Below are 55,487 nucleotides of genomic sequence, written 5' to 3' on the forward strand. Positions count from 1 at the left end.
TCTTCGACTGAGCGAAGGATGCCGTCGCGACTGAAATCCCATTGACGCTTGGTGACGGCGGGCACGGCAAAGCCCTGGTCATCCATCTGGTCTTCTCCACCGGGATTCGGTACGAGGAGCTTGCCGACCTTGCTCGAGATCACGTAGTTGTCGCGGGGGTGGGTGCGCAGCTGCTCGCCGAGGCGACGCTCCGAGAGGCCGAGCCCGTAGTGCGGCGCAGTATCGAAGTAGCGAACTCCGGCATCCCACGCGGCGGCAACACCCTCGTCAACTTCAGCGTCCGTGGTTTCACGGTAGAGGTTTCCCAACTGCGCGGCCCCCAGGCCGATCTCTGTCAGTTCAAGTCCACGCTGAGTTGATCTGGTTTTCACTGTTGGCCCCTCCAGGGAGTGTTAGCGCGCCGGTGGCGCAGTAGATTCGCGCACGATCAGCTCGGGTGCTGGGTCGGCGATGACACGGTCTTCGGCCGTTCCCGAGTTGATGTTCTCCCACAGGCTGGCCATCGCAGCACGGCCAAGTTCATAGAGCGGCAGGCGCACGCAGGTCAGCGGTGGCCACGCAATTTCGGCGGTCCAGGTGTCGTGCATCGCCACGATCGACATGTCTTCAGGTACGCGGATGCCCAACCGTCGTGCCTCCGAAAGCACACCGTGAGCGGCGTTGATGTTCGCCACGACCACCGCTGTGGGTGGGGTCGACAACTCGGCCATCGCATCGAGGGCTTGAGCACCCTGCTTGGGGTAGTAGCCGAAGTCGGTGACGAGTTCGGGTTCGACCGTGAGTTTCGCGTTCGCCATCGCCTCGAGGAATCCGGCGAGACGTCGCTGACCTGACTCCGAGGTTGGCACACCGCCGGCGTACCCGATGCGGGTGTGGCCGAGCTCGATGAGGTGCTCGGTTGCCAGGCGCATCCCCGCCTCATCTTCGAGGCGAACAGAACCACCGCTGCCAGGGTTGATTGTGTTGATCGAGATCACGGGCAAGCCGCTGTCGGTCACCGTGCGCAGATCGTCACCACTTAGGTGGTCACCGAACTGCACGAGAACACCGTCGACTCGTCCCTCACCCATGAGGCGCGGGATCGACTCTTCACCTTCGGGCAAACGTTCGGTACTGGCGATCAGCACCATGTAATCCTTGCTGCTGGCCTCTTCTTCCACTCCGCGCATGAGCTCAGCAAAGATGGCGTTGGTCACACCGGGCACCACAAGGCCGACGGCGTGAGTGCGCGACGACTTGAGGGCTCGAGCCGTGAAGTTGGGGCGGTAGTTAAGCTCTTTCGCTGCATCATGAATGCGCTGACGGGTCGCCACACTCACTCGCACGCCAGGTTTTTCACTCAGCACCCGCGAAACCGCCGACACCGAAACTCCGGCGCGGGTCGCAACATCACTCAAAGTAGCCATAGTTGCCAGTGTATTCGGGCAACTAGTCGCTGGTACGTCGATTGACCAGATAAAGATGAGTCAGCACCATCACGGTGTCACCATGTTGGTTGGTTACCGTGACCAGCTCGTGCAGGTAGCCAGCCTCCTCCGGTCGCTTCGCGTGCAACGACATCTCGTTGATCTCGGCGGTTACCCGAATGGTGTCCCCAATGAAGACGGGGCGGATGAAGCGGATGCGGTCGTAGCCATAACTCATCGCTTGCGGGTTGATGTCGCCCGCCGTCATCCCCACGGCGACGGAGAGGATGAGGGTGCCGTGGGCAATGCGCTGACCAGCCGGCTGCGTCGCCATCCATTCGGCATCCATGTGGTGCGGAAAGAAGTCGCCGGTCTGGCCAGCGTGCAGCACAATGTCAGCTTCGGTGATGGTGCGGCCAACGGTTTCGCGCCGCTCCCCCACCTCGTGGTCGTCATACCAGCGGTCTTTCGTGAGCATCAGCGCACCAGCCATTCTGCGACGCCAGCGTCGAGGCGTTCGCGTAGTTCGTCAATGGTGATCTCGCCGCGCAGGGCTGAGGTCACGAGCGGGGAGACCGCATTTTGTAGTTCGATGTAGGTAGCGAACCGCGGGCGCAGGTAGGCACCTTCGAGCGTTGCGCGCGTGCCGGTGAAGAAGTCGAGGCTGTCGGCGTTGGTGCGCGCACTCTCCCACGCGACGGCGTTGCCGGGCTGGCCGCCGCCGTCATAGTACGAACCCTCTTGCACGGCGCCCGACGCGAGCCAGTAGGCGTGCGCGATCGCGGCATCCATCACCTGGCTGCGTGACGACACGGCGATACCCGCACCGCCAAGCAGCGAGCCGGCAACGCCACGAGTGGAGCTCGGGATGTCGATGTACTGCACGCGGTTTGACCGGTAGCCCGCACGCGAGTAGTTGGTGTACCCAAACAGCAGCGGCGCGTACGCGAAGGTGTCACTCTCGGCGAGCACATCCGCGACCTGAATCGGATTGAAGCCGGCGTTGTCGGCTGGCACCAGCCGCGCCAAGCGAGTGAGCAATTCCATCGCGCGGGTCAGCATGTCTTCTGAGAGGAAGACGCCGGGGTCAGCCATGGCATCTTCGCCGAGCCCTGACGCGATCGTGATGAGGCTCGAATACGCGTCGACGGGCTTGAAGGGCCACAGCACTCGACCCTCTTCGGCGAGCGCGATCACCTCATCCCAGTTGCGCGGCGGCGACTCGAGAATATCGGGGCGGAACGCGGCAACCTGCGCGGCAGCATCGAGCGCAAGGCCCCATTGCTGGCCGAGGTGCTGGTACGACTCGTGCGAGCGACCAACCGACTGCGTTGCCAGCGTGGCCAGCTCGGAGTCAAAGCCGCGACCGTTCAGCGGAGTGAAGAGGGCATCTTCTGCAGCAATCGGAATGTGCGGATGATCGATCACAAGCAGGTCGTACTGCTCAACCATGCTGTCCAAGTCTTGGTCGGCAAAAGCCTGCAGTGAGCGGTACTCCCACTGCACCTCAACATCGGGAGCTACCGAGCGATACGCTTCGGCGGCCTTCACGACGCTGCCGTAGCCGCGCTCGTGTTCCCAGGTCATTCCCTTGATGATCGTCGGGCTCATGCGGAGGCCTCCTGGGTTGCGGGGGCGCTTGTTGCGGCGGCGCGGGAGGGGAACTCGGCACGCACTCGAGCGTTGTCCTCTCCGAGAGTCGGGGCCGCTTTAGTGCTCGTGAGAATCTGGCCATCAACGCGAATGGGGCTGCGGGTGGTGAGCAACTCGTTGCCTCCGCGGCTGACCGGCTGCGTCATCCGAATCGCTTCGAACCCACCCGAGGCCAGCAGTTCGTCGAGCGTGAGCACGGGAGCACACCACACGTCGCCGGCATCGAGAATGTCGAGCCACTGTTGGGTGGTGCCGGTCGCAAAGCGCGCGGCGAGCAGGTCTTCGACGTACTCTTGGGGATCCCACGCCAGTTGAGGGTCGTGCATCTCACTCAGTTCGGGCATGCCGAGCAGGTCGCCCAGTTTCGGCAGCGGATTCATCGCCATCGCGATGTAACCATCAGTGGTGGGATACGTGCCGTAGGGCGCCGCCAAGAAGGCGTGAGCCGAGTGCTCGCCATGACGTTGCACCGTGATGCTGTCGTCGTTGAGCTTGGTGCTGAGCAGTTCGAACTGCAGGTCGAGCATTGCTTCGAGCAGGCTCGTCTGCACGAGCCCGCCCTTGCCGGTGCGGAACTTACGCACGAGAAGGGCGGTCACTCCTTGAGCGATGTGGCAGCTCATAAGGTGGTCGGCAATCGAGAGCCCGACAGGCACAGGGCCGTCAGTCTTCGAGCCGTTGAGCCACGGGATGCCCGACATCGACTGAGCGAGCAGGTCTTGCCCAGGGCGATCCTTCCACGGACCCTCTTCGCCGTAGCCAGTCGCGCTGGCGTAGACGATGCCGGGGTTGATGGCGCGCACCGATTCGAAGTCGAGGCCGATGCGCTCCATTACGCCGGGGCGGAAGTTCTGGATGATTACGTCGGCACGCTCGACAAGTTCTTTGACGTAGGCGAGGTCTTCGGCGACCTTGAGGTCTGCCGTGATCGATTCTTTGTTGCGGTTCATCGCGTGGAACGACACAGTATCGCCGTCGAACTCGCGACCGGCGAACGCGAGGGTGCGACCGATGTCGCCCGTGCCGGGTCGTTCAACCTTGATGACGCGGGCGCCCAGGTCTGCGAGACGCATCGCGGCGACTGGTCCGGCCAAGAATTGGCTGAAGTCCAGAACCATAATGCCCTCGAGGGGGCGGTCCATTGGCGCAGACTCCGTTGGTGCGCCGTTGTCGTCAGTCATTGCTGTTCAGCCTTCTGTTGATCCTCGTGAACAATCGTTTGATCATGCTAGTATGACGCAGAAATACACGCAAGGGAACCAAGCCGCGACATCCGGTGCCGAGCACCGCAATCGCCCCTCCTCCACCCTTCGTGTCCACTAATCGCAAAGGAGCGCACCAGTGCTGAACGTGAGTTATGTAGGCGAGCAACGCCTTGAGGTCAAAGAGTACGAACCGAAGCCTCCGGCCGCCGGCGAAGTTCAAATTGCGGTCGCCTACAACGGACTATGCGGCACCGATCTGCACATCCTGCACGGCAGCATGGATGCCCGCGTGCAGCTTCCCCTGACGTTCGGTCACGAGATGAGCGGCACCATTTCCGCTCTCGGCAACGGCGTCGATGGCTGGAATGTCGGCGACCACGTCACCGTCATGCCGCTCTGGTGGGACAACACCTGCCCCGCCTGCCTCGCCGGCAACCAGCACATCTGCCAGAACCTCGACTTCATCGGCATCGACTCCCCCGGCGCCCTGCAGGGCAAGTCGAACGTTCCCGCCGAAACGCTCGTTGCGTTGCCGCCCGAGCTGCGCCTCGATCATGCGGCACTCGTCGAACCCACCGCTGTTGCGGTGCACGATGTTCGCCGTTCGGGCTTGGTGCCCGGAGACAAGGCCGTGATTATCGGTGGTGGTCCGATTGGGGTGCTCATCGCATCCGTCGCCCGCGAATTTGGCGCTGAGGTCGCCGTCATCGAGATTGACGCCGGTCGTCGCGCGCAGATCGACGCGCTGGGCTTCACGACCATCAGCCCTCTCGAGGTCGACCAGGTTGCCTGGGTCAACGAGTGGACCGCGGATGCCGGTGCCGACGTGGTCTTCGAAGTCTCGGGTGCTGCGGCTGCCGTGCTCGGCGCCACCGACCTCGCGAAGGTGCGCGGAACCCTCGTGGTTGTCGCCATCCACCCCACGCCTCGCGAGATCAACCTACAGCGCGTCTTCTGGCGCGAACTCACCATTATGGGAGCGCGCGTTTACCAGCGCACCGACTTTGAAAAGGCCATCGAACTGATCGATAGCGGCGTCATCCCGGCCGACCTGTTGATCACGCGCATTGTGCCGCTGTCGCAAACCAGCGAAGCTTTCGCTGACCTTGCCGCGGGCAAAGCGATGAAGATTCTCGTGGATGTGGCGGGCCAGAAGTGAGCACGAACGAGAAGGGCAACCCCATGAACGGCATGTTTGACCTCACCGGAACCACCGCGGTCGTCACGGGCGCACGGCGCGGAATCGGCTTCGCCATGGCCGAGGCACTCGCCGCCGCCGGCGCGAACATCATCGGCGTTAGCGCCACCATCGAAGCTTCGGGTAGCGACATCGAGAAGGCGGTCACCTCGTATGGCCGCACTTTCGAGGGCATCGCGTGCGACTTTGCCGACCCGGATGCCGTAGCCGCACTGGGCGAGACACTCTCGACCCGCACCGTGGACATCCTCGTCAACAATGCCGGAACCATAGAGCGCGCCCCCGCCGTCGACCACCCCACCGAGCTGTGGGATCGGGTTATTCAGGTGAACCTGTCGAGCCAGTTCACGCTCACGCAGGCCATCGCTCGCTCGATGATTGAGCGCGGCCGCGGCAAGATCATCTTCACGGCATCACTGCTCAGCTTTCAGGGCGGCATCAACGTTCCCGGTTACACGGCAGCGAAGTCCGGCATCGCCGGCCTCACCAAGGCACTCTCCAACGAGTGGGCCAGCAAGGGCATCACCGTAAACGCAATCGCCCCCGGTTACATCGCCACCGACAACACCCAGGCCCTGCAAGACGACCCCGACCGTTCGAAGGCAATCCTCGACCGCATCCCGGCCGGTCGTTGGGGTGTCGGGAGCGACCTCGCGGGTGCCACCGTGTTCCTCGCGTCACGCTCCTCCGACTACGTCTCGGGCGCCATCCTGAACGTGGATGGCGGCTGGATGGGCCGCTAGAGCTCACGCGCACGCTGTTGGCATCCATCCTCGTCGGTGGGTGCCAACAGTTGTTTTTGAGTATGGCCGAAACGTAAAAGGACGGAACGTACTGATCTCCCGAAATCGGCTAGTAATGGTCCGTTTGACGATCGGCTTGCGGCACACTGCCAGAACTGCCGCAGCAACGAGCAGCCTGGGCAAATAGACAGTCGAATCGAGGAGATTGGTAGCGTGCTAAAGATGGCTGAGAGAAACATTCAATCGGCAGATCACCGAGTGATGCGCTCGCTCCAGAGGTCATCATCTGCCCAATTTTTAGGAATACCCATGCTCGCGAGGTTCATGGGTGGGCGAGTGCTCACGAGATCGTAGAGTCGTTGCGCCCAGGCGCTCCCGGGTGACACCACATCGAGCACTGACTGGAGTGCTACAAGCACTGGGTATAGACGTTTTTCCGAGCGCGTAGGGAGAGCGTTGTCGCCCTTCAGCCAAGAGATTCCGCGCGAGTTTGGGACCGCTGGGTAGACGCCAAGACCGACGTTCCAGAGGCGACCGTGGTGAGCGCAAATGTTCCGGGCACGCACAAAGGTCCGCATCCAAGACACAAGTACTGGCTCGGTCAGTCCAATGCTGGCCGCCACCGCGGTCCTGTCGGCGCGCAGTTTCAGGTTCTTGATCGTGTTGTTGAGCTGGCCGATCGTGAGGGATTCGACGACGAGCCATGACGGCGGCAATTCAGGAGTTGCGTAGGTCAGTAAATAGTGTTCGAGGGCGGAACGGTGGGCCACCGCACGGTCGCCCGACGGGAGCGCTTCTCCTCCTGAGGCAGGAACCGCCCCCACCGACTCAGGCTCGCCTTCAAGCCTGTCATCCGAAGCCGTCTGCACGATCTGCAGCAGGCCTCGGTGTTTGGAGCCGCTCGTAAAGTGCACGGGATTGACATACCAGTGCGGATCGTCGTACTTAGTTGACATATGGTCGGACAGCGCTGCGCGGATCGCGACCTCGACGCGCTCCAATGCGTCCATGACAAGCAGTCGAAGTGCTCGGTCAAAGACGTAAAGGTCCAGTACGTCGTCGAACTTAGTCCCGTCGCGGAAAAGATGATCCGGCTGTCCGTGCTGGAACGGGATTGTGTATGGCGAGAGGCGGAAGTAGCCAATATGTCGAAGGTACCGTGAGGCCCGATCCCGATCGGGAATTATTAGGCCGCGCTCCTCGAGCTGATCGACGAGTTTATCGAGGCTCAACGCCTTTTTGTCGTAATGGAGACTGCCACGTGGGCGCAATGGCCGACGCTGTCGGGACATCGGGGCTCCTCCTTAACAAAAAAATCTCCCAAGTGCGCATCCAAGAGAGGCGTGGGAGATGTAGTAATTTGAGATTAGCATAAACACATGCCGCGCAGTGTTTGTTAGTTGCCCGTCATCGTTTTGAACACCTTAATCGCTGCAGCGTGGATCTCGCGCTCGAAGGTGTCGATCGCTTCTTGAAGGCTCTCTTGCTGGGGACTGACCGGGGCGGGGCACGATCTTACTAACGCGCCCATTGGGTTTCTTCCGTCAGTCGTTTGGCGGGCGTTGTGGCTGATGGCGGGCGAGTTGGCTCGTCGCGCTTGTTCGGTGATCCAACGCGCGACTTCCACGGGACGAGCGTCGAGGCGAAGGCCTGACACGACCGCGCGCGCGACCGCGTTCCTCGCGTCGTGCTCCTCCGACTACGTAGTGGGTGCGATCCTCACCGTGAATGGCGGCTGGCTCGGCCGCTAGTCCTTGCGCGCGATAACCGCTTCGGGCCGCAGGTCGAGACGGCGCAACAGCTGCGCATTCGCCGCTACGACGACGGTCGAGGCCGACATGAGCAGCGCACCGACGGAGATCGGCAGCACGAACCCGATGGGGGCGAGGATTCCTGCAGCGAGGGGCACCGAGATCAGGTTGTAGCCGGCAGCCCACCACAGGTTTTGGCGCATCTTGGCGTAGCTACGACGCGAGAGTTCGAACACGGCAAGCACCGAGCGCGGGTCGTCGCTCGCGAGCACAACACCGGCAGAGGCAATCGCAACGTCAGTTCCGGCGCCGATCGCGATTCCGACATCCGCCTGAGCAAGAGCGGGCGCATCGTTCACGCCATCTCCGACCATCGCGACGGTGCCGCCCGCTTTCTGTAATTCGGCAACCTTGCTGGCTTTGTCTTCCGGATGCACGCCCGAGAACACCTTGTCGATGCCGAGTTCTGCCGCCACCGATTGGGCAACAGCATCCGCATCTCCTGTGATCATGACAACCGTGATGCCCTTCGAGTGCAGGGCATCGATCGCCTGACGCGAATCTTCGCGCACTTCATCCGCGAGGCCGATTGCGCCGATCACGTGACCGTCCGAGAGCACGTGCAGAATGATCGCGCCGTCTGCCGCCCACTCGGTGGTGGCCTCGATTGCCTGCTGGTCGTGCTGACGCAGCATGCTTGGCCCACCAACGCTGATCGTCGCACCGTCAACAGAAGCTTCAACGCCAACACCGCTCGACGAGCTGAACTTGGATGCGGTTGCCCGCTCGAGTTCACGATCCTGCGCTGCTGCCACAATCGCCTTCGCCAGCGGATGCTCGCTGTCGTTCTCCGCTGCCGCTGCGAGTCGAAGAACCTCGTCTTCACTCGCATCCCCGACCGCCGCGACGTGCGTGACTGCTGGCTCGCCCTTCGTGAGGGTTCCTGTCTTGTCGAAGAGAACGGTGTCGACCTTGCGCATCGTTTCGAGCGCCAAGCGGTCTTTCACGAGCACTCCAGCGCGAGCCGCGCGCTCGGTCGAGATCGAGACCACGAGAGGAATTGCGAGGCCCAAAGCGTGCGGGCAGGCGATGACGAGCACGGTGATGGTGCGCACGATAGCATCGTCGGGGCTGCCAACAAGGGTCCAGACGGTAGCGGTAATCGCAGCGGCACCGAGCGCGAACCAGAACAACCAGCCAGCCGCGGTGTCCGCAATGCGCTGGGCGGGCGACGAGGAGTTCTGCGCCGTTTCGACAAGTTTCGTGATGCCCGCGAGCGCCGTGTCATCGCCAATCGCCGTAACCTTCACGCGGATCGAGTTGTCGGTAGCCACCGTTCCCGCCACGACGCGGTCGCCCTCGCCGCGGGTAACCGGCTGCGACTCTCCGGTGATCATCGACTCATCCACTTCGGCTGAACCGTCAATCACTTCGCCGTCGGCGGGTACGCGTCCGCCGGGGCGCACGATGACGACGTCGCCAACAACGAGGTCAGACGGATGCACGGTGACAAAGTCATCCCCCTCAACTTTCTCCGCCTCATCCGGAAGCAACGCGGCGAGCGAATCGAGTGCGCTTGAGGTCTGAGCGAGCGACCGCATTTCGACCCAGTGCCCGAGCAGCATCACAACGATGAGAAGCGCGAGCTCCCACCAGAAGTCGAGTTCATGCGCAATCAGCCCAAGAGTGGATGCCCACGATGCGACGAAGGCGACCGAGATCGCCATCGAGATCAGCAGCATCATTCCCGGCTTGCGTGCCTTCAGCTCGGAGTAACCGCCGGTCAGGAACGGCTTGCCGCCCCAGAAGAACATTACGGTGCCGAGCACCGGCGAGATCCATTCGATGATCGCTAAGTCGGGCAGCATGTAGCCCAAGATTTGGGAGAACATCATGCTGAAACCGGCGACGGGGACCGCCAGTACGAGCATGATCCAGAAAAGTCGTCGGAACTGGTCGACGTGGTCGGTGTGGTCCATGGCCGCAATGTTATACCCCCCTAGGGTATATTTGCAACCCACATTTCTCAGGTCGGCGCTAGCGTAGAGCCGTGACTACTTTCAGCGCAGAAATCGTGTCCGCAGTACTCGCCCACATGAATAGCGACCACAACGGTGACAATTTGCTCATCGTGCGCGCGTTTGCGGAATCCTCTGCGATCTCCGCCGCGATGGTCGCGCTCGATGACACCGAAGGCACGTGGCAATACTCCGACGTCAACGGCATCGAGCACCACGTCACTGTGCCCTGGAGCACCGTAATCACCGAGCGCGCTGAGATCCGCCATGAGATTGTGCGTCTCTATGACAAAGCATGCGCAAAGCTCGGGGTTGAGGCCCGACCGCACAGCTAAGGCGCGATCGGCCCCCAAAGAAAAATCACCTCATACTGCCCCTAGCCAAACCATATGGGCGAGGGGTACGAATAAGGGTCAACAGCTCAATCATCGTGTTTGAGCAGAGGGGGCACTGCAATGACTACATCACCTAACCGACTGCTGGGCATCATTTTTGGCGCGGTCTACGTTCTTGTCGGAATACTCGGCTTTTCCGTCACCAATGGTGTCGGCTTCTTTGCGACCGAAGGCGGTTTGCTGCTCGGTCTGTTCGAGGTCAACATCTTTCACAACGTCGCGCACATTCTGATCGGCGCGGCTCTTCTTCTCGCCGGAATCTCGAACAAGCGAGCCGCTCGCGCCACGAACTCAACCATAGGGTTTGCCTACCTTGTGCTTGGTTTCGCTGGACTGCTGCTCGTTGGCAGCCCGTTGAACATTTTGGCTCTCAACGCTGCCGACAACGTGCTTCACTTCGCCAGCGCTGTTGTTCTCCTCGCCGTTGGCCTCGGAGCAGACAAGCGGGCTACCGGCGTTAGCGCCTAGCCCGACAGCCTGCGCCTACTACGACCAGAATTGAGAGGAGAACAATCATGTCCACAATTACCCGAACCTGGATCGCCTTTGCCGCAATCGGCACCGGTCTCATCCATGTTGCGCTCGTGATCGGTTCTCCTCTCGCTCTGGCGATTCCCCTCGGCCTGCTTGGCATTATCGAGTTCGGTTGGGGAATTCTGACCTTCGCTCGCGACGAGCTTCCGGCACCCCGTGCCGCAATGGTCGTCGCCGTTGTCCCCATTGTGGCGTGGGGGCTGATGGTTGCTACGGCCTCCAGCCTGCAAATTCCTGCCCTAGCTTCAGTAATGGATGTCGTTCCTTGGGGCGCTGCGGCAATCTTCCAACTTTTTGTGGCCGGCACCCTGTCGCTGCACGAGCGTCGTGTTCGTGAGGGAAAGCGCGGCGAGAGCGCTGCGCCCGGAGCGGCACGCTACCTCACCGCTCTCATGGTTGGTGCGCTCGTGGTGTCTGCTCTCACTACTCCCGCTCTGGCCGCTACGGAGGCAGGGATCTATGCCCAACCGCATGGTGAGCACGACGGAACGTTCGTTCCTCAGCAAGACGAGGGCACGGGTGGGAACGACAACGATCTCTTCAATCTCCCCAACCACGACGGTCACTAGCGGAATCGCACAACAAATACTGCCCTTTCGGACGATGCGCCAAGGTCGCGTATCCCACTAGAGTGAGGGTCACCTAACTAACCTCGCTAGGAGACCTCAGTGGCCGTTATTCCGTTCTCCCAGGCTCTCCGTGAGCGCACGTGGTCAAGCCACAGCGATAGCGAGGGTGCAGATTTTATGAAAGATCTGATGACGGGCAAGGGCAGCCGCGATGACTACATCGCTCTCGTCGCTCAGCACTACTTCATTTACGAAGCCATCGAGGCCGCAGCGGCCCACTTTGCCGCGAACCCCGTGGCCGCACCATTCATCACCTCGCAACTCACTCGCTTGCCTGCGATCGAAGCCGACCTAGAGTTTCTGATCGGTGCCGACTGGCGCGAGCAAATCACTCCCCTGCCGACCGCTGCCGCCTATGCAACACGCGTCCGCGAGATTGCCGCCCAAGACTGGGCTGGCGGGTTCATCGCCCACCACTACACCCGCTACCTCGGCGACCTTTCTGGTGGCCAAGTCATTCGCACCCTGATGCAGCGCCAGTTTGGTTTCGAAACCAATGGTGTCGGCTTCTACCTGTTTGACCAGATCGCAAAGCCAAAAGAGTTCAAGAACACCTATCGCGACCAACTCGACGCTGTTGAGTGGGATGACGCCGAACGCGACCGCGTCATCGGCGAAGTTCTTGCCGCGTACAAGTTCAACACTGACCTGTTCGTCGACCTGTCCCGGGCAAAGGCTGCCGCCTAGCTAACCCGCTTCAACTTGGGCCCGTAACGAGTCGAGCGTTTCCAGAATTGATACCGACACATCGAGTGGATGCTCGGGGGCCTCGGTTCGCCCATCCGCAATGTGTTGAGCGATCGCCGTCGTCTGGAAGGCGAGTCCTTCGCGACCACGCAATCCTGTTCCGTCCGTGAACTCGGTGCGCTCATCCCCGCTTACCCAAGCAAACCCGTTGGGGGCATAGAACGGTGTGCGAACCTCGATGCGGGCAAAAGTGCCACAAATGCGGGCCTCCGTCGGGGTGTCGGCGAGCATGGTCGTGTGCAGCACGGCTTGGGCCCCGGTGGCGTGGTTGAGAATCATTGCAGCCTGCCCATCGACGCCGCTGGCGAGCATCCGTCCCGCTGCGATCAACGAGGTGGGTGCGCCGAGCGCAAAGCGCGAGAACCACACTGGATAGATGCCGATGTCGCGCAACGATCCGCCGCCCAGTGCGGAGTCGAATACCGGCTGCCCCTGAGGTTCACCAAAGTTGGCACCGAAGTCGGCAGTGACGAGTGTCACGTCACCGAGGTCGCCATCGCCGAGCATCCGGGAAATGATTGTCGTCTGAGGCAGGAACCGAGTCCACATTGCCTCCATCGCGAAAACTCCAGCAGCGCGGGCCGCGTCCACAATCACCTGAGCGTCGGCAGCATCGATGCCGAGCGGCTTCTCGATGAGCGCGTGCTTCCCCGCGGCAATTGCCAGCAGCGCCAGGGGGCGGTGAAAAGTATTCGGCGCCGCGATGTAGACGATATCTACCTCGGGGTCGGCGACCAGTTGCTCGTAGCTGCCATAGCTGCGCTCAATGCCATTCTGTTGCGCAAACTCTGCCGCACGCTCAGCTGAACGAGAGGCAACCGCGACAACCCGTTGATCGGTATTGGCGTGCATCGCGGCCACCCAGTCGGTAGCGATCCCACCGGGAGCGAGCACTCCCCATCGCAGCGTTGGCCCACCTCGAAGCGGTGTTGCCGTCGGAGTTGGCAGAATCACGACAGTTCCCTTCCTAAAAAGATCGAATCGGCTCCACGGGCGAGCTCGACAAAGCCGAGGTGCCGGTAAAAAGCGATCGCGTTGTGATTGTCTTCGCCGACCTCCAAGTGGATGCCGGGCACGCCGCGAGCGCGAAGTGCAGCGAAGAGTGTCTCAAGCATGATCCGCCCGAACCCGTGCCCTTGTGCTCGAGGCAGTAGATCGATGTGAAGGTGTGCGGGATGACCCGCAATCACGCTATCTGGCGCATGCTGCGGTGAGTGCAGGTTAGCGATCAGTCCATCATCGAGGGTCGATCCCGTGACCAGAGGATACTGCGAGCGCAGCGCTGGCCACCATTCCTTCTCCTGCCAAGCCTCAAATTCACGGGTGTCCGCAGCGCCGAGTACATAGCCAGCGATCCCCTTGTCATCGGCAATGACAAAAGCAAACTCTGGTTGCCCGACGAGATATGGCCCCACATAAACGTGGCCAAGGAGATCGGGATTGTCGTAGAGAGCGCTCCCATCAGCACCGGCATCCGCTGTCAATAAGCACACTCGGTAGGTGCCGGGAAAGTCCTGCAGACCTGCTAACCGGATGTCGCTCATGGCTTCACCATATAACGTGCGTCAACTGGTCTAGGTTTCGCGTCACACGTTGGCCACGGAGTGGTCTAGACGGGGCACAAGAAACTGGCTGTTGATGGGCACTAACCCCGAAAATTAGAGGATATACCCCCAAAATTTCATTGGCAGAATTCGAAAATTGGTCTAATGTGCCCTTTACCGGGGATAACCAAATGGACTCTAATGTGAGGGTGACCGTAGTTATGGAATCAACCCGAAACACACTCAGGGCGCGCCTGCGAGAGTTGGTCGCGTCGACCGAGGTTGGCAAGAGCCTGCCCAGCGAACGCGACCTCAGCGCACAGTGGGGTGTCGCCAGAATGACCATTCGTCGAGCAGTGGATGCCCTCGTCGCTGAAGGACTCGTTGAGCGTCGGCACGGCTCCGGAACCTACGTGACCCCCCAGCCTTTCGTTCGCCTCCTCGGACTCACCTCGTTCTCTCAAGACATGCGCGACCGCGGCCTTGAGCCAAGCGCGCGGCTGTTGGCCTACCGCGTGGCCGAAGCAGACACGGCAATCGCCGCTCAACTACAGATCGCCCCCGGTGACCCCGTCGTTAGTTTTACCCGCCTGCGGCTGGGCAGTGGCGAGCCGATGGGTGTTGAAACTGTGTGGATTCCCCAAGCCTTCGTTCCCGGGATCAACGGTGGCGAACTCGGAGGATCTCTCTACGAGCTTCTCAGCACCCGCTACCGCATCATCCCCGGCGCCGCGAACGTGTCTATTGAGCCGGTACTCCCCGACCAACGCGTGCGCGAGTTACTCACCATTCCCGCAGATCAAGCCTGTCTGCGCATCCGCATGGTCGATTCTGATTCGCGCGGCACGATCATCATGATCGCCAACTGTTTCTACCGCGGTGACAAATATCAACTCACCGCTCAAGTGTCTGGCGCAGCATTCACTCCCGAACAAGCAAGGAATAGTTAATGCTCAGTGTTCTCGGTGTTGATGGCGGCCAGTCCGGCATCCGTCTCAAAAGCTCGGCCCAACCAGGAACCGTCGAGGTCGATGGTGTTAGCCGACTTGAGGGTGACACTGTTCGAGCAGTACACAATGCGATTGCCAGCGCCTGGAAACATGGTCGGTTCGCGCCAGTTGACCGCGTTGTTCTTGGCCTGACAACGTCCCCCCCTGACTCTGCCTCCGCAGCACGCCTGGGCTCCCTCATTGGAGCAACAACCGGGGCGCGCGAAGTGTGGATCGCCGACGACACCGTCACCTCCCACGCCGGAGCGCTCTCGGCCGAAGCCGGAGTCTCACTAATTACCGGCACCGGTGTCGGATGTCTCGCCCTGAAGAACAGCGGCGAATCTCGAGTTATCGATGGCCACGGCTACCTCCTCGGTGACGCGGGTGGCGGATTCTGGGTCGGCAGCCGCGGAGTAGCCGCTGTGCTCAAACAACTCGATGGCCGCGGCGAAACCACGCTGCTCACCGAACGAGCCGAAAGCCAGTTTGCGGGCCTCAAGAACCTTGCCGCCCGCCTTCACAGCGTGCACCGCCCAGTGAACCGCATTTCGCAGTTCGCTCGCGACGTGCTCACTGCTGCCGTCGAAGGAGATGCCGTAGCAAACGTAATCGTCAACGATGCCGCGCGAGAACTCTTCGAAACCGCTCGCGTTGGCCTCCACTGGGTCGGTCAAGACGCCCCACTCGCGCTAGGCGGCAAACTACTCGGCCCCAACACGGTGCTATTCGCCAGACTCGTGGAACTGCTCGCAGCGGAAGGGCTCTCTTTTCAGCCCGCTGATGCCTCATCCCTCGACGGAGCACTTCTTCTCGGCGCCGGCGAATCCGACAACATCTATCGAGAACTCATTCACGTGTGGAAAGAAGAGTCAGCATCATGACGCCACCCGCACTCAACGTCGAGTCCCCCGCTTCGCGCTACGTCACACACGCGATCGAACTCCTCGAACGGCTGCGCACCGACGAAGCCGAAAACATTGTTGCGGCATCCAGACTGATTGCCGACGCATTGATTGCCAAACGGATCGTTCATGTATTTGGCACGGGGCACTCCCACATGCTCGCCGAAGAACTCTTCTACCGGGCTGGCGGTCTCGTCAACGTGCACCCGATTCTCTTCGAGGGCCTCATGTTGCACGCGAGTGCACCGCTCAGCACCTCGCTTGAGCGCCTGCCCGGTCTTGCCGATGCTCTGCTGCTTGACCACCCACTTTCGCCAGGCGATGTGCTGATCGTTGCCTCGAATTCGGGAAGCAACGCGGTCACCTCCGAGCTCGCTCAGCGTGCGCTCGATCAAGGCATTCCCGTGATTGCACTGACGAGCCTCAACCACGCGACCTCGCCTGCCGCGCGGCCAACGCTATTACCCAAGCTTCATGAACTGGCAACGGTCGTGATCGACAACGGCGGCTCTGTTGGTGACGCCGCCGTCGACATCACCGGAATCGACAAGCGAGTTTCGGCAACCTCCACCGTCGTTGGTGCAGCGATTCTCAACGCGGTCATGGCAGAAGCCATTCAACTAACCGTTGACGAGGGAGTCATTCCCGACATTTATGAGAGCAGCAACACGAGCACCGGTGATGCTGGCAATCACAAGTTCACCACCAAAGTGACTGCGGTATGACAAGCGCCGATCGCACCACCCATCCTGGATCGCCCTTCGCGATCCGAGGCGTGATTGAAGGGTTCTACGGGCCGCCCTGGAGTCACGAGCAACGACTCGACCTCATCAGTTTTCTCGCCAAGCGCGGAATGAACACCTTCGTCTACTCGCCAAAAGATGACCCCCTCGTTCGCCACGAATGGCGCACACCCTATGTCGGCGCGGAGCTCACCCGCCTTGCCGAACTCATCGACCACTGTGCCGCGCTAAATATGACGTTCCTGTACTGCCTCTCCCCCGGCCTCACCATCAAATACTCCAGCAGCACCGATCACGAGATGCTCTTGGCCAAGTTCGACGCCGTGCGCGAATTGGGCGTCACCAGTTTTGGGTTGCTGCTCGACGACATCCCCACCCGGCTACAGCATCCCGAGGATAAGGCTGCATTCGCTGATCTTGTTGACGCACAACAGTCGCTGATCGGCACCGTGTTCTCGCAATTCAGTAGCGACACTCACCTCACTGTCTGCCCGACTCAGTACTGGGGCTATGGAACCGAGGAATACATCACCCGCCTCGGCACCGGGATTGATCCCCGAATTGACCTGTTCTGGACGGGGCGTGCGATTTGCTCCGCGACCCTTGATCTCACTGACGCCGCCGCGTTCGCACGATCGACCGGCCGCCCGCCGACCTACTGGGATAACTACCCCGTGAACGATGTTGCGATGGGCCACGAACTTCACATCGGCCCCTACCAAGGCCGCGACCCCCAGCTGTACCGCTTCTCCACCGGCATCATTGCCAACGGTATGGAACTCTTCGAGTCATCCAAGATTCCGTTTGCCACCATTGCCGATTATCTGCGCGACCCGGAGGGATACGACCCCGAAGCTAGCTGGAAGCAAGCCATTCTGGATGTCGTTGGCCCAGTCAACGCAGCCGATTTCAGCCTCTTTGCTGACACGGTTCGTTCCTCGTGTCTCTCGCTCGACGATGCTCCGGATCTCGCAGAGGCTCTTGAGCGCTTCACGTTCGAGGTGGACTACGGCGATCGCGCCCGCGCCGCAACTGAGCTACTGCAGCGTGCGAACTTAATGGTGCAGGCCGCGGATCGTTTGCTCGACGGCCCGGTTAGTAATCCTGAACTTATCGCCGAGGTTCGCCCGTGGCTTGAGTCGTTCCGGGTGGGCTCGCTTGCCCTCGTTGAAGTGGCGACGCTTGCTGCTGATGATCGACTTGATTCTGACGGTCCCGCAGTTCTTCGCCCGTTCCTCGATAGGCTGCGAAGTGCACACCGTCGAGTGTTTGGCGATCTGATCGATATGACTTTGGCGGAGCTTGTCGCCGCCGGGGGCTCACCACCCGCATCACCTGCTAATGCATCACCCGTTACTGCATCACCTACAGCAAAGGACTGATCATGACTATTAGGCGAAAGACGATAACCGGCGCCGTGGCAGCGCTGAGCGCCACTGCTCTCATTCTCACTGGTTGTTCGGCCGGCGGCGGCAGCTCAGATGACAACGTCTTGCGCATCGCGATGGGGTCACCCGGCGAAGCGCAAATTCGCGTGTGGGATGACGTTGCGGCTCAGTTTGAGGCAGCAAACCCCGACGTTACGGTCGAGATGAATTACCAGGACGATGACCTGTATCAAACGATTGGCCTCCCCAATCTGTTGAACGGCCGCAATGCTCCCGATATCTACTTTGAGTGGGCGGGTGCTCGCCTTGAGCAGCGTGCCGCTGACGGCTTCGCCGCGGATCTTACTGAGGCAGTAACGACCGGGCCGATCGCCGGGCTTTTCGATGAAGACGTTTTCACCTCACTGACCGTCGATGACGCTGTAGTGATGGTTCCGCACGCTGCCGACGTCGCAAACGTGCTCTGGTATAACGAAGACATTTTTGCGGATGCCGGACTCACGCCTCCCACAACGTGGGATGAATTGCTGGCCACCTGTGACGCTCTGGATGCCGAGGGCATCATTCCCATCGCGTCGGGAAATAAGGATCTGTGGGCTGCCGGAAACTGGCTAGCCCACCTCACCTCGCGCGTTGTCGGCGAAGACGTCTACAGCTCGGCGCTTTCTGGAGAGACTGACTTCAACACTCCCGAGTGGGTAGAGGCTTTCGGCTACGTCAAGGAACTTGCCGACCACAACTGTGTCAACGAGAGCGCGAACGCTGTTGACGACAACGAGGGCGCACAACTCTTCTTCCAGGGCAAAGCGGCGATGCACGCTATCGGTTCGTGGCTCGTAAGCTGGGCAATCGATGAGGCCCCCGATCTCAACTTCGATTACGTGAACTTGCCAGCAATGCCGGGAGATGGCAACCAAGAGAGCGTCATTGGTGTTGTCACCGGCTATGTCGTCAATTCGAAGAGCAGCAAACAAGACCTAGCGGCAGAGTTCCTCGCTTTGCTCAACAACGATGAGAATGTTCAGGCCTTCATCGGTGCCGAGCTGACACCCATGGCCCTCTCGGCGTCATCGGGCGAAGACATTGACTCGCGCAGCGCCGGCCTCATCAACATGTTGGAGTCCGCTCCCGCTATCGTGCTCCCGCCAGATACTGGCTATGACCTCGAAACGGCAAACGCCCTCTATGCGGCACTTGCCGAAGTGCTTGGTGGTCAGAGCTCCCCTGAGGATGCCGTTGCCGGCATAGATCAGAAGATTGGCTAACGCATCCCCTTAGTTAGCCAACTTCGCTGATCGCCCGCCAACCCGAGAATGGGCGATCAGCATCCTTCCCGAGAGGCACCGAGTCCATGAAGCCCAACCGCAGGGTCACCCCGTACCTGTTCTTGGTGCCCGCCATGGCTGTCTTTGGTTTCGCGGTGCTCTTTCCTGTGGTGATGACGTTCGCCTACAGTTTCACGGAGTGGAACGGCTACGGCACGATGGTGTTCGTCGGTATCGATAACTACATCAAGGCCGCGAATGATTCTGTCTTTCGAGATTCTTTCGTGCACGTCCTGATTTACATTGCGGCAACAATCGTGCTCGAGGTCATCGTTGGGCTTGTGCTCGCTGGCCTGGTGAGCGTGAAGCGGCGGGGATCGCTGTGGTTCCGGGTCGCAATTTTTACTCCTGTCATGCTCCCTATGGTGGTTGTCGCCGTGTTGTGGGCTTTCGTATACAACAACGACTTTGGTCTGCTGAATGCGGCCCTCGTGAATTTCGGCCTCGATGACCTGCAACGCGTGTGGCTTGGGGACCCGGCAACGGCTCTCCTCGCTGTGAGCGTCGTCTCCGGCTGGGTATATGCCGGTTTCTATATGACGATCTTTTATGCCGCCTTCAACCAAGTGCCGACCGAAGTGATCGAGGCGGCACGCTTGGATGGTGCCGACGAGTGGCAACTCTTTCGTCGCATCAAGGTACCGATGATCCGCAACGCCATCACCGTGGCGCTTCTGTTGTGCATCACGGGTGGTTTTCAGGGCTTCGATCTTTTCTATGTCATGACGAATGGTGGCCCTTACGGTGCGACGGAGATCCCGACGACCTATCTAGTCAAGTCTGTATTCACTTTCGGGAATGTTGGCTACGGATCCGCAATGGCTGTCGTTCTTACCGCGGTCGTCGTGGCGCTAGGGCTCGTCTTTACGAGGGTCAACCGCGAGAAGCCTGAAAGGGTGAGCGCGTGAGCACCGACATCCGTGTGACTGAGGCACGGCAGGAGAACTCCAAGCGGGTCCGTGACTCCCGCTGGCCGAAGCCGCTGGGGCGCGTACCCGACCTGCTCTTCACCCTGTCGCTCATCGTTATCGCCGTTGTCTTCTTCTTTCCCATGCTTTGGATGGTGTTCTCTAGCTTCAAGTCGAACTCGGCTATTTTCTCCACCCCTTTTGCCCTCCCGACGGAGATTGACTTCGGCCGCTGGGTCGAGGCTTGGCAGATCGGCCACATCGGACAGTACGCGCTCAACAGTGCAATAGTCACGGGAGTATCAGTGCTCGGCATCCTGCTGTTTGGTGCTGCAGCGGCCTTCGCTTTTAGCCGCTATCGCTTCCGCGGTCGTAACCTTCTAATGGGGTTACTCGCACTCGGGTTGCTGTTACCGTTGCAGTCGTACTTCATCGCGCAGTCAACGATGTTCACCCAACTCGCCATCACCGACACCCGCTGGGCTCTCATCATCCCCTACACCGCCATGGGGCTCCCGCTCGCGGTCTACCTGCTCAAGGTCTATCTCGATGCGGTGCCCGACGAACTCTTTGAGGCTGCCCGCATCGATGGTGCCAGCGACCTTCGCGTCTTCGGATCAATCGCGTTGCCGCTGTTGCGTCCGGGACTCGCCACCGTTGCCATCTTTTCTGCGCTCGCCAGCTGGAACGAGTTCCTCCTCGCCCTGCTCTATATCCAGGACGATGCGCTCAAGACAATCCCCACCGGGTTGCTGGCATTCTCCAGCCGGTATGTAACCGACTACGGTTTGCTGTTTTCCGCACTCTCGATAGTGACGCTGCCAATGATCGTGATCTATATCGTCTTCAACAAGCAGATCGTCGAAGGCATCACGGCCGGAAGCGTCAAGTAGCCGTCGCCACCACCCGACGACAGCGGAGCATCCGCAGCGTTAGGCCTCGATAGCGGGAATGGGTTGGGTTCGTGACATGAAGCGCACAACGTTGTCGTCAACGATGATGTCACTCGGTCGCAGCGGTCGACTCAAATAGAGGCCTTCTAGACTGCTGATTCGACTCAGCGCCACGTAGGTTTGGCCCGGAGCAAACGAGCGCGATCCGAGGTCGACGATGGCGCTGTCATAGGTTTTGCCCTGTGATTTGTGAATCGTGACGGCCCACGCGAGTCGCAGCGGAAACTGGGTGAACTCGGCAACGACATCTTTGCGCAGCGCCTTCGTTCTCGCAGAGTACGAGTACTTAAACTTTTCCCAAATCGCCGGCTTCACTTCGTACTCGCGACCGTCAACCTCCACCCAGACCGTTGACGCAATCTTGGTCACTGTGCCAACGCTTCCGTTCACCCAACGCTGGGTTCCGCCCTCGTTGGTGTCGTTGCGCAAGAACATCACTTGAGCACCAACCTTGAGGTCGAGCGCGTCATCGGCGGGATAGGCACGTCCACCAAACTCGCCAGAGATCTCTGCTTTCGCCGTGAGAACTTTGCCGGGCAGGCGTGCAAGTTCTGTGGCATTAATCCGGGTGACCGCACTGTTTGTTGTCGCAAGCGTGATCGTTCCGTCGGTCGGAGCAGGCCGCGCACCGACCGTATTTAGTCGTTCAGCAATCTCTGCCGTCACGCCGTTATGGCGCACGGCGTTCAACATGTACTTGAATTCACCTTCGTGCTGGCGGTGGATGCTCGTCAGTTCGTAAATCGTCAGATCGGTCTGTTCCCACACGAGGGCATCGAAGAACCACATCGATCGGTAGCGATCTTCGAAGTAGGCTCGCTCATCCGGATCACCGGGAACCGGCGCTAGCTGATACGGATCCCCGAAAAGCACGACTTGCACGCCACCGAATGGTTCATTTTTGCGTTGGCGGGCCTGACGCAGGCTGCGGTCTATTGCGTCTAGCAGGTCTGCGTTGACCATCGAGACCTCATCGATCACGAGGGTTTCTATCGTGTTGAGTAGCTTGCGCAATTGAGGATTCTGCTCGAGCTCGTGATCGGCGATAACCCCAATGGGTAAGCGGAACAGCGAATGGATCGTCTGGCCACCAACATTGAGCGCCGCAACTCCGGTCGGCGCACAGATCACGATCTGCTTCGACGTGTTCTCTGAGAGATGATTGAGCAGGGTCGATTTCCCGGTGCCAGCGCGCCCCGTAACAAAGAGGTTTTCGCTCGTCGTTTCGATTGCAGCGAAAACGGCTGCTTGCTCTGGCGACAGGGTGATTTTTGACACGCAATCACCCTAATGCTGCTGGTGACGGCTCCCCACCTTCAGCAACACTTTGGTGGGGTCGGATATCTTTCTCCCGAGCCGTTTAGGATGTGTTAATGCGTCGCGAGCTTGTTACCTGGTCGATCGTTCTCGGGCTGATCATTACTGCCTTCGCGATCACCGTTGTCGTCCTGAATTCGACGATCTACAGTTCGCAGGGTTTCGTCCGCAGTTATCTCGGCGCTCTCGCTCGCCATGACATGACCGCGGCACTCGACATTGCTGACATCTACGTGCCTGAAGAGCATGGTGCGGCATCCGACGATGGTTCTGGGGCAACGCCCATTGATACGACCGGTGCTGGCTCTCTGTTGCTTGCTGGTTCGCACGATTTGCTGCGTCCTTCAGCGCTCAGCACTCTCGAAAACATCGAGATGGTTGACAGTAAGGCCAACGCCGACGGCACCCAGACGGTCACTTTCAGCTTTGAGTTAGACGGCCGAGCAGCAGAGTCGACTTTCACTGTGACCCGGGCGGGAACTAACTTTGGTGTCTTCGCCGAGTGGGACTTCGTTACCCCTCCGCTCACAATCGTTCGGCTCACGGTTCTGAATTCTCAAGAGTTCACCGCCAACGGCACCGACTTCGTTGCAGCATCACCGGATGCGCCGTCTCCCTACGTTGTGTTGACTCCGAGCAGTTTCGACATCACCCACACCTCGAAATTCCTCACGGCAGAATCGATCGTTGTTTCCGCCACGGAGCCGGGCAGCACCGTGCGGGCTCGACTGGATGTCGTGGCAAACAAGGCGATGATTGCGCAGGTTCAGCGCGAAGTCGATGGATATCTCGACGAGTGTGCGACTCAGGTGGTCTTGCTTCCGACCGGATGCCCATTCGGGCAGCCCATGTCCAACCGCATTGTGACCACACCGGAGTGGAGCATCGCCGAATATCCGCCCGTATCTCTCACGCCCGGATCGGAGCCGTCGAGCTGGTTGATGCCTCCCACGGATGCCGCAGCCCACTTGCGCGTCGATGTGCGCTCGATTTTTGATGGCTCCGTTTCGACCTTCGACCAAGACGTGAGCTTCAGTGCGAGCTATCTCGTGACGTTCTTGCCGGATGACAAGTTGCTGATCACGGCCCAGTACCCGAACTAGCGTCGGTTGGCCAGCATCTCGTTGTAGGCGTCGAGTTCGGCATCCCCGTCACGTGCGGCTTTGCGGTCATAGCGCACAGACGCTCGACCGTCGCTGCGTCTCCACATGATGGCCACCGCGATTGCCAGCGAGATTGTCGGGATCTCTCCGACGCTCCACGCAATGCCACCGCCGATGCGTTGGTCTTGGAGCGCACTAACGCCCGTATCCCACCCCATGGCCCCATACCAGTCAGCCAGCAGAAGCCCGGTTCCTGTCATCAGGCCAAGCCCGAAGAAGGCGTGGAAAGCCATAGTGGCCAACAGAATGAGAAGCCGAATGGGGTAGGCGGGGCGATGGGGCGATGGGTCTGTGCCGATAAGTGACTGCACGAATAGGTAACCAGATCCCAAGAAGTGGATGATCATCCACTCGTGACCCACGTGGTCTGTCGTTGCCCAGCGGAACAGCGGCGTGTAGTAAAAGACCCACAGTGAGACCACAAAAATGGCCGCTGCCACCACCGGATGCCCGATAACAGCCAGATATCGGGAGTGCACGATGAGCAGAATCCACTCGCGCGCGCCGCGACTGCCATCGGTGCGTTGAGCAATGGCACGCATCGCGAGGGTGATGGGAGCGCCGGGAACAAGAAGCACGGGGATCATCATGCCCAACGTCATGTGACCGAGCATGTGCATCGAGAAGAGGTAGCCCTCGTAGACGTTCACACCACCGTTGGTGATGTAAAACAGCAACGACATGCCCATGATCCAGAACACGGTGCGGTAGATCGGCCAACGGTCACCACGTTTGTGGAGTCGCCAGACGCCCGCGAGGTAGAAGAAGACCGCGAAGGCACAAATGAGCACCCAAATGAGGTCGAAGCTCCAGAGGCTGAAGAGGTTGCTTGCAGACACCGTCGGCGGCAACGGAGAGCCAGTGAGGTAGGCGGCGGGGGAGGAGTCGGGAAGATCCGACGCCTCGATCTCAGGAACCGGGGTGGGCGTCGCTGCTAGAGCGGCAGCCGCACCGGAGGCAAGTCCCATGAACGCCAGCTCGGCGGAGACAATCCACCAGAACCATCCGCGACTCTTGGTCTGACTCGATTCGAGTCGACCAATCGCATAGTTGCGATAGACGGCACCAAACAGGCCGAGCATGATCAGGGCGAAGACTTTGACAAGAACGAGGAGGCCGTAGGGCGTCAATAGGTTGCCGAGGTTCTCGACGCGGATCTCGGCGCTCACATAGCCGGAGACTGCCACGACGAGGAAACTGATGAGGGCAACCGTTGAATAGCGACGCAAGACAAGCGTCAGTCGATTCTTAGTGAGCTTCGATTGCGCAATGGCGATCGTGAGAAGGCCGCCAAGCCAGAGTGCAGCGAACACGAGGTGCAAGAAAATTGCACTCGTGGCGGCATCGTGGTCGGCTGTTCCGCCACTGTGGCCCTGAAGCGCCATGGGCACAAGCCCGGCAACTGCGAGCACCAACACGAAGGCAAGCACGGTCTGGTTGCGCGCCGCAAAGCACAACACTGTCACCGCAGCGCCTATCAGCACGGTTGCGAGCCAGGCTTGGCCTAACTCGGTTACGGTCAGAAAGCTCGCGAGAACGTCACCAAAGGCGCTTGTGAAGTCGATGGGTTGGTTGCGCACCGCCAGAAACGTGAAGAATCCCGTGAAAGCGGATGCCACGGCCCACAGAGCTGCGCCCGCTGCGGCAACGTCAAGAGTGAGCGTGAACTCATCGCGCTTCGGAGACATGGCAAAAATCGCGAGCATGAGCCCACCAATAGTGGCCGCAAGACCAAGATTGACGAAAAGCTTGGAGATCGGGAGTCCCCACCGAACGACGGCACCGGGATCGAGCAAGATTGGTGCCTCAGCTCCACCACCGAACCGGAGACCGACAACAACTGCGGCGAAGGCGACCAGCAGCAGCATGGCGGGCCCGGCAATCCGGCTGATTCTAAGCACTAGTCAAGAGTACTCGGCGCACAATGAGAGCCAGCCCACGATGCTGGGACGCTATCCAACAATTGCGGCGTTAACCAACAAGGGCGGCACCCCGAAGGATGCCGCCCTTGTTAAGTTTGCTACTTAGCCCTTGGCTGCTGCCTTGAGCTTGCTGCCTGCACTGAGCTTTACGCCGTGGCTGGCCTTGATCTGGATTGCTTCACCCGTTTGTGGGTTGCGGCCGGTACGAGCCTCGCGGAACGTCTGCTCTGCAGCCATCCAACCTGGGATCGAAACCTTAACTCCGTTGCCGACCGATTCGGACAGTACAGCGAAGAAAGCGTCAACGACGCCGGATACGGCAGCCTGGCTCTGGCCAGACTGTGCGGCAACCGCCGCTACGAATTCAGTACGGTTTAGCGACTTGTCAGCCATAGTGGTCCTCCTCGGGACGTTGTGCAGTTAGTTGTTCCCGAACGTTAGAAAACGTTGGAACCGCTTGGAATCTACCAGCTTGACTTGGTAATTCCGGGCAACTCGCCCCGGTGAGCCATTTCACGGAAGCGAACACGGGAAACACCGAACTGCTTGAGGTATCCACGGGGACGTCCATCAATGGCATCGCGACCGCGTACGCGGATCGGCGAAGCATCGCGAGGAAGCTTCTGAAGTCCGAGGCGTGCAGCCTCGCGTGACTCGTCAGTTCCTGCTGGGTCGACGAGAGCCTTCTTCAGCTCGAGACGACGGGTAGCGTAACGCGCAACGATGACCTTGCGCTGTTCGTTCTTTGCAATCTTGCTCTTCTTAGCCATGTTTAGCGCTCCTCGCGGAATTCAACGTGCTTGCGAACCACTGGGTCGTACTTCTTCAGTACGAGGCGGTCGGGGTTGTTGCGACGGTTCTTGCGCGTCACATAGGTGTAGCCCGTTCCAGCAGTTGAACGGAGCTTGATGATCGGACGTACGTCCTGTGCCTTAGCCATTAGATTTTCTCCCCACGTGCAAGGAGGTCCTTGACAACGGATTCGATGCCACGAGCGTCAATAACCTTGATGCCCTTGGCGGACAACTGAAGGGTTACTTTGCGGCGAAGCGACGGTACGTAGTACGTCTTCTTCTGGATGTTCGGGTCGAAACGACGCTTCGTGCGACGGTGCGAGTGCGAGATAGCGTGTCCGAAGCCGGGAATGGCGCCGGTCACTTGGCAGGTTGCTGCCATGGTCATACTCCTGTTCTAGTTACCGTAAGGACTAAGCCTTACCCAAGATCACTTGTCGGCACACACACTGCATTCTGCTCACAGCCGCGCTTTAGTAAAAAAGCACCGCTCTAATCAGGGTGGGATGTGTGTGCGAGAGTGGAAGAAACCACTCGATCAACGGTATATGTTACGTGCTAGAGCACGCTGGGCACAACCCGAAGACGTCCACGATGTGATGCGGCTGGGTAAAGCCATGCTCTGCGGCCACATTCTTAGCCCACTGTTCCACCGCATCCGCCTTGATTTCGACGGTTGTTCCGCACTCGCGACAAATGAGGTGGTGGTGGTGAGAGTCGGGCGTGCAGGCCCGAAAGAGGCTTTCGCCGTCTTGCTGAAGCGAGTCAGCATCACCGGCTCCGGCAAGGTCAGCGAGCGCACGGTAGACAGTGGCCAGGCCGATCGAGCTACCGGCATCGCGGAGCGCACCGTGTAGCGACTGAGCGCTCACAAAACCCTCTGACTCGGTCAGAGCATCCCGCACCGCTTCTCGCTGCCACGTATTGCGTTTCATGGTTGCCATTCTAACTTTTGCCTGCCCCGCCAAAAGCGAAAATCGGCGCTCTGGATGCCCGGCTCACGCTGCGCCCACGACCCCGCCGAGCCCCAATAACGCGACACACCAGGTAGATCACAAAAGAGATAGTCGTGATGTACGGACTGATCGGCAGCGAGCCGCCAATCGCCAACAAAACACCGCCGGTTGCAGAGACGAATCCGAAAATCATGCTGAGCACAGGAACCAGGCGCGGCGACGACGACACGCGCATTGCGGCTGCCGCCGGCGTCACGAGCAAAGCCATCACAAGCAACGCACCGATGATTTGCACCGCAACAGCAACCATCAGACCGAGCAGCACCATGAACCCCAGCGAGAGCATCCGCGAAGGAACGCCACGCGCTGCCGCAACTTCGGGGTCGAGGCTGTCGAAGGTGAGCGGGCGCCACACCACAAACAGTGCAGCCAAGACAACAACACTGATCCCAATGAGCAAGCCAAGTTGCGGGCCGTCAACCGTAATGATTTGGCCGGTGAGGAGGCCAAACTTGTTGGCGCTTCGTCCAGGGTAGAGCGCCAAGAACAGGATGCCAAGACCCATCCCGAACGGCATGAGCACACCAATAATGGAGTTTCGGTCGCGAGCCTTCGCCCCGAGCATCCCGATCAGAATCGCGGCAATCAGCGAGCCTGCAATCGACCCGGCAACAACATTGATCCCAAACAGTAGGGCAGCGGCTGCACCCGCGAACGAGAGTTCACTGATGCCGTGCACCGCAAACGCCATGTCACGCTGCATCACAAACACACCGATGAGCCCACCAGCAATACCAAGCACGGCCGCAGCGATCAGCGAAAACCGAACAAGGGAGAGTAGTTCTGAATAGTCAGTGAAGCCAGCAATCTGGCTCCAGAAATCGTCGAAGGTCATGCAACCTCCTCATCGTGGTGGTGATCGCCCTGAGGAATGCCAGCAACGACAACGCGACCACTAATGCGAACCACCTCCACGGGGGTGCCATAAAGCTCAGTCAAAACATCGCTGCGCAGCACCTCATCAGGGGTGCCGACCGTAAATTTGCCACCAGCCAAGTACAGGATCCGATCAACCATGCCCAGCACCGGATTCACATCGTGCGTGACAAAGATCACCGCAGTGTCATGATCACGACGACGAGCATCGATGAGCTCAGAAACTCCACGCTGATGCTGCAGATCAAGACTCAGCAGAGGTTCATCACACAACAACAACACCGGATCATCGGCGAGGGATTGCGCGACTCGCAAACGTTGCTGCTCTCCACCCGACAGCGAACCAATCGGTTGGCTCGCATAATCAGTGGCACCAACCGACGCGATCAGCTCATCGACTCGAGACCGCACACTGCGGGGGAGGGTCGGCACCCCAAAGCGGTGACCATTAACACCGAGTGTCACCAGGTCGCGACCGCGAAGGGGAGTACCCGGCGCCGCAAGTTTCTGCTGCGGAATGTACCCAATACAGCGATCACCACGGCGAGCCGGATGCCCGGCAACCGTTATCGTGCCGGCATCAAGTTTTTGCTGCCCCAGAATTGCCTTTAGCAGGCTCGACTTTCCCGAACCGTTTGACCCAAGCACCGCCACAAACTCGCCAGGCGCAACGTCCAGATTGAGTCCTGACCACAGCGTGCGGTCGCCGAAGCCGAGTGCACCACCACGGATGCTGAGAACGGGCGCCGCTGTCATTTTGGCACGGGGGTTGCGGAGATTAGCGGAGTCATTCGGCAAGTGCTGCTGCGAGCGCATCGAGGTTTGACGACATCCATTCGACATAGTTTGAGCCTTCTGGCAGCGTCTCGGTAAACGACACCACCGGGAGTCCAGCCTCAACGGCAGACAATTGCACGCGTTCGGTTTCGGGGCTGGCTGTTTGTTCGTTGTAGGCCAGCAGGGCGACGTCGCCTGATTCGAGGAGAGCAAGCACATCGCGCAACGCGGTTGGTGGAACGTCTGTGCCTTCTTCGATCGCTTCAGTGAATTCCGTTGGGGTGTCATTGTGAAGCCCGGCCGCCTCGAGCAGGTACACCGCTACCGGTTCCGTGACGACGACGCTGCGGTCAGCGGCCAACGCTGCGATTTGTTCTGTCTGCGTTTCGAGACTGGCAAGCTCGGCGAGGAAGGCCGCGAGGTTGGTGTCGAATTGATCGCTGGAGGCCGGGTCGATCGCGGTCAATTCCTCGGTGATGTGCTCGGCGATGTGCTCCATCGCGTGGAAGCTGTACCAGACGTGTTCGTTGAAACCCTCGATGTGGTCGTGGCCGTCATCGGTGGAGTGGTCTTTCGATTCGTCGTGTTCTGGATCATCTTCGAGGAGTCCAGAAGCATCAACGGCGGTGACCAGAATTGCGGATGCCCCGGCAGCTTCGTACAGCGCTTCAGCGAATGGGTCGTAGCCACCACCGTTGAGTACGACGAGTTCCGCACGAGACACTGCGAGCTGGTCACGGGCTGAGGCTTCGTAACTGTGCGGATCTTGCGCTACGCCGTCGACCAAGCTTGTGACAGACACGGCGTCGCCGCCGAGCGTAGCGACGAGGTTGCCGTAAACACTGGTTGACGCCACAACGGCGATCAATCCATCGTCGGCGACGGGGGTGGTTGATGAGCAAGCGGAGAGAGTGAGAGCGGAGACCGCCAGCACGGCACTTGCGGTGAGGGTGAGCGATCGAGGAGAGGTCAAGCGAGACATCTGAGTGTCCTTCTAAAGCCGAAGCTAGTAGCGGTAATGAGATTCGTTATCAATAGCATATACGCCACGGTCTGCCACCGCGAATCGAACCCAGCCCCGCACAAGAATTGGCGCTCAGATCATTCACATCCCATTAGGACGACTCGACGGCCGGCTCCTCCGACTCTTCGAGCGCATCCGCCGGAACATCACCCGATTCATTCCACGTCTTGATGATCGACCAACCAACGGCCGCAATCGGCACCGAGAGCACCGCACCAACGATCCCGCCGAGAACGGTTCCTACCGTCAATGCCACCAAAATGACCAAGGGGTGGATGCTCAAAGACTGTGCCATGACAATGGGCTGAAGCAGGTTGCCCTCCAGCTGGTTGACGAGCACCACGATGCCGAGAACTATCAGGGCAACAACCCACCCATTCGTCACCAACGCGACGAGGGCGGCCAGAATGCCGGCAACGGTTGCGCCGACCAGAGGGATGAAAGCACCAAGAAACACGATCACGGCAAGCGGGAGAGCCAGCGGCACCTGCAGAATCAGCAATCCCGCACCAATTCCTACAGCGTCTACCGCGGCGATGATGGCGGTTCCGCGAACATAGCCGCCGAGAGTGGTTACGGCTGTGCGTCCAATGCGGTGCCCGCGCTCACGGCGTACACCGTGCGTGGGCCGCAAGAAGAACTCCCAAATGTTGTCGCCATCTTTGAGGAAGAAGAACAGGATGACAACGCCGAGAAGCAGTCCGGTCACAACCTGAGCTGCAGCAGACACCCCCTGAATCGCACCGAGACCAAAGGATGCGCTCGTGAAGAAATCAAGAATTGCGTTCCACGCCTCGTCAAGAGCATTTTGATCAATGGGGAACGGCCCGTGGAGTGCAAACTCCTTGAGCTGATCGAACCCATCCGTCGCAGAGGTCGCAAGCTCAGACCATTGGTCACGCACGGCAAACACAACAGCCGTGATGAGACCGCCGAGCACCAGAATTCCGCCAAGCAAAGTGATCCAGGTGGAGAGCATCCGCCCAACCCCACGCCGCCGCATCCACATCACCAGCGGACTCGCAGCCGCAGCAAGAATCAACGCAATCAGCACCGGAATAACAACGAGCTTCAGCTGGGTCAATCCAAAGATGGTCACCGACGCCAGCGTGAGCAGTAGCAACACCTGCAGCGCCCTCGTTGACCACGCACCAAGACGGTCCGTCCACATGGAGTGCAGACCAGTGCGCTCAGAATCAGCGTTGCGCTCGGAACCTGACAAACTTTTCGACTTGCTCATGCCGCCAGAATAGTCGCACGCCCCTCACGAGCATCCGCGCAACACGAGCGGTTTGACGAACTAGTCGAGCAGGAGAGCAGGCTCTTCGAGCACACTCGCTAGGTCAGCAACAAAGCGGCTAGCGACATCCCCGTCAACGATGCGGTGGTCGAAACTCGCACTCACAGTGGTGACATAGCGGGCGCGCACTTCACCATCGACAACCCACGGCTTTTGCTTGATCGAACCGAGCGCCACAATCGCGGCCTCACCCGGGTTGATGATTGGCGTACCCGTGTCCATGCCATAGGAACCGATGTTGGTGATCGTGATCGTTCCATTCGACATTTCGGCGGGCTGCGTCTTGCCATCGCGCGCCGTCAACGTCAACTGTTCGAGCGCCTTCGCAAGGTCGAAGAGGCTCAGGTCCTGAGCATCCTTGACGTTCGGCACGATGAGTCCGCGCGGGGTGGCTGCAGCGATACCCAAGTTCACGTAGTGGTGAACGATGATCTCTTTGTCAGTCCAACTCGAGTTCACGGTCGGGTTGCGGCGCACCGCCCAGTTCACCGCCTTCGCCATAATCAGCAGCGGGCTAACGCGTACCCCAGCAAAGTCAGGCGAGTTCTTGAGACGCTTCACGAACTCCATGGTTCGCGTGGCATCCACGTCGGTGAAGACGCTCACGTGCGGCGCCGTGAATGCGCTGTGCACCATTGCCTTAGCGATCGCCTTGCGCACACCCTTTACAGGAATGCGCTCGTCGCGGTCGCCGCCCCACTCCGGAGTCTCGATGTTGCGGAAGACACTCGCCTGCGAAGCATGACGAATCACATCCTCGCGCGTGGTTTCACCGGCAAGACCTGTGGCGTCGACCTCCGAGAGCTCAACCCCCAGATCCTTCGCCAGCTTGCGAATGGGCGGCTTCGCGATGATCGGGCTCGCGAAAGAAGCGGGAACGGATGCCGGACGCGGCTTCGACGCAGCGGTTGCCGCCGCGTCATCCTTCGACGGCTGCGCACCCTTGCGGCGACGTGAACTTACGTGCCCGCCTGTGCCGTAACCCACGAGCACAGCGCCTGGCTTGTCGTCTTCGTTGGCAATCGTGGATGCCGTGTCAGCGACAGCAGCGGCAGCGTCATCAACCGAACTGCTCTCAGAGCCGACATCGGACATCATCCCGTGGCTCTCATCTTCGCCAGAACCGGGGGCGGTGAGCTCAACCGAACCACCAACGGACTGAACGCTGATGATCGGGGTGCCGACTTCGACCGTCGCACCCTCCTCGACGAGCAACTTCTGCACCGTGCCCGCAAAGGGCGATGGCAGCTCTACGAGCGACTTCGCCGTCTCGATTTCGACAAGAACCTGGTTGACCGTGATCTCATCACCGGGCGCAACCTTCCAGGAGACGATCTCGGCTTCGGTAAGCCCCTCGCCCACATCGGGGAGAGGAAATTCAGATACAGCCACAAGGGCCTCCTTCGTCAGTAGGCCAACGCCCGGTCAACAGCATCCAAGATGCGGTCAACACTGGGCAAATACACGGATTCCAGCTTGGCGGGAGGGAACGGTGTGTCATAGCCGCTCACCCGAAGCACCGGGGCCTCAAGTGAATAGAATGCGCGCTCAGATACCGTAGCGGCAACCTCGGAGCCCACACTGACATTCCCTGGTGCCTCTTGAACAACAACAACGCGACCCGTCTTTTGAGCGGATGCCACTAAAGGTTCGTAGTCGATAGGGGAGAGCGATCGAAGGTCAACGACCTCCACACTCGTTCCCTCCTCAGCGGCGATCTCTGCTGCCTGCAACAGCATTGACACAATGGCGCCGTGACCGACAAGGGTCACTTCGGTGCCTTCACGCACAACGCGACTCGCGTGAGTGGCGATGCCGCTCGACTCGCGATCGACCTCACCCTTCTGCCAGTAGCGCGACTTGGGCTCAAAGAACATGACCGGGTCATTGCTGGCAATGGCTTCCTGAATGAGCCAGTAGGCATCATGAGGGGTAGCGGGACTCAACAGTCGAAGGCCAGCGGAATGAGCGAAGTACGCTTCCGGGCTCTCCTGGTGGTGCTCGACCGCACCAATGTGTCCGCCATAAGGAACGCGAATCACAACCGGCATCGACAGGGTGCCTTCGTGGCGGGCCGTCAGCTTTGCCAGTTGGGAGGTGATCTGATCGAAGCCGGGAAAAATGAAACCATCGAACTGAATCTCGCACACGGGGCGGAATCCGCTCATGGCAAGTCCGATCGCGGTACCGACAATGCCTGACTCCGCGAGCGGGGTGTCAATCACTCGGTTATCGCCAAACTCGGCCTGAAGCCCCTCGGTTACCCGAAAAACGCCGCCAAGCGGCCCAATGTCTTCACCCATCAGCAGCACTGTGCTGTCGGCCATCGCCGCACGCAAACCCTCATTGAGGGCCTTCGCCATTGTCATCGTCTCAGTCATTAGTGACCTTCCTCAAACGATGCCTCGAAGTCGGCGAGCGCCTGGCGCTGCGCATCCATTACGGGGTGCGGGTCGGAATACACGTGATCGAAAAGGGTTGACGTTGCCGGAACCGGCAATTCCAGAATGCGCTTGCGGATGTCTGCCGCCAAATCATCACCCTCGGTGGCGATCTCGTCAAAGAACGACTGACTCGCTCCCCGAGCACGCAGATACGCATCGAAGCGAGTGATCGGGTCACGCTGAGCCCAAAACTCGAGCTCGCTGTTATCCCGATATTTCGAGGGGTCGTCGCTCGTAGTGTGGGCGCCCATGCGGTAGGTGAGCGCCTCAATGAAGCGGGGCCCCTGACCGGAGCGTGCAGCATCCAAATTGGCGGTCGCGACAGCGAAGCTTGCGAGTACGTCGTTGCCATCGACCTGAACGCTCGGGATGCCGAACCCCTCGCCGCGCAAATAGAGCGGCGTGCGCGACTGACGTGACACCGGAACGGAAATTGCCCAGTGGTTGTTCTGCAAGAAAAACACTTGAGGCGTTTGGTAACTCGCAGCGAACACCATTGCTTCGCTGACATCGCCCTGGCTCGTTGAACCATCGCCGAAGTACACCATGACGGCGGCATCTTTGTCTGGGTTTCCAGTCGCCGTCAACCCTTGAAGATTAAGGCCCATGGCATAACCGGTGGCGTGCAACGTCTGCGAGCCAATGACCAGAGTGTAGAGATGGAAGTTGTCGTGATCCTTCGGATCCCAACCACCATGACTGAGCCCGCGGAACATCGACAAAATTGTGATCGGGTCAACGCCGCGCGTCAACGCAATGACATGTTCGCGGTAGGACGGGAAAAGGTGATCCTGTGGCTTCGCGGCAAGAGCCGAACCCACCTGAGCGGCTTCCTGACCGTGGCTCGGCACCCAGAGGGCAAGCTGACCTTGGCGCTGAAGATTCGCGGCCTCAATATCGAAGCGGCGCATCACGACCATATGACGGTGAAGCTCCTGAAGAGCGTCATCACTGAGCTTGTCTACATACGGGAGGTACTGTTCGCTGGCATCGCTGTGAACGAGCGTGCCCTCGGGAGACAGCAGCTGAACCGTCGCGGCGGTATAAGACATTCGACTAATCTAACGTGGCTCGCGCGGGTTCGTTTTCGCGAGAACTCACAACCTCTTGCGCTGCCCTTAGGAGTTTCTCCACAGATTCTTCCTCACCGACACTGATTCGGAGGCCATCACCGAGCGCACGAACGACGATTCCGTTGGTACGAAAAACCTCTGCAGCCCAATTGGTTACTGCCCCCGTCGGCAGCCAAACAAAGTTTCCGCTCGGGGCAGGCACATCCCAGCCTTGGTCGCGCAGCCCAGCCACGATGCGATCGCGAACAGCATTTATTCGGGCCACGCGCTCCAACAATTCATCTTCATGTTCGAGGGATGCGATAGCTGCCGTCTGCGCTAATTCTGTTACGGAGAGCGGAATTGCTACCGCTCGCGCCGCATCCATCACATATTCGGGGCCCGCGGCGTAGCCGATTCGCAGGCCAGCAAGGCCATAGGCCTTGGAGAATGTGCGCAGCAGAACGAGGTTCGCATACTCGCCGAGGAGCGTTTCGCCGCGCACCGCTTCGGGATCGGTGACGAATTCGCGGTAGGCCTCATCAAGAACGACGAGCACGTTCTCTGGAACGGCCGCCATGAATTCACGGAACTCGGAATCGGTGACAACAGTGCTCGTAGGGTTATTGGGACTGCACACGATGACAACTCGAGTGGATGCCGTGATGGCATCGCGCATTGCCGCTAGGTCGTGTCGGTGGTCGGCTCCGTTCGCGATCTGCACGCTTGTGGCGCCGCTTGCGGAGACCAGCAGGGGGTAGGCCTCGAAGCTTCGCCACGCGTAGATGACTTCATCACCGGGGGCCGAAGCCGCGGTGATGAGTTGTGCGAGTACGGCAACGGAACCTGCGCCGACCTGCACATTTTCTGCGGTTATCCCGAAGCGGGAGGCAATGTGGGTGCGCAAGGCGTAGGCCGAGGCATCCGGGTAGCGGTTGATGCTGTGGGTGGAGAGGGCTTCACGCACAGAGGGCAGTGGCTCGAAGGGGTTTTCGTTTGACGACAGTTTGAACGCGTCAGCTTCAGCGGGGGCACCCTGACGGTAGGGGACGATGGCCGCAATTTCTGGCCGAAGCTGCACGCGTTGTGAGGTCACTGCCCCAGCCTAGAGGCGTGAGCCCGTGTAGTTGTTGTGCTGCCGCGACATTCTTTATTCGCCGTCGCGAGCGTGGATCCGGTCGCAGGCGTTGCGGCCCAACAAATCGGGGGTGCATAGTTGAACCATGAGAATCGTTGTGCGCCTGCTGATCAATGCTCTTGCCCTGTGGCTTACGACGGTGCTTGTTGCCGGTGTTGAGCTGGTTCCCTTCGAGCCAGGCGGAACGCTTGAGGTTGTACTGACCTTCTTGATCGTTGCTGCAGTGTTCGGAATCGTGAACGGTGTTTTGGGAAACCTGATTCGAATCGTCGCTTTTCCGCTCTACGTTCTCACTCTTGGTCTTCTTGCGCTCGTAGTAAACGGGTTGCTGTTGCTTTTGGTCAGCTGGATCTCGAGCCTCTTCGGTTTCGGTCTCGTCGTCAACGGTTTCTGGTGGGGAGTCCTCGGTGCGCTTGTCTTGGGAATGATCAGCTGGTTCATCGGAATCCTGGTTCGACCCATTGTGGGCAAACAGCGCTAGCCAGCATTACCGCCGCGGTTTCCCCGTTATTGTTCCGCTATTTTTCGCCGCCTAAGGCTCTACTCGCTCATAGTGGTAGCTAGTGACGGTGGAGGTTGTCGCGCCGCGAGTAAACTCACCCAGCGCTTCGGCTGATTCTCGAATTTGGTCACTGCCCGACTGGTCCATGAGCCGAGCGGTCTCTCGATATTCGGTGACCTGATGGGCCGGAACGGGCACACCTTCCGGAAGCGCGCGTTCTCCGAACGCTTGCCGTTCTACGACGAGCGCCTGGCTATTGTCTTGTAGCCCGCCGGCAGCGACAACAAGGTCATCGGTGTGCTCTACGACAACCGCGCGCACCTCGTCAGGAATGTCAATTTGCCCCAGGTTGCCCCCAACCGTGAAGACGCCCACGGTGTTGTATTCACCAGATTCAGCGAGCCGAGCTGCGGTAGCGGCGCCTTGCGAGTGACCACTGAAAGTAACCGGGGTTTCGCTGGTGATTCCCGCTTCACGCATCGCTGCGGCCACCGCCGAGACTGCACCAGATTGCTGTCCGGCTGCAAGCGAAAGATTGCTCGTACCGTCGAGTGGCTGATCGCTATCTGAAATCGCAAATTCAACGGTTCCTGCGATATAGACCTCAAATCGATCGGGTTCTCCGGGGGTCTCAAATTTCTCAATCCGAATCTGCTCGGGATGCTCGGGAGTGGGTTGTGGGATGCGCGCGACACGCTCCTCGAAGGTCTGCACCGCCTCGACTGGCTCAGGCTGTGTCGCGCTCTTCAACACAACAGGGGTCTCCTTCAGCACGCCAACAATTCCTCCTGCCTTCTGAATAAACCCAGCAGATGTACCCAAACCGATCAAGCCAGCCGCACTCAAAGCCGACACGACAGCGGGTGGCACACCTCCAGCGCCAGCAGTGAACTCATCAACGGTCATAACTCCGTGTCGGAGAGCACGCAAAAAAGCGGGATCGCTGATGAGTTCCGTCAGTTGTGCTGTCATCCATTCCTTGTCGGCGAACTCCGGATTGGTTTTGCTGATAAGGAAGGCGGCGATCCCTGCACCGGTAAGAAACGGGAGCAGGGGAGTCGTCAACAGGACGAGACCCGCCCACGCAGGAAAAAGGAACCCGAAGCCGGCTGCTGCATCAGCCGCAGCACGCCGAATGAGATTCTGCGCAATGTTTTCACCCCAGCCGTAGGTCTCTGCCGCGATTCGCACGAGCCCGCTCATCAGCTCTGCTCGCTGAGCAAGGAGGTCGAGCGTGGTGCGCGCACTGTCGAGATCAGCTTCAGCGAAAGCAGCTGCGCTCGGGATGCCCAAGCTCTCAAGCTGCCGCGTGGTGAGCCGAGCATCCACCATGTCTATGGCACCAACAACGCTGCGAGTCATTTCTGCTGCGCGCACGAGGCCCGTCGCGCTGCTGAGCATCTCGTCAGTGGCAATCGCATGACTGCCACCGCCCGAGATGCTGAGCTCATCCGACACGAGCACTCATCTGACTCAGAGCATTCATGGTGCGCTGTTCCGCCGTCTCGATCATCGTGCACGCGCTCGCAAGATCCCGATGCAACTCCTGCACGCCGGAATCGAACACCTGCTGGGCTGGCCCACGCCAATTGATGCCGTGTTTCGGCAGCAGCGAGCGCACATAAGAGAGCCGTTCGCTAATCATGCGGAGTTGTTGAGCCTGAAACTCGAGTGCGACGCTGGCCGTCACATCCATGGGATTTGTCATCTATCGCCTTCCGATGACTCAACTGTGCTGAAACTTTCCCCTTGCTTAAGGTGTCCGCGAGAAGTCAGGAAGACCAATCCCTGAACCACCGCTGTTGGGGAGTTGAAACTGCGCGACAATGAAGCATGACCTTCGAGCGTGCACTCTCCGACTCGACGACATTCAAAGTCTGTTTTGTCTGCACCGGCAACATCTGCCGCTCCCCGATGGCAGAGGCTGTTTTCAAGGACCTAATCGCCAAGGCTGGCCTCGAAGACCGCATTGTCGTTGCCTCCGCTGGCACCGGCGATTGGCATGTTGGCGAGCCGGCCGACGACCGCACCATCAACGCCCTCGCGGCGCGCGGCTACAATGGTTCTGGGCATCGAGCCCGCCAGTTTGACCCCGAATGGTTCAACAAGCTTGACCTCATCGTTGCGTTTGATCGAGGACAAGAACGAATTCTGCGCACCTGGGCACCCAGCGACCAAGACCGGTCAAAAGTGCAGCCCATGTTGGGCTTTGATAGCGAACTCGCTCATCTCATAGACGTGCCAGACCCCTACTATTCGGATGCCGCACTCTTCGACCATGTCCTCGGCATGATCGAGAGGGCCTGCGGCTCACTATTTCGTCAGATCACGCCAGGAATCACAGCACACTCCGCCAACAACTAGGGAGCCTCATGAGCCCGTTGCCCGTTCAACCACTAAGCCCTCTTGATGGCCGCTACCGCCCTGCCGTCTCGGCGTTGGGCGAGCACCTCTCTGAAGCAGGACTGAATCGGGCCCGCGTGCACGTCGAAGTTGAGTGGCTCATCTTCCTCACCGACAAGAGCTTGTTCGGTTCGACTGCTCTTTCTGTTGAGCACACCAGCGCCTTGCGCGCGTTCGCTGCTGATTTCGGCCAAGAGCAGATCGATGAGCTTGCTCGCCTCGAAGCCACGACCCGCCACGACGTGAAGGCCGTCGAGTACCTCGTGCGCGCCAAGCTTGACGAACTCGGCCTCAACGCCATCGCCGAGCTCACCCATTTCGCCGCCACCAGCGAAGACGTCAACAACCTCTCCTACGCGCTCACCATCTCCGATGCCGTGCGCGAGGTCTGGCTGCCTAAGTTTCGTATCGTGCTCGATGCGCTTCGGGCGCAGTCCGAGCTCATGCGCGACAACGCGATGCTCGCTCACACCCACGGTCAGCCGGCGACGCCGACCACCATGGGCAAGGAGTTCGCGGTCTTTGTATACCGTCTGGAGCGCATCCTGACTCGCATTGAGGGCATCAGCTACCTCGGCAAGTTCAGCGGAGCTACCGGCACCTTTGCCGCCCACCTTGCTGCAGACCCCGAGCAGAACTGGCCGGCGCTGTCGAAGGAGTTCGTGGAGTCCCTGGGGCTTGACTGGAACCCACTGACCACACAGATCGAGTCGCACGACTGGCAAGTGGAGCTGTACCAGGCCACGAGCCACGCCAACCGTGTGCTGCACAACCTTTGCACCGACGTGTGGTCGTACATTTCGATGGGCTACTTCCGCCAGATCCCGCAGGCGGGCGCGACCGGTTCATCGACGATGCCGCACAAGATCAACCCCATCCGCTTTGAGAACGCCGAAGCAAACCTCGAGCTGTCGAGCGCGCTTCTCGAGTCGCTCGCTCAAACCCTGGTGACTTCTCGCCTGCAGCGCGACCTCACCGACTCCACGACGCAGCGCAACGTGGGTGTCGCCTACGGCCACTCGCTGCTCGCTCTCGACAACATCGAGCGCGGCCTCAAGGAGATCGCCCTCAACCCTGTTGCTCTCGATGCGGATCTCGACAGCAACTGGGAGATTCTCGGCGAGGCCATCCAGACAGTCATCCGCGCAGAGGTCACTGCTGGTCGCAGCACCATCAGCGACCCCTACGCGATCCTCAAGGAGCTCACGCGCGGCAAGCGCATCAACGCGACCGACCTCAGCGAGTTCATCGCCGGGCTCGACATTGGTGCGGATGCCAAAGCACGCCTGCAGACGCTGACTCCAGCCACCTATGTTGGGCTCGCAAGTTCGCTCGTCGACTACCTCGGTGACAGCAAGTAACTCACGCGCGCGTTCTCGTTACTCACGCACGATCTAGTAACTCGCGCGCGGCACAAGGCCGGCCTCTTCACGGAGGCTGGCTTTTTGCGTTAAAGCCGCGACCGTCTCTGGACGCCACCCCCGTCCGCGCCCTTCGGAAATTCAGGAAAAGCTACTGAGGCGTGCAGCGAGATCGTGGGAATCGCGCGGAAGTCCCGCAAGCCGATTCGTTGGCGAGCCCGATTTTCCTGAATTTCCGAAGGGGGAAAGGGCAGGGGGAAACGGGGCACAGGGGGAAACGGGGCACAGGGCAGGGCACGGAAAACGGGGCAGCGGGAATTACAGAGACAGTGCAGGGGACGCCGCCCGCGACGGCGATAACGGCAACAACGGCGGCAGGTGCGGCAGGTGCGGCCCGGTGCCGGCTAGTGCGCTGAGTCGCGGTCCTGCTCGTCGAGATCGAGCAGCTCGTCTTTGTCGGGCCGGATAGCGAGCACGAGCATCGCGATGGTCACGAGCGAGACGATGAAGGCGATTCCGGCGAAGATGAGGCCGAGCATCCATTCGCGAGTGGACATGAATACGACGAGTCCAGTAAAGATCGCAAAGATTCCAGAAAGGCCGAGCATTTCGGCTGGGCGCGTACGGTCACGCTTGTTGGGGGAATCCACCTAGTCCTCTTTCTGTTGCACGGCTGCGGTGGCCGCGATGTGATCGTTGCTGCTCCACTTGAGTGAGAGCGCAGCAATCACCAAATACACCCCAAGGATGGCCCAATAAGCTCCAAGAAGCCCGACGACCACGATGGATGCCGTCAATTCTCGATCGATGCCGTCAGGTCCCGTGTATGGCTGAGCAAATCCCGGTGGAACCAGCAGCACGACGAGTGCGAGGATCGCGGTCAGTGATCCAACGAAAACCCAGTCGCGCGATGATGCGTCGCGTCCGCGGCTTCGTAGTCCGAGGTAGAGCTCGATAAAGCCGGTGATTGCAGCAAAAGCGGTGAGCAGGAAGACGAAATACGCCTGCCCGCCTCCGGTGGCAACGAATGCGGCAATTGCGGTCATCAGCGTAACGACACCCTGAGTAATCAAGAGGGTGCGCTGGATGCCGCGGTGCGGTGACAGCACGCTGGCGGTCAGGATCACGGCGCCAGCGACGAGGGTGAAACTCGCGAGAGTAACAAGTCCCAGGCGTGCGGAGTGGTCTGCCGAAAACGTGACGGCAATAGCGACAGCAATGGCGGGAATTGCTCGGGCTAACGGCACGTACCACGCAGTGGATGCCGGCAGCGGCTCGGTGTGAGCACTAGTCAAGCGATCGCCTTCTTTCTGAACGAGCGGTTGCTTCTAGTGTAAGCCGCTTGGCGTGCCGCTACGTCGGCGCGCTCTCAGGCGCCTTGGGCTAGCGCAGCGGCAGTCGAGCCGCTATGACCCGGGCGGAAGGTCGACGAAGCGCGAGAAGTGGCCGTGGAAGCCGACGGTCACGGTGCGGGTTGGTCCGTTGCGGTGCTTGGCAATGATCAGGTCAGCTTCTCCGGCACGGGGGCTGTCTGCTTCGTACGCACTTTCGCGGTGCAGCAGGATAACCATGTCGGCGTCTTGCTCGAGCGATCCTGATTCACGAAGGTCGGAGAGGGCAGGCTTCTTGTCTGCACGCTGTTCAGGTCCACGGTTCAGCTGAGAGATAGCGATCACGGGGACTTCAAGTTCTTTCGCAAGCAGCTTGAGTGCACGCGAGAACTCGCTGACCTCTTGCTGTCGCGATTCGACTTTCTTACCGCTCGTCATGAGCTGCAGGTAGTCGATGATGACCATGCGCAGGCCGACTTTTTGTTTGAGTCGGCGGCACTTGGCACGAATCTCGACGAGAGTCATGTTGGGGCTGTCATCGATGTACAGCGGGGCATCGTTGATGCGGCCACGAGTCTGAGCGATTGTGGTCCAGTCGTTGGCGTGCACCGATCCCTTACGCATGTGCTGCAGGGGAACGCTGGCTTCTGCAGACAGCAGTCGCATAGCGATCTCACTGCGCCCCATTTCGAGCGAGAAAACAATCGACGGCAAATCATGGTGAATGGATGCTGCGCGAGCGAAGTCCAAACCAAGCGTTGACTTACCGATAGCTGGTCGCGCGGCCAAAATGATCAGCTGGCCGGGGTGCAACCCGTTGGTGAGTTCATCGAGTTCAGCGAATCCGGTGGGAACACCGATCATCTGACCGTCGCGGCCGCGGGCGGCTTCGATTTCGTCGATCGCACTCTCGACTGCGGTTGTGAGGGGCACGTAGTCTTCGGTTTCGACTCCACCGGTTACAGAGTAAATCTCCGCCTGGGCGTTGTTGACGAGGTCGAGCACTTCGCCTTCGCTGGCGTAACCCATCTGAACGATGCGGGTGCCTGCTTCAACGAGGCGGCGGAGAACAGCTTTCTCGGTGACGATGTTTGCGTAAAAGCCGGCGTTAGCCGCGGTGGGTACGACACCGGTAAGAGTGTGAAGGTACTCAACACCACCAGCTCGCGAGAGTTCACCGGTCTTGGTGAGCTCATCGGTAACGGCGATCACGTCGGTCGGTTCACCGTGCGAGTAGAGCGTCAGTACTGCGTTGAAGATCGTTTCGTGCTTGGGAACGTAGAAGTCTCCACCACGTACTGTCTCGATGACGTCGGCTACGGCATCTTTGCTGAGCAGCATTCCACCGATCGCGCTCTGTTCGGCGAGGAGGTCGTGCGGGGGAACGCGGTCGCCGCGGGAGCCGCGGGATTCGCCGGACTGACGTTCGTCACCGGCGAGGCCCAAGTGCGCAATAGACATACGTTTCCTCCTAGTGGGGCAGCCCTAGTTATACGGGTAACCCCCGACACTCGGGCAGGCTCCTCACTGGTGCCTGCTTCAAGGCTCCTTCACAATACGAAGCATGGTCAACAACCCACAACTGGGGCTGTGGATAGGGCTGTGCAGAACTCCGGCGAAACGCCGCAACTCTTGTGAGGAACCTGTGGAAACAACTGTGGAAACTCACCCCAGTATTTCGCGTAAGGCACCGCTGACCTGCTCTTTTACAATCCACACACAGTGTGTAGAAACATGTCTAAAGTCAGGCTTGAGGGTTCCGTATCTTTTCGAAATCCTGTGCATAAAGGACTTGACAAGTCGGGTTAAAACACAAGGACGACGGGCCAATTGGCCCGTCGTCCTTGCGGTAAATCAGTTACTTGCCTGCAACAACCTGAAGGGTGATCGTCGCAACGATGTCGTCACGCAGACGAATCGTAGCTTCGTGGTCGCCAACAACCTTGATGGGGCTCGTGATCTCGATCTTGCGCTTGTCGATGTCGCCAAGACCAGCAGCGGTGACAGCTTCTGCCACGTGTGAAGGCTTAACCGAACCGAACAGACGTCCACCCTGACCAGCGGTCACGGTGAGCTTGACCTTGGTCGCCTGGAGGCGAGCCTTGAGGTCCTGCGCTTCTTCGAGAGTGGCGTGCTCGCGTGAAACGCGTGCTGCCTTGATGGACTCGACCTGCTTTTCGCCACCGCGAGTCCACGCCACGGCAAAGCCCTGGGGGATGAGGTAGTTACGAGCGAAGCCGTTCTTTACGTCGACGACGTCACCGGGAGTGCCGAGACCGGTCACTTCGTGAGTGAGGATGAGCTTAGACATGTCGGTGGCTCCTTAACGGCCTGCGCCGGCGTAGGGCAGCAATGCCATCTCACGGGCGTTCTTGACGGCCGTGGCGATGAGACGCTGCTCCTGAACGGAAACACCGGTGATACGACGGGCGCGGATCTTTCCACGCTCGGAGATGAATTTACGAAGCGTAGCGACATCCTTGTAGTCGATTACGCCAACGCGAATCGACTTGGCTGGTGCGGCGTTCTTGCCGTCCTTGCCCTTGCGGATGGGCTTGCGGCGGTCGCCGCTGCTCTTTCCTGCCATGAGTGTTACTTCTTTCTGTAATTAAGGCTGAGCGTCGAGTGCCTAGAAAGGCGTCTCGTCGGAGTAGTTGCCTGGCGTGTTCCATACGTCACCAGATGCTGCGGGAGCACTTGCGGCCCACGGCTCGTCTTTCGACTGGCCTGCGCCTTGCTGTCCGCCACCGTTTTGCTGGGCGCCACGAGGGGCCGAGCTATCACGGGGTGCACGGGTTACCTGCGCCGTTGCATAACGGAGGCTGGGGCCGACTTCGTCGATCTCCAGTTCCATGCTCGTGCGCTTTTCGCCCTCTTTGGTTTCGTAGGAGCGCTGACGAAGGCGGCCCTGCGCAATAACGCGGCTGCCCTTAGTCAGGGTTCCAGCAACGTGCTCGGCGAATTCACGCCAGCACGAAGCGCGGAGAAACAGTGCTTCTCCGTCTTTCCACTCGTTCGATGCTCGATCGAAGGTGCGCGGCGTTGAGGCAATGGTGAAGTTAGCCACAGCAAGTCCACCCTGCGTGTACCGCAGTTCTGGATCTGCCGTGAGGTTACCCACGACCGTAATGACTGTCTCGCCGGCCACGACTACTCTGCTTCCGCTTCAGCCTTGGCTGCTTCGACAGGAGCCTCGGTAGGAGCAGCAGGAGCCTTGGCGTCTTCGGCAGGAGCCTTAGTCGCAGCGGCAGGAGCCTCGGTAGGAGCAGCAGGAGCCTTGGCGTCTTCGGCAGGAGCCTTGGTTGCGGCTGCAGGAGTCTTTGCTGGAGCAGCAGCCTTGCGGGCGGCCTTCTCTTCAGCAATCTTCTTGGCAGCAGCTACCTGAGCGAACCCAGCTTCTGCACGCAGCACCTTGGTGCGCATGACAGCTTCGCTGAGTGAGAGTTGGCGGTCGAGCTCGTCTGTTGACTTGCTCTCTGCGGTGAAGTTGACGACGGCGTAGATGCCTTCGGTCTTCTTGTTGATCTCGTAGGCCAAACGACGGCGACCCCAAATATCGATGTTATCGATGGTGCCACCGTCATTACGGATGACATTGAGGAACTTGTCGAGACTGGGAGCCACGGTGCGTTCGTCGATCTCTGGATCGAGGATGACCATGAGTTCGTACTGATGCGTCACAAACCCACCTCCTTCGGACTTAAACGGTTACAGACGATCTGTAACAGGAGGGTGTTGACGTTCGTCTTTCCACCTATTGGTAGTTAGACAACCTGCCTAGTGTAGTTGTTTGGCGGGGCAATACTCAAGGTGAGAAGACTAGTGGGCGTTATTGACGCTCAGCCCACCACGCGCGCAGTCGCTTTTCTGCCTCAGGCTCACCGAGTGGCCCCTCGTCGAGTCGCAGCTCGAGCAAGAACGAATACGCCTCTCCAACCTCACGACTCGGCTTAAGTCCCAGAATCGCCATGATCTGTTCGCCGTCGAGATCGGGGCGTACTGCCGCAATTCCCTCTGCCTCAGCAATTGCCGCGATCCGATCTTCGAGGTCGTCGTAGGCAAAAGCTAAACGGTCGGCCTTCCGCACATTGCGCGTAGTGACATCCGCCCGGGTAATGATGTGCAGGCGTTCAAGCTGAGCTCCGGCATCCCGAACGTAGCGGCGCACGGCCGAATCAGTCCACGCGCCCTCGGTGTAACCGAAGAAGCGCAAGTGAAGCTCAACGAGCCGCGCTACCGAGGTGATTGTGTCCTTGTCGAAACGCAGAGCCCTCAAACGCTTCGTCGCAAGCTTTGCCCCAACAACGTCGTGATGGTGGAAGGTCACGACACCGCCGCGTTCGATTTTGCGCGTCGAAGGCTTGCCGATGTCGTGCAGTAGCGCAGCGATCCTCAGAACAAGGTCTGGGCCCTCGATTCCCGGGCGACTCTTTTCGAGGTCAATCGCTTGACGCAACACTGTCAGCGAATGCTCGTAGACATCCTTGTGGTGGGCGTGCTCATCGACCTCAAGCTTCAATGCCGGAATCTCGGGGAGCACGTGGTCAGCAATCCCCGTCTCGACCAGAAGGCGGATGCCCGGAACCGGGTCATCCGTCTTCAACAGTTTTGTGAGCTCATCACTCACCCGCTCGACGCTGACGATCTCGATCCGCGGGGCGAGCTCTGTCATCGCCCGAACAGTGTCAGGGGAGACCGTGAAACCCAGCTGCGACGTGAAACGCGCGGCTCGCATCATCCGCAGCGGATCATCGCCGAACGACACCTCAGGCGATCCAGGTGTTGTGAGGGTTTTGGTCAGCAGGTCCTCAACACCATTCCACGGGTCAACAAGAACCCGCTCAGGCAAACGCAAAGCCATCGCATTGACGCTGAAGTCCCGACGTTCGAGGTCTTTCTCCAGAGAATCACCAAAAGCGACAACCGGCTTTCTCGTTTCACCGTCATAGCTATCGGCACGATACGTCGTAATTTCGACCGTTTCCCCGTCAATGCGGGCCGCGATCGTGCCAAAGTCTCGACCGATGTCCCACTGCGCATCCGAGATCGGCTTAACGATTCGCATGATGTCGTCGGGGTTCGCATTTGTCGCAAAATCGAGGTCGCTAACAACGCGCCCCAGGAAGGCGTCCCTCACCGGTCCACCCACAAGCGCGAGTTCGAAGCCTTCAGCAGCGAATCGCGCGGCTAGGGTGGCTACGGGTTTAGAGTCGGCAAGCTTTCCGAGACTCTCAATTGCGGCGGCAACACTCTCCATGATGCGACTAGTTTCGCACGACCATTGCGAGCAATTTGCCCGATGAGTGCACAACGCACCCATCATTCAGAGAAGGACGAATAAACTCACACCATGCTGGCCAAGCGAGAGTACGGGGTAGACCCTTGCCTATAAGAGTATTCAGCGCCGCCATCGTGCTCGGCCTAGGCCTCACTCTTGCCGCGAGCGGAGCAAGTGCTACACCGAGCGCCAGTGTCGCTCCGACGTTAACGACGGCATCCGCTGCCACCGAGGTCACCGTGATCGCGCCATTGACTGTCCCCTCCGGCAGCGGTGGGCTCATCGATGCCGAAACTCTTGCCGACTACACCGACTCCTTGGGGCTGCTGACTCGGCAATTGGATGCTGTGGCAGGAAAGCCCATCGCCGTTGCCATCGATCCGATGATCTTGGTCTCCATTCGCGCGCTGGGCACTAGCGCGCCAGAGTCTGCTCGCAATTGGCTCGAGCGCCTTTCGCTCATCTCCAACGAAATTGTTCCGCTGCCCTACGCGAACTCCGACCCGACGTTGGCTACGCAGGCTGGTGAGGCGACAACGCTCGCTCCAGTGAGTTTCGATTTTGCGCTCGATCCCGCCAACTTCGCAGACGCTGACGCTCCCGCATCAACCGATAACGCAGACGCGATGGATGTCGGCGCCGACGTCATTCCGACCTATCCCACAACGGAAGAACTTCTGGCCTGGGATTATTCACTCCCCGGTTTAGTGCACCCCCGAGCAAATAGTGTCGTGACGAGTGATCTCGACGCGTTTGCCGCCAGTGGCTTCAGCACAGTCGTTCTGTCGTCAACGAATGTTGAACGAGAGGCTAGCGCTGGCTCGGTTGTCACGATCGACGGCATGACAGCCCTCATCGCCGATTCAACAGCATCTGCGGCCATGGATGATGCCCTCGGCTCCACTCTCGACCGAGATGTCACTGCGGCAGAAACAGCTCTTGCTTCTGCAGTACTCACGGCGGGCAATGCCCAGTCAGCCGCGACCGCGACTGTGCTCGTCGCGATCGATCATTCTCTTGAACTCAGTTCGGCCCGACTTGATACCGCACTAGCCAGCCTCACGGCGAGCCCATCAATCACTCTTGTTCCTCTTACCTCGCTCGCCTCAGCGACGGCGATTGCTGCAGCATCGCCCGCAACAGTCATTGATACGCCTCAGAGCGCTGAGCGCATCGGCGATGTCGGTCGTCTCCTGGCTGCTGCGGAACAGGAGAACACTTTCTTCTCCATCGCCGACGACCCTGAAGCACTGGTTGCCCAGCGTCGACTCGAACTTCTTGACGTAACGAGCGTTGTCCCGACCGAAGATCCCGCCGACTGGCTCAGTGAGGTCAGTACCTTTTTGGCCGACTCTCGAGACATCCTCTCCGCGGTTAGCGTTGTGGAATCCAGCAACTTTCTCTTCTTAGCTGACAACAGCTTCTTGCCCATCTCCGTGAACAACAACCTCAATCAGGCAGTGACCGTCTTCATTACGGTCGACCCGCGAACTGGTCTTCTCGCCGTAGGAAATGGTCGCGTCGAGCTTCACATCGAAGCAAATTCGCAAGCGAAGGGCAACATTCCTGTGCAGGCGCTGTCCAATGGTGTTGTCGACGTTGATATCAGCCTCACGAGCAGCACTGGGCTCCCCATCGGCAGCAATACCGTCAGCGAAGTCAATGTTCAGGCTGGGTGGGAAACGCCCATTGTTTTGGCCTTCGCTGCACTCGTGGTGGTGGTCTTCGGAGTCGGATTCGTTCGGAGTATCGTGCGCCGCAGAAAGCCCGTAGATGACTAATCCGAGAGAACCCGAAACTCAACCGGGTCCGGGGGTGCCCACTGCCGCAACGGCGCTTCCCGCCCAGAAAGCGTCAACAATCGGCCGTGCGAGTGCTCTGCTTGCGTCGGGCACCTTTGTTTCGCGCATCCTTGGCTTCCTCAGCGCTCTCGTTCTTGCCCGCACTCTTGGCTTGTTCGGGTCCGGTGACGCCTACGCGATCGCCAATCAGTTGCCCAAGAGCATCTATGCGATCGTCGCCGGGGGAATGCTTAGTGCGGTCATTGTGCCGCAGATTGTCAGAGCGGCGCTTCACAAAGATGGTGGCCAAAAATTCATTAATCGCCTGGTGACTCTCGGCGTAGTCGTCTTTCTGGTGATCACCGCCATTGCGACTGTCAGTGCCCCATGGCTCGTTCAGGTGTACGCACAGTCGAGCGACAAATTCGGCCCGCCAGAGTTTGCTCTCGCTACCGCCTTCGCCTACTGGTGCCTGCCGCAGATTCTGTTCTACGCGCTCTATTCACTTTTGGGCGAGGTGCTCAATGCCCGCGGCAAGTTCGGACCATTTACCTGGGCTCCCGTCGCGAACAACGTCGTAATGCTTTCCGGTCTGATCGTGTTCCAGTTGCTTTTCGGCACTGTTTCCGGCGTGCCGCCAGCGGACTGGACCGATCAGATGGTCGCAGTCCTCGCTGGGAGCGCCACTCTTGGGGTTGCCGTTCAGGCAGCTCTCTTGGCGTATTTCTGGCACCGGGCCGGTCTTCGGTATCGCCCAGAATTCCGCTGGCGCGGGGTAGGTCTCGGCGCAGCAGGAAAAGCGGCAGCGTGGACCTTCGGCATGATCCTGGTCACACAGATAGGTGGTGTGATCGGTACGCGCGTTGCGACGATTGCGTCTGGTGGGGCATCCGTCTTCCTCATCACCACCGCGTGGCTCATTTTCATGCTCCCGCACTCGGTGATTGCGGTATCGATCGGTATGGCCTACTTCACCCGGATGAGCGGCCACGCGCGTGACGGAGATCTCGCGTCAATGCGCGACGATGTTTCTTCATCTCTGCGGTCGATCCTGATGCTGCTCATGTTTGCGGCGATCGGCCTGATGGTGATTGCGTTCCCCTTCAGCGCACTATTCGCCACTAGTTACGACCAGACACTATCGCTGGCCTTCGTGCTCATCCTTTACCTTGTCGGCCTAGTCCCGTTTAGCGTTATGTACGTATTGCAGCGGGTCTTCTATGCGTTCGAAGACACTCGTACCCCGTTCATCCTGCAGAGTCTCCAGGTGGTGCTGTATGTCTGTGGAGCGCTTGTCGTCTCGACGTTCCCCGTTGATCGCATCGCCATGGGATTGGCGGCGATGATTAGCATTGCCGGCACGATTCAAACCGTTATTGCCCTTATCGTTCTGCGCAAGAGAGTTCCCGGGTTTGTCATTCTTCCGCTCATCTTGCGTGCGTTGTGGTTCTTTGCGGCAATGCTGCCTGCAGCCGCCGCCGGCTTCGGAATTCTGATGCTTCTTGGCGGATTTGGCGAAGATTCCTTTGTTGTTTCCGGTTTTGCTGGTGGCTTTGCTTCCATCGCGCTGGCAGGTACCGGAATGCTGGTCATCTATGCGGCAACTCTCGCGCTCACCAAGAATGACGAGTTCTTCGCTTTCGCCAAGCCCATCGCATCGCGTTTGCGCCGCCGGTAGCCTTCGCTCGATACCCTCGCGGTTTACCCGAAAGGGAACTCACAATGACAGGGCTGCTAACAATCTGTAGCTAGCCCCGCATGCCCCAGCCGCTTGGAATACTCCATAGCTAGGATGTGTTGAACCGGGTAATAACGATCCCAAGGAGACACGAAAAAGTGCGTCAACTCATCATCATCGGATCCGGCCCCGCCGGTTACACCGCTGCGATCTATGCTGCCCGCGCAAATCTCGCGCCGCTGGTGATTGCTAGCTCGGTAGAGGCTGGTGGCGAGCTTATGAAGACCACCGAAATCGAAAACTATCCTGGTTTTGCTGAAGGAATTCAGGGCCCAGACCTCATGCTCGAAATGCAGAAGCAGGCTGAGCGGTTCGGCGCTGAGATCGTTCTCGATGACGTCACTGACCTGCAGCTCGATGGACAGGTCAAGAAGGTCACTCTCGGCAACGGCGACGTGCACGAAGCTCTCGCGGTAGTTTTCGCAACGGGTTCTGCTTACCGCAAGCTTGGACTTCCTGACGAAGAGCGCTTGAGCGGCTACGGCGTCTCATGGTGCGCGACCTGCGATGGTTTCTTCTTCCGCAAAAAGACGATCGCTGTCGTCGGCGGCGGCGATTCGGCGATGGAAGAGGCAACGTTCCTCACGAAGTTTGCTGACAAGGTTTATGTGATTCACCGTAAGGACGAACTGCGTGCGTCCAAGGCAATGCAGGAGCGTGCATTCAGCGATCCCAAGATTGAATTCGTCTGGAACAAGGCTGTAACCGGCATTACCGGTTCCGACCTCGTTGACGGTATCGATCTCACAGACACCGTTGATGGCAGCACGTCACACCTCGACGTCAGCGGCCTGTTCATTGCTATCGGCGCAGACCCCCGCACACACCTTGTGCACGGCCAGCTCGACATCAACGCCGACGGAACAGTGGCAGTGGATGGTCGTTCCTCACGCACGAACATCACCGGAGTATTTGCCGCCGGCGACGTTATCGACCCCACTTACCGCCAAGCAGTAACGGCCGCCGGCTCCGGCACCGTTGCAGCCCTCGATGCGGAGCACTACCTCGCATCACTGCCGCGCGAACTTGTCGCCGGCGCAGTCCAGCCCAAGGAGCAAGAAGCTCCCGAAGCCGCCGGCGTACCCACGCTGGCTTAGTCGCTCACCGCAGACATCCCAACGAACAAAGGAACCTTTAATGTCTTCAGCAACAGAAGTAACCGACGCCAACTTTGAAGAGCTCGTCCTCAACTCAGAGGACACCATCATGGTGGATTTCTGGGCCGAATGGTGCGGCCCATGTCGCCAGGTTGGTCCGATCCTCGACCAGATCGCCAGCGAGCACTCCGACAAGATCAAGATCGTCAAGCTCAACGTCGACGACAACCCCCAGATGGCGATGAAGTACCAGATCACATCTATCCCCGCCATGAAGGTCTTCCGCGGTGGAGAGGTTGTCAAGACCGTCATCGGCGCAAAGCCGAAGCCAGCGCTTGAGTCTGACCTCGCAGAGTTCTTGGCCTAAAGGAACTTCGTAGTCGAAGGCCTCCGACATCCACTACTTGGTGGGTGTGCGGAGGCTTTCGTACTTAACGCCCGTGAGTCGCTCTGATTCGGCCCACAATTTTGTTGCATCTACTTCGGAGTGCGAGGCCGGGCTTGATTCAACCAACACAGGGGCACCACGGTACTCCTTGCGGCCCGATGGACCGAAGTAGTCACCTCCATTCGCCTGAGGGTCTGTTGCGGCCCGCAGAGAAGGACGAGCGCCCTGCTTCGGGGTTTGGATGCCCAGAAATACGAGTTTTTTCAGTGGGCGCAGGTACCAGCGATCAAACAGGTGATCCGCGAGCCCTGTTCCGGCGGTGCCCGGATGCGCGGCTACCGCCATTGCATCCACTCCTGCCAGCGCGAAGCGGCGTTGGAGCTCATAAGTGAATAGAAGATTGGCCAGTTTGGAGCGGCCGTAGGCAGCACGCGGTGTGTAGGAGCCGTTCTGGAACATGAGGTTGCCGAATTCCATGAATCCCCAGCGGTGGGCCAGGCTCGACAGGCTCACAACTCGTGCACCAGGAGTAGTAGTGATGAGATCGAGGAGGTGCCCGGTGAGGGCGAAGTGCCCGAGGTGGTTGGTGCCGAGTTGGGATTCGAATCCGTCAATCGTGAGCTGGGCATCCGTCATCATGATCCCGGCATTGTTGATCAGCAAATCTAGACGTGAATGTTTCCCGTGAAACTCTTCACTGAATCGACGAATCGATTCAAGATCCGCGAGATCGAGGAGCATTGTTTCAACGGAGACGTCGCCGAGCTGCTCGACGATGGCAGTTTTCGCCGCTGCTGCCTTTTCAGTAGTTCTCATCGTCATGACAACGTGCGCGCCAGCCTTGAGCAAAGCACGGGCCGTCTCGAAGCCGAGCCCTGAGTTTGCCCCGGTAACGATCGCGACCTTGCCAGTGACGCTTGCAATGTCGGATTCGGTCCATTCGGTGCGAGCGTTCACTGGTGTCCTCAATTTCGTGCTGAAACGGTGACGTTAACGGCCACGTCTGGGGGTTCTGTCGCCAACGTGCACTGGCACCTTGCTAGTTGAGCATGAGTTTCTCTGCACGGGCTCACAAAGTTGATTCGGAACGGAGCGGCTGTCAGATTGCTGATCGGTTCGGTGTAATCCTTGCTCAGTTTCAGGTGGCAACCGACAAACGCCTATTGTTTAAAGTCAACCGAACGGGACTACCCATGACAACACAGCCAAACAACCTCGATCAGTGGTTCCATCACTATGCGGACCGCGCCTCAGGGCTTGCGGCGTCCGAAGTGCGAGCGTTGTTTGCCGTCGCCTCTCGCCCCGAGGTGGTGTCACTGGCTGGCGGCATGCCCTATGTCTCCGCGCTGCCTCAAGACCTGATCACAGAATCGATTGATCGTGTGATGCGCGATCGCGGACCTGCGGCGTTGCAGTACGGTTCTGGCCAGGGTTTGCCTGCTCTTCGGGAGCAGATCCTCGAAGTGATGGCTCTCGAGGGAATTCGGGCGAGCGTTGATGACGTTGTCGTCACGACCGGCTCACAACATGCGCTTGAACTGGTGACAAAACTTTTCATCAATCCTGGCGATGTAGTTATTGCTGAGGGCCCAAGCTACGTCACCGCGATGGTCGTCTTCAAGTCATTTCAAGCGGAAATAACTCACGTTGAAATGGATGACTTTGGGCTAGTTCCTGACTCTCTGCGCGCACACATCGCTTCAGTTCGTGCCGCGGGAAAGACAATCAAGTTTTTGTACACGGTTCCCACTTTCAGTAATCCAGCGGGGGTAACCCTTAGTTGGGAGCGCCGCATTGAGGTGCTCGAGATTGCACGGGAGAACGGCATTCTGGTTCTCGAGGACAACCCTTATGGGTTGTTGTACTTCGATGGTCCACCTCCGCACGCAATGCGGTCGGTGGAAGAGGATGGTGTGATCTATCTGGGCACGTTCTCTAAGACTCTCGCCCCGGGTTTCCGGGTGGGTTGGGTGCTCGCACCGCACGCCATCAGAGAAAAACTCATTTTGGCGAATGAGGCCGCGGTCCTTTCCCCGAGCTCGTTTACTCAAAACATCATCAGCGAATATATGAGCGTTGCCGATTGGAAGGGCCAGATTGACACCTTCCGCGGCGTGTACCGAGAGCGTCGCGATGCAATGTTGGATGCCCTCGACGATTACCTGCCCGACCTGCAGTGGACTGTGCCCAATGGTGGTTTCTATATCTGGGTAACGCTTCCTGACAACCTCGATTCCAAGTCAATGCTGCCGCGAGCGGTCAAGGAACTCGTGGCCTATACGCCAGGGACTGCTTTCTTTGCCGATGGGAACGGGCGAAGCAATATGAGGCTCTCATTCTGCTACCCGACTCCCGATTTCATCCGCGAGGGAATCCGACGGCTTTCCACGGTGATCAACGGGGAGATAGAGCTGCTCAATACTTTCTCCCAGACTGCCCCCTTGACGATTGCGCCACCCGCGCCATCGATGATCAACCCTCCAGCCAACCTCAGCTAGGACACCATGAACGCTTCACCCACTCGCGTACTAGTTCTTGCCGGCGGAATCTCCCATGAGCGCGATGTATCTCTGCGCTCGGGACGCCGAGTTGCCGATGGCCTACTCGCCCAAGGCAAAGATGTTGAGCTGCGTGATCCCGATGCATCTTTGCTTCCCTATCTTCGCGAGAACAAGCCAGATGTAGTGTGGCCCGCGCTTCACGGCGCGAGCGGGGAAGACGGGGCCCTACGTGGATTGCTCGACCTGATCGGCATCCCCTATGTGGGGTCGCGGGCAGACGCCGCCCGCCTTGCCTGGGATAAGCCAACGGCCAAGGCACTCGTTTCCCGCGTTGGCGTTCGCACCCCGCTGTCGATTGCTCTGTCCCGCGATTCTTTTCGCGAACTGGGCGCACACAGCATCTTGGATGAACTCGCCGACGAACTTTCGGGCGACCTCGTTGTCAAGCCCACTCAGGGCGGATCCGCACAGGGAGTATCCATAGTCTCTGATCGAAGTGATCTTCCTCGGGCAATGGTGAACGCCTACAACTATTGTGATGTCGCACTCATCGAGCAGCGCATCACGGGGGTTGAGATCGCTATCGGCGTTCTCGACACCGGCATGGGACCGGTCGCACTACCCGCCGTTGAAATCGTTCCTCTCGAAGGCGCCTACACTTTTGAGGCTCGTTATAATGCTGGTCAGACCGACTTTTATACTCCGGCACGAATCTCTCAGAAGGATGCCGCCCGTGCTGCAGAGGCAGCTTTAGCGGCACATTCGGCGCTCGGACTGCGCCACCTTTCGCGCGTCGACATCATCGTTGATGGTGCAGGGACACCGTGGTTCCTCGAGGCAAATGTGCTTCCCGGGCTCACCGAAACGTCAATTTTGCCGCAAGCAATCGTCGCTGCGGGGCACGATCTCGGGCGTGTATATGCAGCGCTGGCAGAAGCCGCAATAGAAGGTCCCTAACTTCACCGCTCAATCCCCTGGCTGAAACAGGTCGAAGACAGGGGAGGGGTCAGATGATCGACCACTCGTTCAACATTCGCGCACTATGAGTCTCGTTCATCGGGTCGTCGGACCGTAGTCGACCCAGGCAGATTCTGCACCCGGTCTGTCGCGGCGCGCAGCCCGGAGCTTCAATCCCAGTTCTCTCGGGTAAGGATGGAGCATCGCGTTCCCTGGGGACTGCACCGCGCAGAATACCACTGTGATGTTTCACGTGAAACGGTTGCTTCGGCTACTTCGGTTGCTTCGTTCAC

At 59.5% G+C, this 55,487-nt stretch carries 58 protein-coding genes and 1 pseudogene (1 of these 59 cut by a window edge); 23 read left to right on the top strand and 36 right to left on the bottom strand.

What is annotated here, in order from left to right; genetic code table 11:
• The 5 genes in view from AC1ENN_RS13915 to AC1ENN_RS13935 are tightly spaced (at most 22 nt apart) and all read right to left on the bottom strand, a layout consistent with a single transcriptional unit that may run on beyond the window.
• A protein-coding gene (locus tag AC1ENN_RS13915) for an aldo/keto reductase (protein WP_480406300.1) crosses the window boundary here: on the bottom strand, positions 1-371 show its 5' end (the start). It extends 601 nt beyond the left edge of the window; only the first 371 of its 972 coding nucleotides appear in the window; its start codon is at positions 369-371; its stop codon lies beyond the left edge, outside the window.
• 21 nt (positions 372-392) lie between these two features.
• The gene (locus AC1ENN_RS13920) at positions 393-1,406 is read right to left on the bottom strand and encodes a LacI family DNA-binding transcriptional regulator (protein ID WP_449647801.1); all 1,014 of its coding nucleotides are present in this window, start codon (positions 1,404-1,406) and stop codon (positions 393-395) included.
• Between the two features lie 22 nt (positions 1,407-1,428).
• Positions 1,429-1,899, bottom strand: a complete 471-nt coding sequence (locus AC1ENN_RS13925; RefSeq protein ID WP_480391477.1) for a MaoC family dehydratase — start codon at positions 1,897-1,899, stop codon at positions 1,429-1,431.
• The gene (locus tag AC1ENN_RS13930) at positions 1,884-3,017 is read right to left on the bottom strand and encodes a type 2 periplasmic-binding domain-containing protein (protein ID WP_480406301.1); all 1,134 of its coding nucleotides are present in this window, start codon (positions 3,015-3,017) and stop codon (positions 1,884-1,886) included. The genes AC1ENN_RS13925 and AC1ENN_RS13930 overlap by 16 nt, the downstream gene beginning before the upstream one ends.
• The gene (locus AC1ENN_RS13935) at positions 3,014-4,240 is read right to left on the bottom strand and encodes a CaiB/BaiF CoA transferase family protein (protein WP_480406302.1); all 1,227 of its coding nucleotides are present in this window, start codon (positions 4,238-4,240) and stop codon (positions 3,014-3,016) included. The genes AC1ENN_RS13930 and AC1ENN_RS13935 overlap by 4 nt, the downstream gene beginning before the upstream one ends.
• 160 nt (positions 4,241-4,400) lie before the next feature.
• Here AC1ENN_RS13935 and AC1ENN_RS13940 point away from each other — a divergent pair, with 160 nt between their 5' ends.
• Both AC1ENN_RS13940 and AC1ENN_RS13945 read left to right on the top strand, forming a co-directional pair.
• The gene (locus AC1ENN_RS13940; protein ID WP_480406303.1) at positions 4,401-5,423 is read left to right on the top strand and encodes a zinc-dependent alcohol dehydrogenase; all 1,023 of its coding nucleotides are present in this window, start codon (positions 4,401-4,403) and stop codon (positions 5,421-5,423) included.
• A 23-nt stretch (positions 5,424-5,446) separates the two neighbouring features.
• A complete protein-coding gene (locus AC1ENN_RS13945) occupies positions 5,447-6,205 on the top strand; it encodes an SDR family oxidoreductase (RefSeq protein WP_480406304.1) in 759 nt (252 codons plus the stop codon).
• 251 nt (positions 6,206-6,456) lie between these two features.
• Here the strand turns inward: AC1ENN_RS13945 and AC1ENN_RS13950 are convergent, their stop codons facing one another.
• The 3 genes from AC1ENN_RS13950 to AC1ENN_RS13960 all read right to left on the bottom strand — a co-directional run bounded on the left by AC1ENN_RS13950 (position 6,457) and on the right by AC1ENN_RS13960 (position 9,935).
• Positions 6,457-7,497 carry an Abi family protein gene (locus AC1ENN_RS13950; RefSeq protein WP_480406305.1) on the bottom strand — a complete coding sequence of 347 codons (1,041 nt, stop codon included), beginning with the start codon at positions 7,495-7,497 and terminating at the stop codon, positions 6,457-6,459.
• A gap of 104 nt (positions 7,498-7,601) precedes the next feature.
• On the bottom strand, positions 7,602-7,736 hold the full coding sequence (locus tag AC1ENN_RS13955) for a hypothetical protein (RefSeq protein ID WP_480406306.1): 135 nt from the start codon (positions 7,734-7,736) through the stop codon (positions 7,602-7,604).
• A 216-nt stretch (positions 7,737-7,952) separates the two neighbouring features.
• Positions 7,953-9,935 (bottom strand): heavy metal translocating P-type ATPase, encoded by a 1,983-nt coding sequence (locus tag AC1ENN_RS13960; RefSeq protein ID WP_480406307.1) that lies wholly within the window; start codon positions 9,933-9,935, stop codon positions 7,953-7,955.
• Positions 9,936-10,006: 71 nt separating this feature from the next.
• Here AC1ENN_RS13960 and AC1ENN_RS13965 point away from each other — a divergent pair, with 71 nt between their 5' ends.
• The 4 genes from AC1ENN_RS13965 (at position 10,007) to AC1ENN_RS13980 (ending at position 12,219) form a co-directional block, all read left to right on the top strand.
• Entirely contained in the window at positions 10,007-10,309 is a 303-nt protein-coding gene (locus tag AC1ENN_RS13965; protein ID WP_480406308.1) for a DUF2470 domain-containing protein, read from the top strand.
• A 120-nt stretch (positions 10,310-10,429) separates the two neighbouring features.
• On the top strand, positions 10,430-10,837 hold the full coding sequence (locus AC1ENN_RS13970; RefSeq protein ID WP_480406309.1) for a DUF4383 domain-containing protein: 408 nt from the start codon (positions 10,430-10,432) through the stop codon (positions 10,835-10,837).
• A gap of 47 nt (positions 10,838-10,884) precedes the next feature.
• Positions 10,885-11,472 (top strand): hypothetical protein, encoded by a 588-nt coding sequence (locus AC1ENN_RS13975; protein ID WP_480406310.1) that lies wholly within the window; start codon positions 10,885-10,887, stop codon positions 11,470-11,472.
• A 99-nt stretch (positions 11,473-11,571) separates the two neighbouring features.
• Entirely contained in the window at positions 11,572-12,219 is a 648-nt protein-coding gene (locus AC1ENN_RS13980) for a biliverdin-producing heme oxygenase (RefSeq protein ID WP_480406311.1), read from the top strand.
• Here the strand turns inward: AC1ENN_RS13980 and AC1ENN_RS13985 are convergent, their stop codons facing one another.
• Both AC1ENN_RS13985 and AC1ENN_RS13990 read right to left on the bottom strand, forming a co-directional pair.
• A complete protein-coding gene (locus AC1ENN_RS13985) occupies positions 12,220-13,233 on the bottom strand; it encodes a Gfo/Idh/MocA family protein (protein WP_480406312.1) in 1,014 nt (337 codons plus the stop codon). It abuts the gene before it with no gap.
• Positions 13,230-13,823: a GNAT family N-acetyltransferase gene (locus AC1ENN_RS13990; protein ID WP_449647821.1), complete on the bottom strand. Its 594-nt coding sequence runs from the start codon at positions 13,821-13,823 to the stop codon at positions 13,230-13,232. The genes AC1ENN_RS13985 and AC1ENN_RS13990 overlap by 4 nt, the downstream gene beginning before the upstream one ends.
• Positions 13,824-14,014: 191 nt before the next feature.
• On the opposite strand from AC1ENN_RS13990, the gene AC1ENN_RS13995 reads away from it, so the two are divergent.
• The 7 genes from AC1ENN_RS13995 to AC1ENN_RS14025 all read left to right on the top strand — a co-directional run bounded on the left by AC1ENN_RS13995 (position 14,015) and on the right by AC1ENN_RS14025 (position 20,974).
• The gene (locus tag AC1ENN_RS13995; RefSeq protein ID WP_480406313.1) at positions 14,015-14,773 is read left to right on the top strand and encodes a GntR family transcriptional regulator; all 759 of its coding nucleotides are present in this window, start codon (positions 14,015-14,017) and stop codon (positions 14,771-14,773) included.
• Positions 14,773-15,696, top strand: a complete 924-nt coding sequence (locus AC1ENN_RS14000) for an N-acetylglucosamine kinase (RefSeq protein ID WP_449647823.1) — start codon at positions 14,773-14,775, stop codon at positions 15,694-15,696. Before AC1ENN_RS13995 ends, AC1ENN_RS14000 begins: the two co-directional genes overlap by 1 nt.
• Complete coding sequence (locus tag AC1ENN_RS14005; protein WP_480391484.1) at positions 15,693-16,442, top strand: SIS domain-containing protein; 750 nt, start codon at positions 15,693-15,695, stop codon at positions 16,440-16,442. The genes AC1ENN_RS14000 and AC1ENN_RS14005 overlap by 4 nt, the downstream gene beginning before the upstream one ends.
• A complete protein-coding gene (locus AC1ENN_RS14010) occupies positions 16,439-17,842 on the top strand; it encodes a protein O-GlcNAcase (protein WP_480391485.1) in 1,404 nt (467 codons plus the stop codon). Before AC1ENN_RS14005 ends, AC1ENN_RS14010 begins: the two co-directional genes overlap by 4 nt.
• A gap of 2 nt (positions 17,843-17,844) precedes the next feature.
• Positions 17,845-19,113, top strand: coding sequence for an ABC transporter substrate-binding protein (locus tag AC1ENN_RS14015; RefSeq protein WP_480406314.1), 1,269 nt, complete (start codon positions 17,845-17,847; stop codon positions 19,111-19,113).
• A gap of 86 nt (positions 19,114-19,199) precedes the next feature.
• Entirely contained in the window at positions 19,200-20,081 is an 882-nt protein-coding gene (locus AC1ENN_RS14020) for a carbohydrate ABC transporter permease (RefSeq protein WP_449647827.1), read from the top strand.
• A complete protein-coding gene (locus AC1ENN_RS14025; protein WP_480391487.1) occupies positions 20,078-20,974 on the top strand; it encodes a carbohydrate ABC transporter permease in 897 nt (298 codons plus the stop codon). The genes AC1ENN_RS14020 and AC1ENN_RS14025 overlap by 4 nt, the downstream gene beginning before the upstream one ends.
• 39 nt (positions 20,975-21,013) lie before the next feature.
• On the opposite strand, the gene AC1ENN_RS14030 is transcribed toward AC1ENN_RS14025, so the two are convergent.
• Positions 21,014-22,312: an ATP-dependent DNA helicase gene (locus AC1ENN_RS14030; protein WP_449647829.1), complete on the bottom strand. Its 1,299-nt coding sequence runs from the start codon at positions 22,310-22,312 to the stop codon at positions 21,014-21,016.
• Positions 22,313-22,407: 95 nt separating this feature from the next.
• Here AC1ENN_RS14030 and AC1ENN_RS14035 point away from each other — a divergent pair, with 95 nt between their 5' ends.
• Positions 22,408-23,454, top strand: coding sequence for a hypothetical protein (locus AC1ENN_RS14035; protein ID WP_449647830.1), 1,047 nt, complete (start codon positions 22,408-22,410; stop codon positions 23,452-23,454).
• Here AC1ENN_RS14035 and AC1ENN_RS14040 read toward each other — a convergent pair.
• The 14 genes from AC1ENN_RS14040 to AC1ENN_RS14105 form a co-directional block, all read right to left on the bottom strand.
• Positions 23,451-25,382 (bottom strand): bifunctional copper resistance protein CopD/cytochrome c oxidase assembly protein, encoded by a 1,932-nt coding sequence (locus tag AC1ENN_RS14040; protein WP_480406958.1) that lies wholly within the window; start codon positions 25,380-25,382, stop codon positions 23,451-23,453. The two genes, AC1ENN_RS14035 and AC1ENN_RS14040, sit on opposite strands and share 4 nt — an antisense overlap.
• Positions 25,383-25,538: 156 nt before the next feature.
• The gene (locus AC1ENN_RS14045) at positions 25,539-25,829 is read right to left on the bottom strand and encodes an HU family DNA-binding protein (protein ID WP_449647831.1); all 291 of its coding nucleotides are present in this window, start codon (positions 25,827-25,829) and stop codon (positions 25,539-25,541) included.
• Between the two features lie 71 nt (positions 25,830-25,900).
• A complete protein-coding gene (gene rpsN / locus AC1ENN_RS14050) occupies positions 25,901-26,206 on the bottom strand; it encodes a 30S ribosomal protein S14 (protein WP_449647832.1) in 306 nt (101 codons plus the stop codon).
• A 2-nt stretch (positions 26,207-26,208) separates the two neighbouring features.
• The gene (gene rpmG / locus AC1ENN_RS14055; protein ID WP_009773536.1) at positions 26,209-26,376 is read right to left on the bottom strand and encodes a 50S ribosomal protein L33; all 168 of its coding nucleotides are present in this window, start codon (positions 26,374-26,376) and stop codon (positions 26,209-26,211) included.
• The gene (gene rpmB, locus AC1ENN_RS14060; protein WP_010204490.1) at positions 26,376-26,612 is read right to left on the bottom strand and encodes a 50S ribosomal protein L28; all 237 of its coding nucleotides are present in this window, start codon (positions 26,610-26,612) and stop codon (positions 26,376-26,378) included. Before rpmB ends, rpmG begins: the two co-directional genes overlap by 1 nt.
• Before the next feature lie 169 nt (positions 26,613-26,781).
• The gene (locus AC1ENN_RS14065; protein WP_449647833.1) at positions 26,782-27,165 is read right to left on the bottom strand and encodes a Fur family transcriptional regulator; all 384 of its coding nucleotides are present in this window, start codon (positions 27,163-27,165) and stop codon (positions 26,782-26,784) included.
• A gap of 10 nt (positions 27,166-27,175) precedes the next feature.
• Positions 27,176-28,081, bottom strand: a complete 906-nt coding sequence (locus tag AC1ENN_RS14070) for a metal ABC transporter permease (RefSeq protein WP_449647834.1) — start codon at positions 28,079-28,081, stop codon at positions 27,176-27,178.
• The gene (locus AC1ENN_RS14075) at positions 28,078-28,878 is read right to left on the bottom strand and encodes a metal ABC transporter ATP-binding protein (protein ID WP_449647835.1); all 801 of its coding nucleotides are present in this window, start codon (positions 28,876-28,878) and stop codon (positions 28,078-28,080) included. Before AC1ENN_RS14075 ends, AC1ENN_RS14070 begins: the two co-directional genes overlap by 4 nt.
• 31 nt (positions 28,879-28,909) lie before the next feature.
• Entirely contained in the window at positions 28,910-29,881 is a 972-nt protein-coding gene (locus tag AC1ENN_RS14080) for a metal ABC transporter solute-binding protein, Zn/Mn family (protein WP_449647836.1), read from the bottom strand.
• A gap of 133 nt (positions 29,882-30,014) precedes the next feature.
• Complete coding sequence (locus tag AC1ENN_RS14085; RefSeq protein ID WP_449647837.1) at positions 30,015-31,163, bottom strand: AI-2E family transporter; 1,149 nt, start codon at positions 31,161-31,163, stop codon at positions 30,015-30,017.
• 60 nt (positions 31,164-31,223) lie between these two features.
• Positions 31,224-32,615: a dihydrolipoamide acetyltransferase family protein gene (locus tag AC1ENN_RS14090; protein WP_449647838.1), complete on the bottom strand. Its 1,392-nt coding sequence runs from the start codon at positions 32,613-32,615 to the stop codon at positions 31,224-31,226.
• A 14-nt stretch (positions 32,616-32,629) separates the two neighbouring features.
• Positions 32,630-33,604: an alpha-ketoacid dehydrogenase subunit beta gene (locus tag AC1ENN_RS14095; protein WP_449647839.1), complete on the bottom strand. Its 975-nt coding sequence runs from the start codon at positions 33,602-33,604 to the stop codon at positions 32,630-32,632.
• Positions 33,604-34,719 carry a thiamine pyrophosphate-dependent dehydrogenase E1 component subunit alpha gene (locus AC1ENN_RS14100; protein WP_480406315.1) on the bottom strand — a complete coding sequence of 372 codons (1,116 nt, stop codon included), beginning with the start codon at positions 34,717-34,719 and terminating at the stop codon, positions 33,604-33,606. The genes AC1ENN_RS14095 and AC1ENN_RS14100 overlap by 1 nt, the downstream gene beginning before the upstream one ends.
• Positions 34,720-34,723: 4 nt before the next feature.
• Positions 34,724-35,815: a histidinol-phosphate transaminase gene (locus AC1ENN_RS14105; RefSeq protein ID WP_480406316.1), complete on the bottom strand. Its 1,092-nt coding sequence runs from the start codon at positions 35,813-35,815 to the stop codon at positions 34,724-34,726.
• 127 nt (positions 35,816-35,942) lie between these two features.
• On the opposite strand from AC1ENN_RS14105, the gene AC1ENN_RS14110 reads away from it, so the two are divergent.
• Entirely contained in the window at positions 35,943-36,338 is a 396-nt protein-coding gene (locus tag AC1ENN_RS14110; protein WP_449647842.1) for a phage holin family protein, read from the top strand.
• 51 nt (positions 36,339-36,389) lie between these two features.
• Here the strand turns inward: AC1ENN_RS14110 and AC1ENN_RS14115 are convergent, their stop codons facing one another.
• Positions 36,390-37,817 (bottom strand): hypothetical protein, encoded by a 1,428-nt coding sequence (locus AC1ENN_RS14115; protein ID WP_449647843.1) that lies wholly within the window; start codon positions 37,815-37,817, stop codon positions 36,390-36,392.
• Entirely contained in the window at positions 37,807-38,067 is a 261-nt protein-coding gene (locus AC1ENN_RS14120) for a hypothetical protein (RefSeq protein WP_449647844.1), read from the bottom strand. The genes AC1ENN_RS14115 and AC1ENN_RS14120 overlap by 11 nt, the downstream gene beginning before the upstream one ends.
• 125 nt (positions 38,068-38,192) lie before the next feature.
• Here AC1ENN_RS14120 and AC1ENN_RS14125 point away from each other — a divergent pair, with 125 nt between their 5' ends.
• Together AC1ENN_RS14125 and purB are read left to right on the top strand one after the other, a co-directional pair.
• Complete coding sequence (locus AC1ENN_RS14125) at positions 38,193-38,723, top strand: low molecular weight protein-tyrosine-phosphatase (RefSeq protein ID WP_480391496.1); 531 nt, start codon at positions 38,193-38,195, stop codon at positions 38,721-38,723.
• 8 nt (positions 38,724-38,731) lie between these two features.
• Entirely contained in the window at positions 38,732-40,123 is a 1,392-nt protein-coding gene (gene purB, locus AC1ENN_RS14130) for an adenylosuccinate lyase (protein ID WP_449647846.1), read from the top strand.
• Between the two features lie 404 nt (positions 40,124-40,527).
• On the opposite strand, the gene AC1ENN_RS14135 is transcribed toward purB, so the two are convergent.
• The 8 genes and pseudogenes from AC1ENN_RS14135 to AC1ENN_RS14170 all read right to left on the bottom strand — a co-directional run bounded on the left by AC1ENN_RS14135 (position 40,528) and on the right by AC1ENN_RS14170 (position 46,711).
• Complete coding sequence (locus tag AC1ENN_RS14135) at positions 40,528-40,773, bottom strand: hypothetical protein (protein ID WP_480391497.1); 246 nt, start codon at positions 40,771-40,773, stop codon at positions 40,528-40,530.
• A complete protein-coding gene (locus AC1ENN_RS14140) occupies positions 40,774-41,418 on the bottom strand; it encodes a hypothetical protein (protein ID WP_480391498.1) in 645 nt (214 codons plus the stop codon).
• 111 nt (positions 41,419-41,529) lie between these two features.
• Positions 41,530-42,915 carry a replicative DNA helicase gene (dnaB, locus tag AC1ENN_RS14145; RefSeq protein ID WP_449647849.1) on the bottom strand — a complete coding sequence of 462 codons (1,386 nt, stop codon included), beginning with the start codon at positions 42,913-42,915 and terminating at the stop codon, positions 41,530-41,532.
• A 397-nt stretch (positions 42,916-43,312) separates the two neighbouring features.
• On the bottom strand, positions 43,313-43,765 hold the full coding sequence (gene rplI / locus AC1ENN_RS14150; RefSeq protein WP_449647850.1) for a 50S ribosomal protein L9: 453 nt from the start codon (positions 43,763-43,765) through the stop codon (positions 43,313-43,315).
• 12 nt (positions 43,766-43,777) lie between these two features.
• Positions 43,778-44,041 carry a 30S ribosomal protein S18 gene (rpsR, locus tag AC1ENN_RS14155; RefSeq protein ID WP_009773575.1) on the bottom strand — a complete coding sequence of 88 codons (264 nt, stop codon included), beginning with the start codon at positions 44,039-44,041 and terminating at the stop codon, positions 43,778-43,780.
• A gap of 42 nt (positions 44,042-44,083) precedes the next feature.
• Entirely contained in the window at positions 44,084-44,602 is a 519-nt protein-coding gene (locus AC1ENN_RS14160; protein ID WP_449647851.1) for a single-stranded DNA-binding protein, read from the bottom strand.
• Between the two features lie 170 nt (positions 44,603-44,772).
• Positions 44,773-45,114 (bottom strand): annotated as a pseudogene (rpsF, locus tag AC1ENN_RS14165) (30S ribosomal protein S6); the annotation flags it as partial.
• 169 nt (positions 45,115-45,283) lie between these two features.
• Entirely contained in the window at positions 45,284-46,711 is a 1,428-nt protein-coding gene (locus tag AC1ENN_RS14170) for a CCA tRNA nucleotidyltransferase (RefSeq protein ID WP_480406317.1), read from the bottom strand.
• A gap of 125 nt (positions 46,712-46,836) precedes the next feature.
• Between AC1ENN_RS14170 and AC1ENN_RS14175 the strand changes: the two genes are divergently transcribed.
• From AC1ENN_RS14175 to trxA, 4 genes are all read left to right on the top strand, one after another.
• Positions 46,837-48,513, top strand: coding sequence for a DUF6049 family protein (locus AC1ENN_RS14175; RefSeq protein WP_449647853.1), 1,677 nt, complete (start codon positions 46,837-46,839; stop codon positions 48,511-48,513).
• Positions 48,506-50,191, top strand: a complete 1,686-nt coding sequence (gene murJ, locus AC1ENN_RS14180; RefSeq protein WP_449647854.1) for a murein biosynthesis integral membrane protein MurJ — start codon at positions 48,506-48,508, stop codon at positions 50,189-50,191. Before AC1ENN_RS14175 ends, murJ begins: the two co-directional genes overlap by 8 nt.
• A gap of 158 nt (positions 50,192-50,349) precedes the next feature.
• A complete protein-coding gene (trxB, locus tag AC1ENN_RS14185) occupies positions 50,350-51,348 on the top strand; it encodes a thioredoxin-disulfide reductase (RefSeq protein WP_449647855.1) in 999 nt (332 codons plus the stop codon).
• Between the two features lie 40 nt (positions 51,349-51,388).
• A complete protein-coding gene (gene trxA / locus AC1ENN_RS14190; RefSeq protein WP_449647856.1) occupies positions 51,389-51,715 on the top strand; it encodes a thioredoxin in 327 nt (108 codons plus the stop codon).
• Positions 51,716-51,748: 33 nt separating this feature from the next.
• Here the strand turns inward: trxA and AC1ENN_RS14195 are convergent, their stop codons facing one another.
• Positions 51,749-52,693, bottom strand: a complete 945-nt coding sequence (locus AC1ENN_RS14195; RefSeq protein WP_480406318.1) for an oxidoreductase — start codon at positions 52,691-52,693, stop codon at positions 51,749-51,751.
• 236 nt (positions 52,694-52,929) lie between these two features.
• On the opposite strand from AC1ENN_RS14195, the gene AC1ENN_RS14200 reads away from it, so the two are divergent.
• A complete protein-coding gene (locus AC1ENN_RS14200; protein ID WP_449647858.1) occupies positions 52,930-54,234 on the top strand; it encodes an aminotransferase-like domain-containing protein in 1,305 nt (434 codons plus the stop codon).
• A 6-nt stretch (positions 54,235-54,240) separates the two neighbouring features.
• Entirely contained in the window at positions 54,241-55,194 is a 954-nt protein-coding gene (locus AC1ENN_RS14205) for a D-alanine--D-alanine ligase family protein (RefSeq protein ID WP_480406319.1), read from the top strand.
• Positions 55,195-55,487 lie beyond the last annotated feature (293 nt).

This window comes from Rhodoglobus sp. G.S.23 (genome assembly GCF_056675935.1).

What these genes read in the sequence shown, in the direction of transcription:
- AC1ENN_RS13920 (WP_449647801.1), bottom strand. Translation starts at nt 1,406, where the DNA reads ATGGCTACTTTGAGTGATGTTGCGACCCGCGCCGGAGTTTCGGTGTCG.
- AC1ENN_RS13925 (WP_480391477.1), bottom strand. Translation starts at nt 1,899, where the DNA reads ATGGCTGGTGCGCTGATGCTCACGAAAGACCGCTGGTATGACGACCAC.
- AC1ENN_RS13930 (WP_480406301.1), bottom strand. Translation starts at nt 3,017, where the DNA reads ATGAGCCCGACGATCATCAAGGGAATGACCTGGGAACACGAGCGCGGC.
- AC1ENN_RS13935 (WP_480406302.1), bottom strand. Translation starts at nt 4,240, where the DNA reads ATGACTGACGACAACGGCGCACCAACGGAGTCTGCGCCAATGGACCGC.
- AC1ENN_RS13945 (WP_480406304.1), top strand. Translation starts at nt 5,447, where the DNA reads ATGAACGGCATGTTTGACCTCACCGGAACCACCGCGGTCGTCACGGGC.
- AC1ENN_RS13950 (WP_480406305.1), bottom strand. Translation starts at nt 7,497, where the DNA reads ATGTCCCGACAGCGTCGGCCATTGCGCCCACGTGGCAGTCTCCATTAC.
- AC1ENN_RS13955 (WP_480406306.1), bottom strand. Translation starts at nt 7,736, where the DNA reads ATGGGCGCGTTAGTAAGATCGTGCCCCGCCCCGGTCAGTCCCCAGCAA.
- AC1ENN_RS13960 (WP_480406307.1), bottom strand. Translation starts at nt 9,935, where the DNA reads ATGGACCACACCGACCACGTCGACCAGTTCCGACGACTTTTCTGGATC.
- AC1ENN_RS13970 (WP_480406309.1), top strand. Translation starts at nt 10,430, where the DNA reads ATGACTACATCACCTAACCGACTGCTGGGCATCATTTTTGGCGCGGTC.
- AC1ENN_RS13975 (WP_480406310.1), top strand. Translation starts at nt 10,885, where the DNA reads ATGTCCACAATTACCCGAACCTGGATCGCCTTTGCCGCAATCGGCACC.
- AC1ENN_RS13990 (WP_449647821.1), bottom strand. Translation starts at nt 13,823, where the DNA reads ATGAGCGACATCCGGTTAGCAGGTCTGCAGGACTTTCCCGGCACCTAC.
- AC1ENN_RS13995 (WP_480406313.1), top strand. Translation starts at nt 14,015, where the DNA reads ATGGACTCTAATGTGAGGGTGACCGTAGTTATGGAATCAACCCGAAAC.
- AC1ENN_RS14000 (WP_449647823.1), top strand. Translation starts at nt 14,773, where the DNA reads ATGCTCAGTGTTCTCGGTGTTGATGGCGGCCAGTCCGGCATCCGTCTC.
- AC1ENN_RS14005 (WP_480391484.1), top strand. Translation starts at nt 15,693, where the DNA reads ATGACGCCACCCGCACTCAACGTCGAGTCCCCCGCTTCGCGCTACGTC.
- AC1ENN_RS14010 (WP_480391485.1), top strand. Translation starts at nt 16,439, where the DNA reads ATGACAAGCGCCGATCGCACCACCCATCCTGGATCGCCCTTCGCGATC.
- AC1ENN_RS14015 (WP_480406314.1), top strand. Translation starts at nt 17,845, where the DNA reads ATGACTATTAGGCGAAAGACGATAACCGGCGCCGTGGCAGCGCTGAGC.
- AC1ENN_RS14020 (WP_449647827.1), top strand. Translation starts at nt 19,200, where the DNA reads ATGAAGCCCAACCGCAGGGTCACCCCGTACCTGTTCTTGGTGCCCGCC.
- AC1ENN_RS14035 (WP_449647830.1), top strand. Translation starts at nt 22,408, where the DNA reads ATGCGTCGCGAGCTTGTTACCTGGTCGATCGTTCTCGGGCTGATCATT.
- AC1ENN_RS14040 (WP_480406958.1), bottom strand. Translation starts at nt 25,382, where the DNA reads ATGCTGCTGCTGGTCGCCTTCGCCGCAGTTGTTGTCGGTCTCCGGTTC.
- AC1ENN_RS14045 (WP_449647831.1), bottom strand. Translation starts at nt 25,829, where the DNA reads ATGGCTGACAAGTCGCTAAACCGTACTGAATTCGTAGCGGCGGTTGCC.
- rpsN (WP_449647832.1), bottom strand. Translation starts at nt 26,206, where the DNA reads ATGGCTAAGAAGAGCAAGATTGCAAAGAACGAACAGCGCAAGGTCATC.
- rpmG (WP_009773536.1), bottom strand. Translation starts at nt 26,376, where the DNA reads ATGGCTAAGGCACAGGACGTACGTCCGATCATCAAGCTCCGTTCAACT.
- rpmB (WP_010204490.1), bottom strand. Translation starts at nt 26,612, where the DNA reads ATGGCAGCAACCTGCCAAGTGACCGGCGCCATTCCCGGCTTCGGACAC.
- AC1ENN_RS14065 (WP_449647833.1), bottom strand. Translation starts at nt 27,165, where the DNA reads ATGAAACGCAATACGTGGCAGCGAGAAGCGGTGCGGGATGCTCTGACC.
- AC1ENN_RS14070 (WP_449647834.1), bottom strand. Translation starts at nt 28,081, where the DNA reads ATGACCTTCGACGATTTCTGGAGCCAGATTGCTGGCTTCACTGACTAT.
- AC1ENN_RS14075 (WP_449647835.1), bottom strand. Translation starts at nt 28,878, where the DNA reads ATGACAGCGGCGCCCGTTCTCAGCATCCGTGGTGGTGCACTCGGCTTC.
- AC1ENN_RS14080 (WP_449647836.1), bottom strand. Translation starts at nt 29,881, where the DNA reads ATGTCTCGCTTGACCTCTCCTCGATCGCTCACCCTCACCGCAAGTGCC.
- AC1ENN_RS14085 (WP_449647837.1), bottom strand. Translation starts at nt 31,163, where the DNA reads ATGAGCAAGTCGAAAAGTTTGTCAGGTTCCGAGCGCAACGCTGATTCT.
- AC1ENN_RS14095 (WP_449647839.1), bottom strand. Translation starts at nt 33,604, where the DNA reads ATGACTGAGACGATGACAATGGCGAAGGCCCTCAATGAGGGTTTGCGT.
- AC1ENN_RS14100 (WP_480406315.1), bottom strand. Translation starts at nt 34,719, where the DNA reads ATGTCTTATACCGCCGCGACGGTTCAGCTGCTGTCTCCCGAGGGCACG.
- AC1ENN_RS14110 (WP_449647842.1), top strand. Translation starts at nt 35,943, where the DNA reads ATGAGAATCGTTGTGCGCCTGCTGATCAATGCTCTTGCCCTGTGGCTT.
- AC1ENN_RS14120 (WP_449647844.1), bottom strand. Translation starts at nt 38,067, where the DNA reads ATGACAAATCCCATGGATGTGACGGCCAGCGTCGCACTCGAGTTTCAG.
- AC1ENN_RS14125 (WP_480391496.1), top strand. Translation starts at nt 38,193, where the DNA reads ATGACCTTCGAGCGTGCACTCTCCGACTCGACGACATTCAAAGTCTGT.
- purB (WP_449647846.1), top strand. Translation starts at nt 38,732, where the DNA reads ATGAGCCCGTTGCCCGTTCAACCACTAAGCCCTCTTGATGGCCGCTAC.
- dnaB (WP_449647849.1), bottom strand. Translation starts at nt 42,915, where the DNA reads ATGTCTATTGCGCACTTGGGCCTCGCCGGTGACGAACGTCAGTCCGGC.
- rplI (WP_449647850.1), bottom strand. Translation starts at nt 43,765, where the DNA reads ATGTCTAAGCTCATCCTCACTCACGAAGTGACCGGTCTCGGCACTCCC.
- rpsR (WP_009773575.1), bottom strand. Translation starts at nt 44,041, where the DNA reads ATGGCAGGAAAGAGCAGCGGCGACCGCCGCAAGCCCATCCGCAAGGGC.
- AC1ENN_RS14170 (WP_480406317.1), bottom strand. Translation starts at nt 46,711, where the DNA reads ATGGAGAGTGTTGCCGCCGCAATTGAGAGTCTCGGAAAGCTTGCCGAC.
- murJ (WP_449647854.1), top strand. Translation starts at nt 48,506, where the DNA reads ATGACTAATCCGAGAGAACCCGAAACTCAACCGGGTCCGGGGGTGCCC.
- trxA (WP_449647856.1), top strand. Translation starts at nt 51,389, where the DNA reads ATGTCTTCAGCAACAGAAGTAACCGACGCCAACTTTGAAGAGCTCGTC.
- AC1ENN_RS14200 (WP_449647858.1), top strand. Translation starts at nt 52,930, where the DNA reads ATGACAACACAGCCAAACAACCTCGATCAGTGGTTCCATCACTATGCG.
- AC1ENN_RS14205 (WP_480406319.1), top strand. Translation starts at nt 54,241, where the DNA reads ATGAACGCTTCACCCACTCGCGTACTAGTTCTTGCCGGCGGAATCTCC.